Raw genomic sequence first — 44,155 nt, forward strand, 5'->3', positions numbered from 1 at the left:
ATCGTCGGCCTGCACCCGGGCCTGACGCAGCTCGTGCTGCCGAACGGCTCGCCCTTGTTCCAGGACGTGGGCCCGCCCAAGGCCCTGCTGGAGAGCGCGCGCGGCGGCGCCGGCATCGTGTCCGGCATCGGCCTCGCGACGGAAGAAGTCAACAACCGCGCCGTCGCGCTGCTGTGGCGCGCGGGCGCATCGTCACTGGTCGACGACGTGCGCATCCAGGGCGGCCACGGCACGCGGCTGTACGACGGCACGCGCGCCGATCCGTACAAGAAGACGCCGAACTGGGACACGACGGCCTGGTGGGACCGCCAGTACCCGAGCATCTGGGTGACGGACGGCGGCGGCGGCACGTTCACCGGCATCTGGTCGCCGAGCGGGTATGCGCAGGCGGGCTTCTATGTGTCGAACACGAAGACGCCGGGCCGCGTGTACGAACTCTCGGCCGAGCACCACATCCGCAACGAGATCGTGCTGGACGGCGTCGAGAACTGGTCCTTCTTCGCACCGCAGACGGAAGAAGAAGTCCGCGACGGCATGGATTCCACGTCGTTCGACATCCGCAATTCGAAGAACCTGCTCATCGCGAACTACCACGCCTACCGCGTCACGCGTTCGATCAAGCCGGCGCTGACGGCCGCGCGCATCGCCAACTCCAGCGACATCCGCTTCAGGAACGTGCACGTGAACGGCGAGAGCGGCTTCGCCACCTGCGACGAGAACGGCTGCACGACCTACCTGCGCGCATCGAAATACCCGTACGAGAACGCCATCGTCGACGTCACGCACAACATCCAGGTGCGCGAGCGCGAATTCGCGATCCTCGACTACACGGGCACGCAGGCCGGCGCGCCGGCGCCCATGGGCAAGGTGGAAAAGGTCGCCGACGGCTTCTATTCCATCGCCGGCGGCGCGGTCGACGCGAACGGCAAGCTGTACTTCATCGACCGCCACTTCAAGCGCATCCACGCGTGGAGCCGCGAGCGCGGCCTGGAGATCGTGCGCGACGCGCCGCTCGACCCGATCAACCTCGCCATCGACCGCAGCGGCGACGTGATGGTCGTGTCGCACTACGGTCCGGGCGCGAGCGTCTACGCGTTCAAGCCGGACACGCCGCCCACGCCGGAAGGCATCACGATGATCAAGCCGACGCCGGTCGCGGCGCGGGCGGACGCGCGCGTGGCGGTGCCCGTCAACTTCTGGCAGAACGGCGAATTCCGCGACCAGCTCGATCCGAAGACCTACGAATTCACGACGCTGGCCGAGATGTTCGCGCGCGACGTCGCGCAGCCGAAGGCGCAGGAATACGTGTCGCCTGACGGCAGCCTCGTGCTGCCCGCGTACCGCGTGACGCGCCAGGGCGCGACGAACCACCTGGGCTACCGCTGGTCCGACACGCTCGACACGCACGGCTTCACGAGCGCCCGCGTGGGCGAGCGCGTGGTCTTCACGAACGGTTCCGAGAACCGCACGTTCAGCGGCTTGATGGGCCAAGGCGGCGCCATCACCGACCTGAAACCGGTGGCCGACCGCGGCGGCGAAAGCGCGGCGCTCGGCCCGGACGGCAATGTCTACGTCGCCAACGGCCAGGTGTTCGTCTACGGCCCGGACGGCAAGGAACGCGGCCGCATCGACGTGCCGGAGCGCCCGCTGCAGCTGCTCTTCGGCGGCGCCGATAAACGCACGCTGTTCATCCTCACCCACCACAGCCTGTATACGAGCCGGATCGCGAGCCATGTCGACTAAACGCCTGATTGTCTCCACCCTGCTGGCACTCGGCTGCGGCTGCGCCCTCGCCCAGCAGGCCGCGCCGCCCGTCTTTCAATTGTGGCCCGACGGCGCGCCGGGTTCGGAAAAGCGCCACGGCGAGCCCGAAAAGCTGACGGACGGCGCCTACGTCAGCAATGTGCACGACCCGTCGCTGACGGTGTTGCGCGCCGATGCGCGCCATGCGAACGGCGCCGCGATCGTCGTCGTGCCGGGCGGCGGGCATCGCATGCTCGTGTTCCAGAACGAAGGCGTCGTGGCGGGCAAGCTGCTGAACCGCATCGGCGTGACGGCGTTCGTGCTGAAATACCGGCTCGCGCGCGATCCGGATTCACCCGGCTACAGCATCGAAGGCGACGGCGCGGCCGACCTGCGACGCGCCGTGCGCTGGGTGCGCGCGCATGCGGGCGAGTACGGCGTCGATCCGCAGCGCGTGGGCATCATGGGATTCTCGGCCGGGGGCGAACTCGTGTCGCTCGTCGCGGACAATCCGGCGCCGGCACAGGGCGTGAACGCAAAAGCGGCTAAAACCGATGCGCTGGACCGCCAGAGCGCGCGCCCGGATTTCCAGGTGCTCGTGTATCCTGGGCCGCTGGGCTCACCCGCGAAGGCCGTCGACGGCGCGCCGCCCGCGTTCCTCGTCGCCGGCTCGCGCGACACCTGCTGCATGCCGCCGACGCTCACGCTGTACCAGCAGCTCGTGAAAGCCGGCGTGTCGGCGGAGCTGCACCTGTATGCCGACACGGACCACGCGTTCAACGTGGGACAGCGCGGCGAGCGCGTCTCGCTGCAGCATTGGCCGGACCGTCTCGCCGACTGGCTGTCCGACGGCGGCTGGCTCGTGCCGCGCAACGGCAGAAAACCGGAAGGCGTGCCCGCACCCTGAAAGGAGTGACATGAAACGTATCGTACCGACGCTGGCGGCGGCCTCCATGCTGGCCGCGCCGGCGGCATCGGCGGCCGACAGCCAGTACAAGCTGCTCGTGCTGGCCATCCCCAACAAATACCATTACGAATACATCCCCGTCGCGCGCGACAGCCTGGAAAAGCTGGCCAAGCTGCACGCGTTCGAATTCACGTACACGAACAAGACCGAGGCCTTCGACGGCGACCTGAAACAGTATGCGGCCGTCGTGTTCCTCAACACGCCGGGCGAGGAACTGAATCCGGCGCAGCGCGCGAACTTCGAGGCGTACATGCGCGCCGGCGGCAATGCCGTCGTCGTGCACCGCGCCGCCATCACGCCGCCGAACGGGTGGGTGTGGTACGAAAAGCTCGTCGGCCGCTCGTTTAAAATCCACCCGTTGCTGCAGACGGCGGCCGTCGACGTCGTCGACAAGGGTTTTCCCGCGACGTTCGGCCTGCCGCCGCGCTGGATCTGGAGCGACGAGTGGTACGAGACGACGAACCCGTACAAGGTCGCCATCCACCCCGTGCTGAACGTGGACGAATCGAGTTATGACCCGACCAGGATCTGGCCGGGCCAGGTAGCGACGGGCATGGGCAAGGATCACCCGGTGTCGTGGTATCACCGGTACGAACAGGGCCGCGTGTTCGTCACGCTGCTGGGGCACAACGTCGAGATGTACCGCGACCCGCAATACCTTGCCCACCTGATGGGCGGGATCTGGTGGGCGGCGACGGGCAAGGGCCAGCAGCGCTGACCCTCGCCCACCCGGTCAGTAGTTCAGGCCCGCGCGGATGCCGAACATGCGCGGCTCGACGTACGATGCCTGCATGAAGCCGCCCCACAGGGAATCGCCACTCGTCTTGGCGCGCTTGTCGAACGCGTTGCGCACATACGCTTCGGCAAACCATTTGCCCTCCGGCGCTTCGAGCCGTGCCGAAGCATCGACCAGGGCATAGGCTGCCTGGTAACGGCCGATGTGGGCCCAGTCTGAATTGCGCAGGTCGAAGTAGGCCTTGTCGCGCCAGTTCACCTTCACGTACGGCGTCAGCTTGTAGCCGCCGGCCAGGTCGAAGTCCTGCGCGAAGTTCATGTTGACCTGGTACTTCGGCGTGTTGGGCAGGTGGTTGCCGGTGATGTCGTACAGCCGGCGGCCCAGCAGTGCCTTGTTCGTACCATTGTAGACGGCCGGGCAAGGCTGGACGCCGAATTCGGCGCGCACGTCGCCGCACTGGTAGTCGTCGCTGTAGTTGTCGAAGCCATGCACGCTGGTGTCGATGAGGGCGAAGCCGCCGCCGAAACGGGCGCCGTGCCACGGCTTGTAGTCCCACTCGATCTCCAGGCCGGGGATGCGGGTGTCGCCGACGTTGATGGTGCGCCAGCTCTCGTACACGTCGCACTTCGGCTGGTCGGCCGGGCATGGCAGGTGATTGTCCGGGATGATCTGGTTGACGAAATAATTACCGGTCAGCTGCATGTCCTTGTAGCGCATGTAGAACGCGGTGACGGACAGGCTCAGCTTGTTGTCCAGGAAGCGGCCCTTGTAACCCAGCTCGTAGTTCGTGACGGTCTCCGGACCGTAAGGCAGGAACGTCGCCTCGCCCGGCTTGCCCGTGGCCGCGCACAGGTGGTAGTTGCAGCTGTCGACCTTGTCCGCGAAGCCGCCGGCCTTGTAGCCGGTCGAGATCGAGGCATAGGCCATCTGGCGCGGGGTGATCTGGTATTGCGTGCCGAGGCGCCAGGTCACCTTGCTCCAACTTTCCTTGTGGTCGTTGTTGGTGGCGTTCGCATAGCCGGCATAGGCGATCGGGCCGCCGCCGGCCCAGCCCATCAACTGGGTCAGGTCGGTGCCGTCGTGGATCACGAAGTCCGGCGTGCCGGGGGTGCCGCGGTCGTACATGCCGCGGTAGTAGGCCGGGTTGCCGATCCAGTTGGCGCCATAGACCTTGCCGCCCTGGTCCTGCTTCCAGTCGTCGTTGTAGCGCAGGCCCAGCGTACCGGTCCATTTCGGCGCGAAGTTCCAGTCGGCCTGGCTGTAGATGGCCTTGGAATCGACCTGGCGGTTCGGCTGCGCATAGACCACGCTGCCCGGGTCGCCGAACGGATGCTGGATCGCTTCCGTCATCTCGTAGTCGATGCGGTTACGCTCGTGCATCCAGAACAGGCCGGACACGTACTTCAGGGACCCGAGCTTCTGCTTGAGCTGCAGTTCATGCACGGTCGACAGGTAGCGCGAATCGGCCGTGCGGTGCCAGGTGTCGCGCAGCGGCCAGGTGCCCCAGTTGCCGTCGGGCGTATTCGGGAACGGGGCGATGTCGGCCCACGACGGCGCGTTCTGCAGGCCCAGGTCGTCGTCCGTGATCTGCGAGCGGCGCTGGTCCGAGACCGCGAAGTTGTAGTTGACCGACGTGTGGTCGTTGAGGTTCCAGTCCAGGCCCGTGCGCAGCGTGCGGATATTCAGGTCGGTGGCGCCCGGCACGTTGACCTTGATGTCCCATTCGCTGCCGGGGCAGGCGTAGCGGGTGCCGGCGCCGGACGCGCAGTCGCGGAAGAAGGCATAGCCCGCGCCCGAATCCTGGAAGTTCTCGAACGCGGCGCGCAGCGTCAGGTCCTTGTTGATGCGCAGCGCGGCCTGCAGGCGGGCCGCCCACTCGTCCTGGTTGGTGTAGTAGTCGCGCGGCGAGACCGGGTGGTTGTAGCGCATGTCCACGTCCGGGATGCCGTTCGGGACCCAGCCCTTGGACGGCACGTTGGCCTCCGACAGATCCTGCGTCTGGTGCGCATAGCCGTCGCGCACCACGCGCATGAACGAGCCGCGCAGCGCCAGGCTGTCGTTGACGACGACGTTCTGCACGAGGCTGATCTGCTTCTTCTGGTAGTTGCCGAAGTCGACCTCGGCGCGGCCGTAATTGCCGTTGAAATCGGGCTTGGCGGTGATCACGTTGACGCTGCCGCCGGTCGAGTTGCGGCCGAACAGCGTGCCCTGCGGGCCGCGCAGCACCTCCAGCTGGTCGATGTCGAACATCAGCGCCTGCGCGCCCTGCGGCCGCGGCGAATACAGCCCGTCCACATGGAAGCCGACGGCCGGGTCGCCGGTCTCGGTGAAGTTGGTCGAGGTGATGCCGCGGATCGTGATCTGCACGCCGCTGTCCAGGCCCTGGTTGATGGTGACGTTGGGGATCTCGTTGCCCAGGTCCGCCATGCTCGTCACGCCCTTGCGGGTCAGCTGGTCCTGCGAGAACGCGGTCACGGCGACCGGCGTCTTGAGCAGGGAGGTGCTGAAGCGGGTGGCGGTCACCGTCACCTCGGGAATCGTGTCGCTGGTTTGCGCCTGCCTGGCGGCGGGCGTGGTGGCCGTGGCCTGGGTATCGCTCTGGGTCTGGGCCTGGACGGGCAGCGCGGCGAAGGCGCAGGCACTCGCGACAGCCACGCTCATTGCCGTTCGTTTCATCGGATGCAGCATCTTATCTCCTTGGTCTTCTGAATTATGCGTGCCGGCGATGCGGGGTCCGGCACGTGGTCGGGACAAGGGACCGTCGAACCGGCCCCGTACGAACGAGTATTTCAATCCGTATTCGTAAAATCAAAGAATTTCGCCGGACACCTTTCAGTTTCTTCGTCTTTACTAAACAACGGGTTTGTCGCGCGACGGCTCCTTTACGGCCGCGGCGCGTCCACCGCGACTGTCCGTTCCGCGGCGTTCCACGCGCGCACGGCGACTTCAAGCCCGCCCTGGCCGGCGGCGGCCGGATCGAATTCGGCAGTGACGACGCGGCGCTCGCCCGGCATCAGCGACACGTAGTTGTCCGACCAGTACACGGGCAGCACGCGCGCGCCGCCGGCCGTCTTCAAGGTCAGCTTCGCGGTCAGCAGCGGCACCGCGGATGGATTGGCCAGCGTGACGTCCACCTTGCGCGTCGCGCCTTCCGTGCGGCCGGCGGCGCGCACGGTCACGGCTACGGCGGGCAGCGTGTCCAGGCCGCGCAAGCGGTCCGGGCTCGTGGCCTCCCAGTACACGTTGTCGGAGAGCGGGCGGCCCGCGCCATCGGCGAGCGTCAGTTTCACGACCAGCAGACCCTCGCGCGCCAGCAGCTTGCCGATGCCGAGGTCGATGGGGCCGGACGTGCCGCCGCCGGCCACGCTGACGGTGGTCGCGCCGCGGCCGGCCAGCCTGCCGTCGACCGTGTACGCCGCGAACGCCACGTGCGCGTTCTCCAGCGGCGTGACCGGATTGTTGATGACGTCGACGGCGTGATCGGGCAGGTTCAGTTGCACGTGCACGGGTTCGGACGCGTGTTTCGTGCCGTAGTAGGCGGCGTGCGTGTCATAGTCGTGGCTGAGGATCTGCCACATCGTGCTCGGCCAGGCGGGCTGCGTCATCCACAGCATGCGGCCGCTGTTCTCGCGCCACAGCCCCGCGTTCATGCCCTCGAAGATGGCGCGGTGCGAGTCGTAGTTCATGAGCTGCGCCTTGCGCTCGAAGTCGGCGAGCGAGCCGGGAGCGCCGTACTGGCGGTCGAGCGCCTTCATGAACGGCTCGACGCGGCCGTTGCCGCTGGCGTGCCAGTCGTGGTAAGCGGCCGTGTCGCCCAGCGGCCAGCGCTCGGACGGCGGAACGACGGCCTCGAACGCCTCCCGCGTCGGGAACGACGGCGTGCCCACCTCGACGGCGAAACCCTTGGCGTGCGTCGTGAAATAGGTTTCCGGCGGCTGGTAGTCGTACGGGCCGCTGTTCTGCAGGTTCACGCGGTTCGAGCTGCCCGTGTACCAGCGCGTGCCGTCCTCCGCGTAGATCAGCGCTTCCAGTCTTTCGTTCAGCGCCGGCTGCGGCACGCCCTCGTTGCGGCCGAACCAGGCGACGATGGACGGGTGATTGCGGAAGCGGCGCACGACGTCCGCGGCATTCGCCATGAACAGGTCGACGTCCTGCGGTTCGATGTTGTAGTCCTGCGTCGAGGCCCAGAAGTCGTTCAGCACCATGAGGCCGTACTCGTCGGCCAGCTCGAAGAACGTCTCCTCGGTGTCCTGGCCGACCCAGTTGCGGATGATGTTCACGTTCGCGTCGCGGTGCAGGCGGAAGTACGGTTCCAGGCGCGCGCGGTCGACGCGCTTCATGAAATCGTCCATGCCCCAGCTGCCGCCGCGCGCCGCGATGCGCACGCCGTTGACCTTGATGACGAGGTAAGGCGTCAGGCGCGTGTCGTCCAGTTCGCGGATCGCCTTCGTTCCCTCGGCCTCCGCCCGCAGACCCGTCGCCCACTGGTTGTCCGCGATCTTGCGCAGCGCCTCGTGGCGGGCGTCCGTGATGCGGATGCCGAGTTCGTGGGCCTTCGTGAAATCGGCTTCCACGCGGCGCAAATGGCCCGTATGGTCGACCAGCGACAACTCGTACGTCACGCTGCGGATGCCGAAGGCGGTGTGCGCGTGGTCGGACAACGCCGCCCCTTGCAGCACGTCGACGTCGAGGTCGTGCAGTTCCGGCTTGCCGTAGCCGTTCGGCCACCACAGGCGCGGATGCTTGACCTTGAGCGCGGCGAATTCCGCCGCCGCGAACCGCACCGTGCGCGTACCGGGCGCCACGTCCAGCGTGCGGCTCACGACGATCGGCGCCAGCGCTCCGGCGCGGTCGCGGATGGTGGCGCGCACGGTCGCGCGCACGGGCTTGTCCGACACGTTCGTCACCGGCACCTCGATGCCGATGTCGGCCTCGCCGTTGTCGGCCGCCAGCGCGGTGATCACGTGCGCGTCGCCCACGCGCACGTCGCCCGTGCTGCGCAGGACGACGTCCTGCCACAGGCCGGTGTTACGGTCGCGCACCGACGGAATCCAGTCCCAGCCTTCGGTGGCGATGAAGGTCGGTCCGTCCTGCGCCTGCACCCCGCCGTTCTCGCCGACGCCGGCCGCGATGGATTCCTCGTGCGCGATGCCGGGATGCGGCGGCGGCGACACCTTGACCGCGATGACGTTTTCGCCCTTCCGGTTCACGTACGGCCCGAGGTCGACGCTGCCGCGCACGAAGGCGCCGCGCGTCGTGCCGGCCTTGCGGCCGTTGACCCAGATGTCGGCTGCGTAGTTGATGCCCTTGAACGTGACGAACAGGTGCCGGCCCGGCCGCCGGTCCGGCGGCAAGACGAAGCTGGTGCGGTACCACCAGTCCTGCCGGCTCAGGCTTTCCGGAATCGCCAGGTTGTCGAGGCCATACGCCGGGTCGGGATACACGCCGCGGTCGACCAGCGTCGTGAGCACGGTGCCGGGCACGGTGGCCTTGTACCAGTGCGACGCGTCATAGCCGCCGCTTGCGATCTGGCTGGCGGTTCCCAGTGCCTTGTCCGCCGATTGCAGCGTCCAGGCGCGGATCGTCCAGGTGTCGGCGCCGCGCTGCTCCAGCGCCGGACCGGCGTAGGCCGGCACGGCGGCGGGGTGCGCCGGCGGCGTCGCGCTCTTCGGCAGCGTCCACGCATCCTGCGGCGCGAGCTGGCCGGCCATCTGGTGCGTCTGCAGCGGCCAATGCGGGCTGCCGGACTCGAACACGGTCAACGTCTCGTCCGGCCGTGCGGCCGCCAGGCGGGCGACGGCCTGCGCATCCAGCGCTTCGTCCGCGACCATCAATCCCGCGACGCGGCCGGCGAAACCGCCGGTGGCGCCGGTGCGCGGCGCGATCGCGAGCTGCGCGGCGTCGGTGTCCGCGCCGTCCGCATCCTGCCGCGCCACCTCCCTGCCGTTCGCGTACAGGACGACGCGGCGGCCGTCGCGGCTGGCCGCGACATGCGTCCAGGCGCCCGCGCCGAGCGTCACGTCGGTGCGCAGCGGCGCGCCCGCGCCGCAAAACGCCAGCTTGCCGTCGACGCTGCACAGGTAGCCGATGCCCGCCATGCCGGCCAACAGCGCCGTGCCGCGCGCGGGTTCGGACGGCTTGAACCAGCCGCCGATGGCGAAGCCGCGCCGGGCGGCCAGCGTCATGCCCTTGGGCGGCTTCTTGACCAGGCCATCGCTGGCGGCCGGGAATTCGGCGTTGAACGGCCCCCACGTGGCCGCGCCGGCGACCGGCGCCAGCGCGGCGGATGTGGCCAGCAGCACGGCAAGGACGGCGTTCAAGGGACGGGGTGGGCTGGCGACGGGCGTGGGCAGGCCCGAACTGGCGTGGCGCATGGAGGTCTCCGGGAATGGACGTGATGTCCCGGCACGGGGCGGCCGGGATCGTTGTGCGGCGGATTCTGCATCCGGCCGATGGGAGGGTCAAACGGGGGACGGCCCTGGCGGCGCAGTTTAGCCGTGATCACTAAACAGCCCGCGACTCGACGGCGGCGCGCCCTGCCCGCCCCGTGGCCGCGATCTCCCGGCTCTTTAGTAAAGCCGTCTGACCGCTCTCAACATCCCGGCAGACCTTGGCGCAGGGTCACCCCGCCGCATGGGCATGTCCGTAGGATGTTTTTATTACATGCAAAAACATCATGTTCCGCCATCGCGGCGGAGCGTTGCCCAAGTCATCGTCGTCTTTCGGAGATCCCGCATGAACATCCACGCATTGCCTTGCCCGTCCCGGCGCCTCCTTGCGGCCTTGTTGCTGTCGTCCGCCGCCGGCGCGGCCTGGGCCGATTGTTGCAACACCCCCAGCAAGGCCGGCCGCATGACGGGCGGCGGCTCCCTCATCTGCCCCGGCGCGGCCTACCGCTACACGTTCGGCTACGAGTTGCATTGCCAGCAGAACGGCACGATTTCCGGTCCCAACAACCTGGAAGTCAACCTGTCCACCGGCGACCACTTTCATTTGACGGATCTCACCCGGGGCCTGTGCACCGGCCCCGACGCCACCACGCCGAACGCGCCGTTCAACACGTATTACGGCACCGGCAGCGGGCGCCTGAACGGCGAGCCGGCCAACATCTGGTTCAATTTCGTCGACCGGGGCGAGCCGGGCGCCGGGGTCGACATCGCCGCGTTCACGATCCAGACCTCGTCGGGCAACCTGCTCCAGTGCAGCAATACGCTCGAAGGCGGCAACAACCAGGCGCACCAGGCCACCGGCGCGAAGCCGTAACGCGCCCGCGTGCCACGCCCCGGCCAGGAACGATGCGGCCGGGCGTTGGCGTGAGCCGGCGGGCTACGGGTGAAAGCGGGCGCATGCTATAGTTGCCGGCCTGGGCGCCGCGCCAGGCCCGCTATCCACACCATGAACCCTTCTCCGCCCGATCGCCTGCGTACCCGGCTGCGGCAGCTGCTGCGCGCCAATGCCATCCTGCTGTGGGCGGCGCTGGTCGGCTGCGCCGGCGCGCTGGCGACGCTCCTCTTCCGCGACGGCCTCACCCTGCTGCAGGCGCTGCTGTTCGGCCGCAGCGGCTCCTTCGTCGACATCGCGACGGCCCTGCCCTGGCCCGCGCGCCTGCTGACGCCATGCGCCGGTGGCCTGCTCGCGGGCTGCCTGCTGGTGCTGGCGCGCCGCCACGCCGGCGGCGTCCGGGCCGACTACATGGAAGTCGTGGCGGTGGGCGACGGCAAGGTGCCGGTGCAGCTCACGCTCGTCAACAGCGTATCGTCGCTGCTGTCGATCGCATCTGGCGGCTCGATCGGCCGCGAAGGCTCGATGATCCAGCTGGCCGCGATGACCGCGTCCGTCGTCGGCCGCATCGGCCGCTTCAACACCGTGCGCCTGCGCCTGCTGGTGGCCTGCGGCGCGGCGGCCGGCATCGCCGCGGCCTACAACGCGCCCATCGCCAGCGCCTTCTTCGTCACCGAGATCATCCTCGGCGCCATCACGATGAACAGCCTCGGACCGATCATGGTCGCCGCCGTCGTCTCCAACATCACCATGCGCCGCCTGCCCGGCTATCACCCGACCTACGAGATGCCGGCCTTCGCGCCGATCGCCAACCTGGAAGTCGTGTGGTTCGTCGCACTGGGCGTGCTCGCGGGCCTGATCGCGCCGGCCTTCCTGTACGCGCTGCAGCGCACGCGCCGCCTGTTCGCCGGCAGCGGCCTGCCGCTGCCGCTGCCGCTGCGCCTCGCGCTCGGCGGCCTGGGCGTGGGCGCCATCTCCCTGTGGGTGCCGCAGGTCTGGGGCAACGGCTACAGCGTCGTGAACGCGCTGCTGCACCAATCCTGGCTGTGGCAGGCCGTGCTCGTGGTCCTCGTCTGCAAGATCGCGGCGACCCTGCTCACCAGCGGCTCCGGCGCCATCGGCGGCATCTTCACGCCCACGCTGTTCGTCGGCGCGGCCATGGGCCACTTGTTCGCGCTGGTGCCGCAGGCGCTGTGGCCGGAGACGGCGGCGGCGCCGGCGGCCTTCGTCGCGGTCGGCATGGGCGCCACGCTCGCCGCCGCGACGAGCGCGCCGCTGATGGCGATCCTGATGATCTTCGAGATGACGCTCAGTTATTCGTTGATGCTGCCGCTGATGCTCGCATGCGTGGTCGCATACGGTGTCGCACGCGCCGTGAACGGCCCGTCGATGTACGAGATCACGGCCCGCCGCGCGGCCGACGAGCACGAACGCGAGCGCCTGCGCGCCATCCGCATGCAGGAATTGATCCGCCCCGTCGCCACCGTCCTGCCGCTCGACGCCCCCATCGCGCAGGCCGCCGCGCTGTTCCGCCAGCATCCCGTGAAATACGTCTACCTCGTCGACGACGCGCGGCGCTACCGCGGCGTGGTGGCCCTGCACGACGTCGCCGCGCTGTACCAGCAGGACGGCGCGGCCGCCCGCACCTGCGCCGACATCGCGCGGCCCGACGCGCTGCCGGTCGTGAGCGCCGACATGAGCCTGGAGGAAGCGCTGCGCCAGTTCATGCGCCACTTCGGCGAGCGGCTGCCGGCCGTGCGCAGTGCGGTCGATCCCGAGTTGCTCGGGGCGGTGCACAAGACGGATGTGCTGGATGCGTATGTCAGGTTGAACCGGGAGCCGCTGGGGGTGCAGGTGGAGGGGTGATGCTTGTTCACTGTTTTTCGTTGTTCACGTAACGTGAACAAGCCTGGAAGATGAAAATCCTGTTATGCTTGTTCACATATTTGCGCTGTTCACGTAACGTGAAAACAGAAAAATCATGAACAATCCATTCATACCGGACCTTGAGGTCGAGTTGGTGGCGGGCGCCCTCGATGCGCTGCATGAGTCAACGCGTATTCAAGGGAAGATTGTCGACGATGCGGCGTCCGATGCCGGTGCCGTGGTTTTACTTGAAATCAATGGACGGAAGCTGCGGTACCACTGCGCGGTCAAGAAGAAGGTCGATCGGTATGCGCTGCCGCACGACCTGCTGAACAGACTCGACAATGCGCAACATACTCTGCTTGTCAGCTCCCCGTTGAGCCCGGACATGGCAAACCGTTGTCGCGACATCGGCCTGCAGTTCATCGATACGGCGGGCAATGCCTACATCAATGACGGGGCCGGCATCTATGTGCACGTGACTGGCCGACGCGGCGACATTGACCGCCAATTTCCGGTCAATGACACGATGACGCCGGCAGCACTCAGAATGATGTTCGCGTCCCTCGCCGAACCCGCGCTGCTCGATGCGCCTTATCGGGACATCTCATCCCGGGCACGCATATCGACCGGCGCCATCAGCAAGGCGTTCGAGACCTTGGAATCCCGCGGATTGATTGGTTTGGCGTCCAGCGGCAAACGCATGATTCGTACGCCGGAGCTGTTTCTGAACGAATGGGCCAGCGGCTATGCGGGAAGACTCAAGCCCAAACTCAGAAAATACCGTTTTGCTATCGATAATCTCGACAGGTTCCTCACCTGGAATCCTGAATTCCAGCTTTCGGCATGGGGCGGCGAACCAGCAGCCATGATGCTGACCGGCCACCTCAAACCCGAAGCGTGCACGGTTTATGTTGATATGGATGATCCACATACGCTCAAGGACATCGTCAAGGATTTCCGCTTGCGCGCGGATCCCCAAGGCCGCATCGAAATCATCGAGATGTTCTGGAACCCGGATCACTTCACCGACTCGTTTCCAACGGTACCATTGCACCTCGTCTATGCGGACCTGATGGCCACCCACGATTCGCGCAACATTGCCGCGGCACGCCAGCTCATACCCGGAATCACCCAGCATGTACACGATTCGACCCGATAAACCCGTCAATCCGGTCCTTCTCGAGATACTGGCAACGGTCCAGGCGATAACGAAGAAACTCGGCTGCGATTATCTTCTGGTCGGCGCGACCGCACGCGACATGCTGATGACCCATGTGTTCGGTCTCGACGCGCGCCGCGCGACGCACGACGTGGACTTTGCCATCGCGCTCGAAAGCTGGGACCAGTTCCAGGCCCTGAAGACAGCGCTCGTCAATCGATAAGGATGGACAACGCTAGCTCTTCCGTGCACCGGCTCAGCTCGAAGCCCAGGCAGTGGCTCGACTTGCTCGACGCATACCGTCAATCGCAAAACGGCCTGCCACGACGAATCCTAGGTCAGCGCCCCTGCCAGGACGGTCTGCACCAGATCGTCGATCTCGCCCGTGACGTTGGTCATCGTGCTCGCCACCACGGCGAACTCCTTGCCCACCGGGCCGGCACGCGCCGCGACGACTTGTGCGTTGAAGGCGACCATGCGTGCCTGCCGCGCGATGGTCTTGATGTCACCCATCAAGTCCTGCATCTGGCGGCGCTGCAGCGCGGCATGCCGCTTGGACTGTTCCTCGTACACCAGGGTCAGGGCGTTGAGCACGCTGAGCAGCGGTGTCGCGCAGCGCACCAGCTCGTCGAGCAGCGCGGGCGCGCGGCGCGACCCGCTACCGATGGCATCCAGCGTACTCTCGTCCAGGGCAATGAAGTCGCGCACGACCTTGTCCCCCTGCAGCGTGCCGAAGTAGGCATCGTGCAGCTGCTGGCAGAAGACGCCCGGCAACCCTTGCTTGCCCTGCACCAGCGTGATATGCGCGTCCTTGAAGGCCGCCAGCGCGTCGCGCGCGGTCCGGTCCGCGTCTTCATGGCCCAGCGACGCCAATACCGAATACAGCACCACCCGCTGGGACGTGAAGCGCCGGCGGCCGGACAGGTTGATCAGGGCGCCGAACACGTCGCCGGACAGCTTGACCTCGGACTTGGCGACGAACAAGGGGGGAAGAGTTTCTGCGTGCATCTAGGGCTCCGATCGGTTTGACCGCCGGCGGCGGCCGATACAGAACTCGATGCAGGTTTTATGCCAGCTTGATCCATGGCTGCCGTACTGATATGCACTAACTTGAATCAAGCCATTGCAAGTCTTGCACCCGCAGCGTGAGACAGCCCAAATAGCGGGCAGGCGCCGCCTATACCGGAGAGGAATGAAGCACAGCCGTCCGCTCGTAATGCCGCATCTCCTCGAGATTGCCCACGAACGGCTTGACGCTCGCAAAGAACGCCCGGAATTCGGGGCTCTTGCGAAAGCCCTCCATGTGGCCTTCGACCGAATCCCATTCGATCCGCAGGATGAATGACGTCGGCTCTTCCGTGCACCGGCTCAGCTCGAAGCCGAGGCAGTGGCTGGATGCGCGCAGCGCTTCGCCGGCCGTCGCGTAGGCGGCGATGAACTGGTCGGCCTGATCGGCCGGGATCTTGTAGCGGACGTATTCGATCACCATCGTGTGCTCCTTTCCTGTTCAGGCAAACAACATGTGCACATAAACAAAAAGCCCGCTTTCTTGCGAAGAGCGGGCTTTCGTTCACAGAAACGTGGGTTCCTGCTTAAAACGGGATATCGTCATCCATATCCGAAAAGTTCGCTGCCGGTTTCGGCTGCGGACGTGCGGCCGGGGCCGGCGGTGCCTGGCGCGGGGCCGGACGGCTCGGCGCGGCGTCGTAGCCGCCCATGTCGTCGCCGCCGCCGTAGCTGTCGCCGCCGCCCATGCCCTGGCGGCCGCCCAGCATCTGCATGTTTTCAGCGATGATGTCGGTAGCGTAGCGCTCGATGCCGTCCTTGTCCGTGTACTTGCGGGTCTGCAGGCGGCCTTCCACATAGACCGACGAGCCCTTTTTCAGGTACTGGCCGACGATTTCGGCGAGGCGGCCGAAGAACGAGATGCGGTGCCACTCGGTCAGCTCTTTCTGCTCGCCGGTGTTGCGGTCCTTCGATTTGTAGGACGTCGCCACGGCGATGTTGGCGATGGCGTCGCCGCTCGGCATGTAGCGGATTTCCGGATCGCGGCCGAGGTTGCCGACGATGATGACCTTGTTAACTGATGCCATTTTGTAAAGCTCCTTTGGATGGTCCCCGACTCTGCGTGCTGACTAGGCGCCAGGGAAACAATGGGAATTGCGTCCGCTATTATGCCTGTTTCGTTGCCTCAGGTTGCAACTTTTTGTGCACATTGGCGGCTGGCGGACAACCGTTTGGCAGCACCCGCTCAGACCACGTAAATGGGGGCAAAGTGCCCGGATTGGAAGAGATGCGCATCAATACGACCCGGCGAAAAATATTTCGGTTGTCTGGCGAGTCTGCCATTGAATTGCCCCGCCCCCGGACCACATACGGAACGCACCCGTCGTCTCACACGGCATGTAAGAACGACGCATCTTGGCAAGTCGTCATATCATGCTGCCAAGCCTCGCAGACTTTTTCGAGCGCCGGCATACCACTGTAAATAAAAACAGTTAAACTAGTGCGCTTTCCCGTTCGGCCCGCTCACCCGTCACCTGCGTGCGCCGGCCCCGCAACCATTCGAAAGCCTTCAAACAACAATGGAAGAAATCCGTATCCGCGGCGCCCGCACGCACAACCTCAAGAACATCAATCTTGACCTGCCGCGCAATAAGCTGATCGTCATCACCGGCCTGTCGGGTTCCGGCAAATCCTCGCTCGCTTTCGACACCCTGTATGCCGAAGGCCAGCGCCGCTACGTCGAGTCGCTGTCGGCCTATGCGCGCCAGTTCCTGCAGCTGATGGAAAAGCCGGACGTCGACATGATCGAGGGCCTGTCGCCGGCGATTTCCATCGAGCAGAAGGCGACGTCGCACAATCCGCGCTCGACCGTCGGCACCGTCACCGAGATCCACGACTACCTGCGCCTGCTGTACGCGCGCGTCGGCACGCCGTATTGCCCCGATCACCCGGAAGAGCCGCTGGCCGCGCAGACCGTCTCGCAGATGGTCGATGCCGTGCTGGGCATGCCGGAAGGGACCAAGCTGATGATCCTGGCGCCCGTCGTCGCCAACCGCAAGGGCGAGCACAGCGACCTGTTCGAGTCGATGCAGGCGCAGGGTTTTGTCCGCTTCCGCATCCAGAGCGGCACGCACGCGGCCAAGATCTACGACGTCGACGACCTGCCGAAGCTCAAGAAGACGGAAAAGCACACGATCGACGTCGTCATCGACCGCGTCAAGGTGACCGCCGAGATCAAGCAGCGCCTGGCCGAAAGTTTTGAAACCGCGCTGCGCATCGCCGACGGCCGCGCCGTCGCGTACGAGATGGACACCGACAAGGAACACATCTACTCGAACAAGTTCGCGTGCAACGTCTGCGGCTACTCGCTGCAGGAACTGGAACCGCGCCTGTTCTCCTTCAATAACCCGATGGGCGCCTGCCAGGAGTGCGATGGCCTGGGCCACATCGAGTTCTTCGACCCGAAGCGCATCGTCGCGTTCCCGAACCTGTCGCTGGCGTCCGGCGCCGTGAAGGGGTGGGACCGCCGCAACCAGTTCTATTTCCAGATGCTGACGAGCCTCGCGTCGCACTACGGTTTCGACCTCGACAAGCCGTTCGAGCAGTTGCCGAAGCCGGCGCAGGAAGCCGTGCTGTTCGGCTCCGGCAAGACCGCCGTGCCGTTCGCGTACGTGAATGAGCGCGGCCGCACGGTGATCCGCGAGCACACGTTCGAAGGCGTCGTGAACAACCTGCAGCGCCGCTACCGCGAGACGGATTCGATGGCGGTGAAGGAAGAGCTGGCGAAGTTCATCAACGAGAAGGAATGCCCGTCGTGTGGCGGCGCGCGCCTGCGCACGGAAGCGCGCTACGTCAAGATCGGCAATGGCAAGCAGCAGCGCGCCATCTACGAAGTCGCGAAGACGCCGCTGCGCGATTGCCTGACCTATTTCGACGGCCTCGAACTAACGGGCGCCAAGCGCGACATCGCTGAACGCGTGATCAAGGAAATCGTCGCGCGCCTGAAATTCCTGAACGACGTCGGCCTGGATTATCTGTCGCTGGACCGCAGCGCCGACACTCTGTCCGGCGGCGAAGCGCAACGCATCCGCCTCGCGTCGCAGATCGGCTCGGGCCTGACGGGCGTGATGTACGTGCTGGACGAGCCGTCGATCGGCCTGCACCAGCGCGACAACGACCGCCTGATCGGGACCCTGAAACACCTGCGCGACATCGGCAACAGCGTACTCGTGGTGGAACACGACGAGGATGCGATCCGCACCGCGGACTACATCGTCGACATGGGCCCGGGCGCGGGCGTGCACGGCGGCGCCGTGATCGCCGAGGGGTCGCTCAAGGACATCATGAAGAGCAAGACGTCGCTGACGGCGGCTTACCTGTCGGGCAAGAAGAAAATCCACGTGCCGAAGAAGCGCACGCAGGCCGACCCGGACCGCCAGCTCGTCATCACGGGTGCGACCGGCAACAACCTCAAGAACGTGTCGCTGGAGCTGCCGGTGGGCCTGCTCACGTGCGTGACGGGCGTGTCGGGTTCCGGTAAATCGACGCTCGTGAACGACACGCTGTACCCGGCGCTGTCGCGCCACCTGTACGGTTCGCAGACGGAGCCGGCGCCGCACGACGCCATCCACGGCCTGGAACACTTCGACAAGGTGATCTCCGTCGACCAGGCCCCGATCGGCCGCACGCCGCGCTCGAACCCGGCCACGTACACGGGCGTGTTCACGCCGATCCGCGACCTGTTCGCGACGGTGCCGACGGCGAAGGAACGCGGCTATTCGGCCGGCCGGTTCTCGTTCAACGTCAAGGGTGGCCGCTGCGAGGCGTGCCAGGGCGACGGCGTGATCAAGGTCGAGATGCACTTCCTGCCGGACGTGTACGTGCCCTGCGACGTCTGCCACGGCAAGCGCTACAACCGCGAGACGCTGGAAGTCCAGTACAAGGGCAAGAACATCACCGAAGTGCTGGACATGACGGTCGAGGATGCGCACGAGTTCTTCAAGCCCGTGCCGGTCATCGCCCGCAAGCTGCACACGCTGCTGGACGTGGGCCTCGGCTACATCAAATTGGGGCAGAGCGCGACGACCCTGTCGGGCGGCGAGGCGCAGCGTGTGAAGCTGTCGCTGGAACTGTCCAAGCGCGACACCGGCCGCACGCTGTACATCCTCGACGAGCCGACGACGGGCCTGCACTTCGCCGACATCGACCTGCTGCTGAAGGTGATCCACCGCCTGCGCGACCAGGGCAACACGCTCGTCATCATCGAGCACAACCTGGACGTCATCAAGACGGCGGACTGGATCGTCGACCTGGGTCCGGAAGGCGGCGCGGGCGGCGGCACGATCGTCGCGCACGGCACGCCGGAGGATGTGGCCGCGAATCCGGACAGCGTGACCGGCAAGTATCTCAAGCCGCTGCTTAAAGCGTAAACGTAGCAACGTCGTCCCCGCGCAGGCGGGGACCCAAGTTCAGCACCCAAGTGCAGCGCCGGGCCGATGATACGCATACTTACTTGGGTTCCCGCCTTCGCGGGAACGACGGTCTTTGGTGCGCCTTCCCTCGCACGCGCTACTCCACCGTATAAAACGGCTGCTTCACCCTTACCGGCCGCACATCCATCCTGATCCGGTAGACCGAATACGCATCCTCGCGGTTCGTGACGTATTCCGCGCTGTCCGGCACGCGTGTGAACGTGAACTCGAACCCGCGTTCCGGAGACTGGCTGTCCGGCCCTTCGAACGCCACGCCGACGGCGCGCTGCAGATCGCTGTCCACCAGTTTTTCGAGCAGGTCCGCGACCGCCGTGTTGCCGAGGATGTCCGTGTAGAAGATCGGTGCGCGGTGCTCGACGTACTTCCGGTCCACGGGCTCCTTGTCCGGTCCCGGCACATAGGTGCGCGTGGCCAGGTTGAACCGGTCGCCGCTGTCCAGATAACTGATGCGCGCGTTGGATAGATTGAACCCCGGCTTGGCCTTGTCGGTGCTCGCACCCGCCAGATCGAGCACGAGCGCGCCGCGATAGCCGATCACGGTCACGTCGCGCGCCGGCCCGACGATGGCTGCCGTGTTCTCGTCGATGCCCAGTCCCAGCTTGTATCCCTTGGCCAGCATCGCGGGCAGCATGCGGCCGAAGCGCCCGCGCGCGAGCAGGTGCTGGTCGACGAAGACGTCGGTGCCGATGAAGCCGAGGCCCGGCGCCACGTCCTTGCCGTCGACCACGCCGTTCTTCAGCACCGGCATCACGTCCAGCGGCGGATCGTAGAACATCGTGCTGCTCATGATGGCGGCGCCGGCGCTCGTGCCGGCGATGACGCCGCCGCGCCGGTACAGCGCCCACAGCGCGTCCAGCACGGCCGTGTTGGTGCCATCCAGATGCCGCAGCGCGCCCGTGATGCGGGCCTGATCTCCGCCCGTGAAGAATGCGCCGCCGGCGTTGCGCACGGCGTCGGCGAGGGCCGGATCGTCGGCAGCTTTGAGCGCATCGGCCCCGGCCAGGCGCGGCGCGACCGGCACGACAAACGCCCGCGCGCCGTAGCAGTTCAGGGCGTCCACGGTGAGCCGGCCTTCCTTCGTCGGATTCTCGGCGGCCGTCGGGAGCACGGCGATGCGCGCGCCCTTCCCGCCCGCCAGCGCGACGACTTTTTCCCACACCTCGGCATTATTGACGCGCAGGCCGCCGCCGATGATGACCAGCGATCCTCTCGCCGCACCGGCATCTGCCGCCGCCGCGCCGGCGCTGGCGACGACGAGCGCCAGCGCGCAACATACGCTCTTGACCATGTCAGCGGAACGAGTAGTTCGCGCTCACGAACGCGCTGCGGCCGCGCGGGTCCGTGTAGCTCGGGTCATACCCGGCCAGGAAGAACCAGGCCTGGTTCGAGAACGGCGGGTCCGCGTTGAACAGGTTCAGCACACCGGCGCGCACCTTCAACTGCTTGTTGACCGTCCAGCTGCCCGTCAGGTCCCACAGCGAATAGTATTTCACGTGGTTGGGTGCGAGGAGCTTGTCCGTGTACGGGTCGTAGGTCGTGTTCTGGTCCGTGTAGCCGGTCGAGTACTGGTTCGCCAGGGTCAGCGCGAGGGGACCGTTGTCCCATTCGAAGTTCACGCGGTGGCGCCACTTCTGGATCACCTGGTCGTTCAGGAACACGCCCAGGTTGCTGCGGTAAGGCTCGTCCGGGCCGAACTGGCGGTCGTAGTGCAGGATCAGCGTGCCGGACAGGTTGATGCCGAAGCGGCCCCACGGTCCGCGCTCGGTGCGCCAATCGCCGCCGATGTCGAAACCCGACGTCTTCAGCTTGCCCTGGTTTTCCTTCATCAGGAGGATGTTGGAGATGAAGCCGTCCTCGTCGCGCTGGATGTACTTGCCGTTGTAGGCTTCCGGGTTTTCGATGATGACCTGCTCGCCCAGCGTGCTGATGACATCCTTCTTCTCGATGTTCCAGTAATCGATCGACAGGCTCGTGCGCTTGACCGGCTCGAACACGACGCCGAGCGTGAACTGGCGCGATTTCTCCGGCTTGAGGTTCGGGTTCGAGCGGCGTTCGACATTCCACTGGTCGGTACACGTATCGATGCTGCCTTCCTGCTTGACGCACTGCGGGTCGGTGAGGATGCCGGCCGTCGTCCCGAAGATCGTCGGGCGCTTCAGGTCCGACAGCGACGGCGCGCGGAAGCCCGTGCCGGCCGACGCGCGCAGCAGCAGCGATTGCGCCGGCTGCCAGCGCAGGCCGATCTTCGGATTGGTCGTGTTGCCCACTTCGCTGTAGTGGTCCCAGCGCAGCGCGAACTGCATTTCGAGTTCCTTGGTGAACGGCGCGACCACCTCGGTGAACACGGAGGCCACCTTTCTCGTATTGTCCGCCGTCTCGACGTCGGCCAGTTCGCCGGCCGGGATCGTGCTGTCGCGGTCACCGGCGATGTTGTTCGACTTGAGCAGTTCCGACGGCGTGAACGTCTGGTGCTCGTGCCGCAATTCGCCGCCGACGGCGAGCGCGAGATCGCCGCCCGCCAGCGCCGTCAACGCGCGCGACATCTTGCCGTCGAGCGAAGTGGACACGCCCTTCGCCTTTCTCGCCTCGTCGTTGATCTTGATGCTGTTGATCAGGTCCAGTCCCGCCTGCGACGAGGGCGCGAACGGATTGATCGTCCCCGCGCGCACGCCGGCCTCGAACTTGTCGTACAGGACGTAGCCGTTCACGTACTTGTCGACGGCCTTGTTCTCGGCGCGTCCCAGCGCGACGTCGTAGTCCCAGCCCGCGAGCGTGCCGGTGGCGCCCAGCAGCAGGCGCTGTCCGGTACTCGTCACTTCGTTGCTGCGGTTGCCCGCTTCGGCCATGCGGTAGCGGATGCCGCTGAAAGTGTCCGGCAGGCCCGGTGCCGACAACGCCGTCCGATAGGCGTCCGGCAGGATGCTCACCGGCAGATTGCGGATGCGGACGGGATTCGGCGACAGCACGTATTTCGACGTCGCCTCCGTCTGCACGAGTTCCGCGAACAGCTGGTTGTCCGCGTCGAGCTGGAACGTCGCGCGGCCGATGAAGCCGATCTTGCGCGAATCCGGATAGATCTCCGTGTCTTCCATGTAGTCGTAGCTGCAGCCGGCCGCGCCGCCCGGTCCCTTTGCGGCGTAGACGGTGGCGGGCGCATTGCAGTTCGGCGAACTCGGATTGACGCGGCTCGACGTGCTGCCGGCCGGCAGCAGGCCCGCCGCGATCAGGGCGGCGCGCTGCGCGCCCGAGATGTCGACGTTGGCGGGAAAGGTATTGCTCGACATCTGCGCCGGCAAGGTCGTCGCGAGCGGGCGCTCCGCGATGAAGCGGCGCTGGCCCGAGCGCAGGCGGTCGAGCTGCTGCACGTCGAGCACACCGAACACGTTGAAGCGGTCGGTGGACAGATCGCCCGTGCCGCCGCTGAGGCTCAAGGTGCGCTTGCCGGCGCCGCCCTGCTGGGTGCCGGCGGCCGACGCGGCCAGGTCGATGCCCGTGTAATCCTTGCGGGTGATGAAGTTGATCACGCCGCCGATGGCATCCGTGCCGTAGATCGCCGATGCGCCGTCCTTGAGCACCTCGACGCGCTGGATCGCGCCGGCCGGGATGTTGTTCAAGTCGACGCCCGAGTTGTCGCCCGGGGATGCGAAGTTGGCCAGGCGCCGGCCGTTCAGCAGGATCAGCGTGGACGAGACGCCGAGGCCGCGCAGGTTGGCGCCATTCATGCCGCGCTGGCCGGAGGTGCCGTCCGAGATGCTGGGACCGTCCGTCAGCGGCGCCGTGTTCGCACTGATGTTCTTCACCAGTTCCGCCGCGGTCGTGGCGCCCATCTTCTCGATGTCCTCGCGCGAGATCAGTTGCACCGGCAGCGCGGTCTCGGTGTCGATGCGCTTGATCGACGAGCCGGTGATTTCCACGCGGTGCATTTTCGGTTCGTCCGCCTGCGCCTGCGCGTATGCCTGTTGCGCCATCAGGCCCATGGCCGCCGCGAGGACGGTCGGTTGCAAGGCTCTCGTAATGTGCTTGGTCATGCGGTGCATCCTCTCTCGGTGTCTTGGGTGGTGACTCAGGACTTCTTGACGGCGGGACGCTTGCGCACGCCCTCTTTTTTCTGCGTGCCGCCGGTACGGATCTGGTGCTCGCCGTGGAGGTAGGCGGCGATCGCCTCGGTGTGGCGGGCCGCCTTGGCGACGTTGGCCTTGTTGGAGGTCATCAGCGCCACGGCCAGCGCTTCGATGACGGCCAGCGCGGCGCTGGAACTGCTGGGCAGAACCGGATGCGCGCTGTGCGCATACAGCACGTGGTGTCCCAGCTCGGCGAGCGGCGACGCGGGCGAGTCGGTGATGGAGACGACGGTCGCGCCGGCAGCGCGCGCGAACCGGGTCAGCGACGCGGCGTCCAGCGTGTAGCGCGGCAGCGAAATCACGACCAGCACGTCACGGCCGGTGACGGTGGCGAGGTGGCTGGCCGCCACCTCCGTGCCGCCGCTCGCGGCCACTTCCACCACGTGACGGCAGAACGGCTGCAGGTGCATCGCGAGCGCGCCCGCGAGGAACGACGACAGCCCGAACCCCAGCACGTACACGGTACGCGCCTTCGTGAGCACCGTGCCGATGCGGTCGATCTCGCTGCCGGCCAGGCCGCGCCGGGTCGCCGTCAGCGCGGCCTCCGCATAGCCCAGGCTTTCCAGCGCGGGCGACACCTTCGCGGCGCGGCGCGCGATCGTGCTGCGCAGCTTTTCGACCGGCTGCAGCACGGACTGCAACGTCTCCGCCACCGCGCCGCGCATCGCCGCGTAATTTTTAAAACCGCGATCGCGCGCGAAGCGGCTGATGGTCGCCGTCGACACGTCGCACGCGTCGGCCAGTTCCTCGATGCCGAGCGCCGTCACGCGCACCTGGTTGCGCAGCACGTAGTCCGCGATCGCGCGGTTCGACGCCGATCCCTCGGCCAGCACGCGCAACAGCGACTGGCCGAGCGAAGACTCGGCGAAACCGATGTCGGGCGAAGCGCTGCGCGGGGCGGGATGAGCCATCGTAACCGGATGTCAATGAGTTAATGTTTTTAAATGTAAAACAGGTGCCTCGAAAAGTTCAACAAGATTTTGAAAATCGGCTTTCATCGATTTACGTTGTGTAAAAATTCATACATAATCGGCCGCAGCAGCAGCCGCCAGGAGATCTTGCGCATGCATACGAAGACACACCCGATCGCCGCCGAGCCCGGCCTCGCCGCCTACCAGCTCGCGTCCTGCCACTACGGCAGCGCGGGCAGCGGCAAGAAGGTCTACATCCAGGCGTCGCTGCATGCGGACGAAGTCCCCGCGATGCTGGTGGCGCACGTGCTGCGACGCGAACTGGAACGGCTCGATCTTGAAGCCCGCATCCACGGCGAAGTGATCCTCGTGCCGGCCGCGAATCCCATCGGGCTGTCGCAGGTCGTGCACGGCACGCCGCTCGGACGCTTCGACCTTGCCTCCGGCGTGAATTTCAACCGCGCCTTCCGCCACGTCGCCGACGAACTCAAGACGACGCTGGCCGGCAGGCTCGGGCCCGACGCGGCCGCCAACGTCGCGGCTATCCGTGCGGAAGCGCGCGCCGCCGTCGATCGCTGGGCGCCGCCGGATGCGACCCAGGTCTTGAAGAAAACGCTGCTGGCGCTGGCGATCGACGCCGACATCGTGCTCGATCTGCACTGCGACAACGAAGCCCTGCTGCACGTGTACACCGGTCCCGCGCTGGCGGACCGCGTAAAACCGCTGGCGGCGCTGCTCGGCGCGCGCGCATACCTGCTGTCCGCCGGCTCGGGCGGCGAGCCGTTCGACGAAGCGTGCGGCCGGTTGTGGTGGGAGCTCGCCGCGCACTTCGGACCGGCGATCCCGATCCCGCCGGCCTGCGCCGCCGTCACGGTCGAACTGCGCGGCGAGATGGACGTGCGCTACGACACCGCCGAACAGGATGCGCAGGCGCTGTTGCAGTGGCTGGCACGCGAGGGCATCGTCGACATCGCGCCGGGCGCACTGCCCGCGCCGCTGTGCGAACCGTCTCCGCTCGAAGCCGTCGAGCCGCTGCACGCGCCGCAGTCGGGCGTGCTCGTCTTCGTGAAAGCGCTGGGCGACGAGGTCGAGGCCGGGGACGCCGTCGCCGACATCGTCAATCCCGTCACCGGCGCGACGGCTACCGTGCGCGCCAGCCGCGACGGGCTGCTGTTCGCCAGCACCGCGCATCGCCACCTGCTGCGCGGCATGCACGTCTGTAAGATCGCGGGCACGACGCCCTTCCGTTCCGGTTCCCTGCTGAGTCAATGAGGCCAATGCGTATGCGCCTGCGAATGCCCAATACCTTCGTGCTGCTGTTCGCGATCCTGTCCCTGATCGCGCTGGCGACGTGGCTCGTCCCCGGCGGGAAGTACGAGACCCACCTCGTGAACGGCAAACAGCTCGTCGACCCTGCCTCGTTCCACTACGTCGCCAACGCGCCGCAGGGCCTCGTGGCGCTGATGAAGGCGCCCATCAAGGGGTTTGTCGAGGCGGCGCAGATCATCGGCTTCGTGCTGGTCGTCGGCGGCGCGTTCGCCGTCGTGCAGCGGACCGACGCGATCGACACCGGCATCCGCTCGATCGCCCGCATGCACGAGCACTCGGCGCTCGTGCGCGCCGCGCTGATTCCGGTCTTCGTCACCCTGTTCTCGCTCGGCGGCGCCACGTTCGGCATGAACGAGGAGGCGATTCCGTTCGTCCTGATCTTCGTGCCGCTGGCGCTGGCGCTCGGCTACGACACCATCGTCGGCGTGTCGATTCCCTTCCTCGGTTCGCAGGCCGGTTTCGGCGCCGCCTTCCTCAATCCGTTCAACGTCGGCATCGCGCAAGGCATCGCGGGCGTGCCCGTGTTTTCGGGGATCGGGTATCGTTTGATCGTGTGGGTGGCGGCGACGTTCGTCACGATCGTCTTCCTGATGTGGTACGCGGCCCGCGTCAAGCAGAACCCCATGCTCAGCCCGACCTATGTACTGGACCAGTCGCGGCGCCAGGAACATCCGGCGGCCGCGCCGTCCGGACAACCGGGCGACCGCATGATGGGACGGCACAAGGCGGTGCTGGCGATCTTCGCGCTGGCGCTGGGTTCGATGGTGATCGGGGTCGTGAAATTCGGCTGGTACATCGACGAGATCGCGGCGCTGTTCTTATCCATGGCGATCGTCGTGGGCATCGTCGGCCGCCTGGGGCCCGACAACTGGGTGGCGGCATTCATGCAGGGGGCAAAAGACCTGGCGCCGACGGCGCTCGTGATCGCGGTCGCGCGCGGCACGATGATCCTCGCACGCGACGCCCACATCATCGACACGATGCTGCACGGCCTGATGCCGCTCGTGCAGTCGAGCCACCCCGTGTTCGCGGCACAGAAGATGTACCTGATCCAGTCGGTGATCAACTTCTTCATCCACTCGGGCACGGGCCAGGCCGCGCTGACGATGCCGATCATGGCGCCGCTCGCGGACCTGGTGGGCGTCACGCGCCAGACCGCGATCCTCGCGTTTCAACTGGGCGAGCTGTCGACGCCGATGATCCCGACGTCCGGCATCACCGTCGGCGTGCTCGCGCTCGCGCGCGTGCCGTGGCTGACGTGGGCCAGGTGGATGATCCCGCTGCAGCTGATCTACCTCGTGCTGGCCCTCGCCCTGCTGGTACCGCCGTGCCTGATGCAGTGGGGCTGACCCCACCGCTTCACATCACTTCGCGATCTTGACGAGCACCACGTCGTTGACGCGCATCGGCACCTGCACGCTGGCCGTGCCGTTCGCCGCGATTGTTACCTTGCGCGTCTCAGGCTTGTCCTGCGTCTGCGCCTGCAGCTGCGCGACCTGCTCGCCCGTCAGCGTCTTCGGCTTGCCCATCTCGATGTAGGCCGTGTGCGCATCGTTGGCCTTGAAGCCCGTCCGATAAACCTGCATCGTGTACGTGCCCGGCTTCATGCCCTTCAGCGCGAGTTTCAAAGGCGTGCCGGTCTTCGTCGGCTGGACCACGCCGAAGAACGGACGGTTGCTCTTGTTGCCCATGTCCGGCGTCTGGAAGTCCCACGCGAGCACCTGCACGCCGTTCGCGTCCTTCGTCACCCAGCTTTGCTTGTCGGTGGTCCGCACCTGCTGGTCGCCCAGTTCATGCATGTACTTGTACGCGAACCAGGCCGGCTTGCGGATGCCCTGCGGGTTCATCAGGCCGAAACCGCCTTCGAACGGCGCGGTCGGCGGGCCCGGTTCCTCGAACAGGTCCGTGTAGGTCCAGTAGCTCATGCCCTGCGCGATGCCCTCGGTCGCCTTCAGCTTGCTGAGGATGTAGGCGGCGCTCATGTACGAATCGTGCACGAGGTCGCGCGGCGAGTAGCTGGTGCTCCATTCCGTGAAGTACAGGGGCAGCTTGGGCAGGTAGGACGCTTCGATTTCCTTCCTCACCTTGCGCACGTCGCCGACGATGCCGTCCGGCGATGGGGACAGCTTGTTGTCGCCCTTGCCCTCTTCGTCCAGGAAGCCGCCGTTCACACCATACGTGTGCGTCGTGATGAAGTCGACGGCCGCGCCGCTCTGCTTCGTGTGCGCGAGGAATTCCGGCACCCAGGCCGCGCCCGCCGTCGACGGACCGCCCACGCGCAACGCCGGGTCGATCGCCTTGAGCGTCTTCGACGTCAGGTCGAACAGGTCGAAATAGGCCTTCTGGTCGGCCTTTTCCCAGAAGCCGTCCAGGTTCGGCTCATTCCACACTTCGAAGAACCAGGTGCGCACTTCGTCCTTGCCGTAGCGCTGCTGCACGTGGCGCACGAAGGCGTCGACGAGGCCCGCCCACTGGTCCGGTTTCGGATGCGACGTGTTGCCCTTCCAGTAGAAGATCGTCTGGTCCGACGTCTTCATCGCGTCCGGCGTGAAGCCCAGCTCGACGAACGGCTTGATGCCCATGCCCAGCAGCTTGTCGTACAGGTAGTCGAGCTTGGTCCAGTCGTACACCGGCTTGCCGTCGACAACTTTATAAGTGCCCAGCACGTCGTGGAAGATGGCGTGGAAGCGGATGTAGCGGAAGCCCAGTTCATCCTTCGCAATCTTGAGCTGGGCCAGGCTGTCGTCGCGGATCAGCGTGCCCGGATAGTCGGAGCCCACCGACAGGTCGGCGAAGTGATCGCGGGCGACGGTCGGCGCCCTGGCGTCGATGACGATCTGGCGCCCGGCGTCCGCCGCCAGGGCGGTCGCGGGCAGTGCGAATGGAGTGGTAAAAGCCAGCGCCAGAGCGGCGCGCAGCACGGTGCGGCGGTGTCTCATGCTTATTGTCCTTATAACGTCGGAGCTCGCTTTTAGAGGAAATGTTTGCGCTAACAGTGCGAGTTGAGGACAGGATAGTAGATTACCGCCGTTTAGTAAAATCAAAAAACCAAATGACTTCCCGCAGCACGATGCGGGAAGCCGTGGTCCCGCGTTCTCAGCCGTCGATCCGCACGGACACGCCCGTGTTGCTATAGATGACGGTCGACTTGTAGCCGTCCGCGACGACGTTCGTGAACACGCCCTTGCGGCTGGCGGCCGACAGCACCGGATACGTCGTGCCGACGGACGGCCTGAAGCCGCCGGCGAATGTCACGTGCAGGGTGCCGCCGACGATCGTCGCCGTGCCTTGCACCGCCACCGTGCCCGCCTGATTGGCGCCGAGGGAAATGTCGAGCGTGCCCTTGTCCAGCTGCGCATAGTTACCGCCGATGGCGAGCTGGCCCGGCGCCGCGCTCGCGAGCGTGCCCGCGCCGCCGACATACACGTCGCCCATGCCGAGCGCGCCGTTAGCATCCGCTTCCAGCGTACCGCCGGCGATCTCCGTGCCGCCCGTCCAGCTGTTCTTGCCATACAGCGCCAGCCGGCCCGTGCCCTTGAGGGTCAGCTTGCCGCTGCCTGCGATGTCGTTGCGCCAGGCGTCCATCGCCCAGAAGCCGCCGCGCGACGCATCCATCGTCACGACGACGCTGCCAGTGAACACGCCATAGCCGTCCGCCGCGGCGAACAGATTCAGGCGGCCCCAGCCTTCGGCGTCGTCCAGCAACGGATAGCCCGACGGCAGCGCCGTGCTGCGCAGGACGGCCCGGCGCTGCATCGCATCGAGATAGGGCAGGCGCGTCTCGAGGATGGCTTCGGCGCCCTTGGGCACGACGGCCGGCACATTCGTCGCCTTGATGGGCGTGAAGCCGAACGTCAGGCGGCGCAGATAATTCGCCTTGTTCGTGTCGTGGTCGGCGAAGCGGTCCGTCGCCGCCGTGCCGCCGTGTGCGTAGGCATACAAGGTGTCGGCATTCGTGCCCGTCTGCGCCTGCAGCCAGGCGTGGGCGTCGGCATAGGCCTTCTGCTTCAGTGTCGCGTTGGCGGCGGCGTTGATGTTGCCCGCGAAGATGGCATGCGCCAGCATGCGGCCGCCCATCACGTCCAGCGGCGAATGCATGCCGGCCAGGATGCGGTTCTCGCCCAGTTCCATGCCGCGCGAGATCATTTCCTGGAAGCGCTCAGGCAGCGCGTACGCCATCGCCAGCGAGTTCAGCATCGCGGCATTCGTATGGCCGCTGGGGAAGCCGCCGTCCGTCGCCGGCGTCGGGCTCTTCGCCGGTTCCAGCGCCGGCACGACCTTGACCGCGCTGCTCCAGCGCCACGGCCGCGGGTATTTGTAGAAACGCTTGGACGGTTCGGTCGAACCGTTACCGCGCATCGCATTGATGAACGACACGACAGCGCCGAATTCGGCCGTGGTCGCATCGCCGGCGCCGTTGCCGCCGTCGTCATATTTGACCGTCGTGGCGTCGGCCGCGACGGCCGTGATCGTTGTCGTCGCCCGGGACCCGGTACGCCAGGCGGCCGTCAGCGGGCCCATGCCGTCGACGATGCTGTAGGCCTGGTTCTGGCGGTCGTCCAGGTAGGCGTTCGTCGACTGCGCGGCCGTGCGCTGCGCGGTCGCGTCGACGACGTACTGGATGTTCTTGTCGTGCACGGCCTGGTTCAGCACGGCACCCTGGCCCGGCAAGCCGTTCCACGTGCTGACGTCGACCGTCTGGGCGGCGGGCTGCCACAGTTCCAGGAACGGCGCCAGCGCGCGCACGCCCGCGTTGACGTCGATCGTCTGCTGGCTCTGTTGGTTAGTTGCGGCATTGTCGACGAAGGCGGCGACGGATGGCGCCGGCACATTCTCGACGAAGCCCGGATCGGCCGGCGCGACGGGTGTGGTCGAGACCGGTGCGACATCGATGTAGTCGCTGCTGCCGCAAGCGGACAACAGCACGAGGACGGCGATGGCGATCGCGTGGCGGGACAGAACGGCGTGGGAACGAGGCATGGTTGCTCCGGAGACAGTGGAGCCGCGCATTATTCCTTTGCAATATGACGAGAACGTGAAGTTCGCATGCGTGCGCCGGTGTCATGAAACTGGGCATGAAACGTCGATCGACGTGAGGTGTGCGTACTGAAACTTCCATGAAAAAAAGGGACAGGCGCATGCCTGTCCCTTCTTCCGTTTTTGCGGCAGCCTCATTGGGCCGCCGTCGTCTCCCCACTGATCTTTCCCCGGCCGGTATTACTCGGCCAGGCGCTTCTCCAGCTGCTGCTTGGTGGCCACCAGTTCCTGCGGCAGGCGGTGGGCCAGCTTGTCGAACAGCTCGCTGTGCAGCTTGAGTTCTTCGCGCCACGCGTCCTTGTCGATCGACGTGATCATGGTGAACTGCTCGGCCGTGAAGTTGATGCCGGTCCAGTTCAGGTCGCCATACGTCGGCGTGGTGCCGAACATGTGCTCGACGCCGCCGGCCTGGCCCTGGCTGCGGTCCAGGATCCACTTCAGCACGCGCATATTGTCGCCATAGCCCGGCCACACGAACTTGCCCTGCTCGTCGGTGCGGAACCAGTTGACGCAGAAGATCTTCGGCAGCGCTTGCGGGTTCTTGTCGGCCACTTTCTTGCCGAGATCGAGCCAGTGCTGGAAGTAGTCGCTCATGTTGTAGCCGATGAACGGCAGCATGGCGTACGGGTCGCGGCGCACGATGCCCATCTGGCCGGCGGCGGCGGCCGTCGTTTCCGAGCCCATCGTGGCGGCCATGTACACGCCTTCCGTCCAGTTGCGGGCTTCCGTCACGAGCGGCACCGTCGTCGAACGGCGGCCGCCGAAGATGAAGGCCGAGATCGGCACGCCGGCCGGATCGTCCCAGGCCGGGTCGATCACGGGGTTGCGCGTGGCGGCCACGGTGAAGCGCGCGTTCGGGTGCGCGGCCTTCGTGCCGGACGCCGGCGTCCAGTCGTTGCCCTGCCAGTCGATCAGGTGCGCCGGCGGCTCCTTCGTCATGCCTTCCCACCACACGTCGCCGTCGTCGGTCAGCGCCACGTTGGTGAAGATGACGTTTTCGCGCAGCGACGCCATGCAGTTCGGATTGGTCTTTTCGTTCGTGCCCGGGGCGACGCCGAAGTAACCCGCTTCCGGGTTGATGGCGTACAGCCTGCCGTCCGCGCCCGGCTTGATCCAGGCGATGTCGTCGCCGATGGTCGTGACCTTCCAGCCTTCGAAGCCGGCGGGCGGGATCAGCATCGCGAAGTTCGTCTTGCCGCAAGCCGAAGGGAATGCGGCCGCGATGTATTTCTTGTCGCCCTGCGGCGATTCCACGCCCAGGATCAGCATGTGTTCGGCCAACCAGCCGGGACCGCCCTGCTGGGCGTCCTGGTAACCCATGTTCGAGGCGATGCGCAGCGCGAAGCACTTTTTACCGAGCAACGCATTGCCGCCGTAGCCCGAGCCGAACGACCAGATCTCGCGCGTTTGCGGGTAATGCACGATGTACTTGGTCGAGTTGCACGGCCAGCGCACGTCCTGCTGGCCCGCCTGCAGCGGCATGCCGACGGTGTGCACGCACGGCACGAAGTCGCCGTCGCTGCCCAGCACGTCGTACACGGCCTTGCCCATGCGGGTCATGATCCGCATATTGACTGCGACATACGGCGAATCCGACAGTTCCACGCCGATATGCGCGATCGGCGAGCCCAGCGGGCCCATCGAGAACGGCACGACATACATCGTGCGGCCGGCCATGCAGCCGTCGAACAGGCCGTTCAGGGTCTGGCGCATCTCGTTCGGGTCGACCCAGTTGTTGGTCGGGCCCGCCTGCTCCTTCGTCGCCGCGCAGATGAAGGTGCGGTCTTCCACGCGCGCCACGTCGCTCGGGTCGGAGCAGGCCAGGTAGGAATTCGGACGCTTCGCCGGGTTCAGGCGCTTCATCGTCCCGGCCTCGACCATCTGTGCACACAGGCGGTCATACTCTTCTTCCGAGCCGTCGCACCAGTAGATGGCGTCCGGCTTCGTGAGGGCCGCGATGTCGGCCACCCAATTGATGAGTTTGTTGTGCTTGATGTAAGCTGGGACGTTCAGTGCGGCGACGCCGCCCATCACGGGCTGGTTCATACATACCTCCAATGCCAATTAAGAATTCCTGGCGATTCCGATGCCTTTTCATGCGGCAGAGGCGGCGGCCTGCAATGCGCGCGGTCATCGAAATCCCGTTAATCTTGTCCCGGCAGGATCGTCGTCACGGATGGCCTCGTGGGCCCGCACCAGGGAATCCGTGCGGTTCACGGCTCGGCGCTACGGCGGTCATGTCGCCAGCCCGGGGACGCGTGTGCGCGGTGCCGCCGGACTGGTTGGAACGTGTGCTGCTGGCCTCAAGTAATATCAATCTGACATCACTGGCTCTTATGTCTGGTCGATTCTACACCTGCATAAACCCGTTTCAAATGCTTCAATAACAAAAATGTAGGAATTTTGGTTGAGTAATGTAGTAGGCTATTTCCTGTCGTTCAAATTCTGTCATTTCATTACTTTCTTGCCGATAACATCTGCCAACACCCATGAAAATTGCGATCCTTGACGATTACCAAGACGCCGTACGCGGCCTCGAATGCTTCCGTTTGTTGGACGGCCACGACGTCAAAGTGTTCAACAGTTCGACGCGCGGACTGGGCCAGCTCGCGATCCGCCTGGCGCCGTTCGACGCCCTCGTGCTGATCCGCGAGCGCACCCCGTTCCCGCGCGCGCTGCTGGCGAAGCTGCCGAACCTCAAGCTGCTGTCGCAGACGGGCAAGGTCGCCGGCCACATCGACGTGGCGGCCGCTACCGAGCACGGCGTCGCCATCGCGGAGGGCGTCGGCTCGCCCGTCGCGCCCGCCGAACTGACGTGGGCACTGATCATGGCGGCCAGCCGCAAGATCGTGCCCTATGCCAATAACCTCAAGGACGGGCTGTGGCAGACGGCGTCGATCAACCCCGAGCTCAACGGCCTGGGCCGCGTGCTGAAAGGACGCACGCTGGGTATCTGGGGCTACGGCAAGATCGGACACCTGATCGCGGGCTATGCGAAGGCGTTCGGCATGCAGGTGATGGTGTGGGGCAGCGAAAAAAGTCGTGCCGCCGCGGCCGCGGACGGTTTATCGGCCGCGCCGACGCGCGCCGCGTTCTTCGAGCAGGCCGACGTGGTGACGCTGCACCTGCGGCTGAACGATGCGACGCGGGGCATCGTCACGGCCACCGATCTGGCGCGCATGAAGCGCGACGCCTTGTTCGTGAACACGAGCCGGGCGGAACTGGTCGAGGAAGGCGCGCTGGAGGAGGCGCTGCGCAAGGGCCGGCCGGGCCAGGCGGCGCTGGACGTGTTCACGAGCGAGCCGCTGGCGGCGGATGCGCCGCTGCTGAAGATTCCGACCGTGCTGGCGACGCCGCACCTGGGCTATGTCGAGCGGGACAGTTATGAACTGTATTTCCGGGCGGCGCTCGAAAATGTCGTGCAGTTTGCGAACGGAAACCCGACCAATATCCTGAATGCCGAGGTGCTTTCGTAGGGGTGGGAGGCCCTCCGACCACGCGTTACGCCAACAAACCGCACACGTCACGCGTGGGCACGTGATTGATGTCCCCGGCATCAATCACCCACGCTACGAATCAACGTAGCTCGGGCTCTCCGGTGAAATTCGGTTTCTGCATCGGCATCTCGTGCCGCCGCGTCCACAACCCGGCCCAGCCGGGCGGCCATTCGATCACGGGCCCGGCATACGCCGGCAACCCGCCGCGCACGGCCACGACGGGCACCGGCGGCATCTCGATCAACCCGCCGTCCGCGTTCTTTTGCATCGGCGCCATGTCGAAGGAATACATGTAGCTCGGCAGCAGCGCGTCGCACACATTCGCGAACCAGGCCGTGTGGTCGTCGTCGCGCCCGAGCGCGCGCGCGAGGCCTTCGGGGTCGAACATCGCCAGCGCGTGAATGAGCTCGTCCGTGCTGGCGCCGGGCGCGTCGCCCCAGCCCATCACGGGATTGTTGTTGTAGTCGGCACCGGAGCCGTACCAGCCTTCGCGCCAGGGTCGCTGCATCCAGTCGCGCTGGCCCGTGAACAGATGCCAGCGCCAGTGCAGCCCGGACGGTTTCGGCCAGGAATACAAATACAATTTTTCGTAGCCGGCCTTGTGCAGCTCGCGCACCATCGCCATCAGGCGCGCATGCGGCATGCGGTCCGGCGGCGAGCGGCGGAACAGGATCGCTTCGCCGTCGGCGTGCTGCACTTCGTCGGTCGACAGGTTCAGGTCGAGCGTACGCGTTTCGTTGCCGAAGCGTGCGGAAATCCAGCCTGTCAGCAGGTTGACGTGGGTGATGACGCCATAACCGCGATGGCGGTGGAAGATGACGGTTCCGGGTGCGACGGGTTTCATTGGGAAGGCGGGCTCGGCCCAAAAAGGAGAAAGGATACTCATCCGATCCGAACGATTCTAGCGCAGACACATACGGATACACTACGGTTTGCGGCTATCATTACCCACCTTTTTTTACCGAGTTTTCAAATCATCATGACTTTGCGGATCATCGCCACCGGCGGCACTTTCGACAAACACTACAACGAACTCAACGGCGTTCTGGGCTTTGCCGAAAGCCACCTGCCGGAGGTCATCGCGCGTTCCCGCATGACCATTCCCGTCGAGCTGCAGGTCGTCTCCCTGCTCGATTCGCTGGACATGCAGGACAGCGACCGCCGGAACGTGCTGGCCGCCTGCCAGGGCGCCAGCGAAAAGCAGATCGTGATCGTGCATGGCACGGATACGATGCGCGAAACGGCCGAGGTGCTGGGCGCGGCCGTTTCAGACAAGACCATCGTCTTCACGGGCGCCATGATCCCCTACGAGATCGCCAACTCGGACGCCCTGTTCAACCTGGGCTTCGCCTGCGCCGCCGCGCAGACCCTGCCGCCGGGCGTCTACGTGGCGATGAACGGCACCGTGTTCACCTGGGATAACGTCACGAAGAACCGCGCGGCGGGCGTGTTCCAGGCGCTGTAACCCACCACCGGGGTCAGAGCCCCGATTTTGGAAATTTCCCAAAATCGGGCTCTGACCCCGGTGTGCCGGGCGCTGCACGCGGTCGCCAGTTCCTATAATGGTTTTTCCCACGAACCTGAGGAGCCATTGCGATGAGCGAGCAGCGCCCTACCCTGACCACGCGCCAGGGCCATCCCGTCCGCGACAACCAGTCCATGCGCTCCGTCGGCGAACGCGGCCCGGCCACCCTCGAGAACTACCAGTTCATCGAAAAGATCACCCACTTCGACCGCGAACGCATCCCCGAACGCGTGGTGCATGCGCGCGGCACGGGCGCGCATGGCTATTTCGAAGCCTACGGCAAGATCGGCGACGAACCGGCCAGCAAGTACACGCGCGCCCGCGTGCTCAACGAGACCGGCGTGCAGACGCCCGTGTTCGTGCGCTTCTCGACCGTGATCGGCGGCAAGGAATCGCCGGAGACGGCACGCGATCCGCGCGGCTTCGCGGTCAAGCTCAAGACGGTCGACGGCAACTGGGACCTCGTGGGCAATAACCTGAAGGTCTTCTTCATCCGCGACGCGATCAAGTTCCCGGACATGATCCACGCCTTCAAACCGGACCCCGTCACGAACCAGCAAGAGCCCTGGCGCTTCTACGACTTCATCTGCAGCCATCCGGAAGCGCTGCACATGGTTACCTGGGTCAAGAGCCCGTGGGGCATCCCGGCCAATTACCGCGAGATGGAAGGCTCGGGCGTCAATACGTATAAACTCGTGAACGACCAGGGCATCGCCCACCTCGTCAAATTCCACTGGCAACCGAAACAGGGCGTGCGCAACCTGACGAGCCGGCAAGCCGCCGAGATCCAGGCGCACGACACCGGCCACGCCACGCGCGACCTGTACGATGCGATCGAGCGCGGCGAGTTTCCGGAATGGGAATTCTGCGTGCAGGTCATGAGCGACGGCGAACATCCCCAACTCGACTTCGACCCGCTCGACGACACCAAGCGCTGGCCGGAAGACCAGTTCCCGCTGCTGCCCGTGGGCCGCATGGTGCTGAACAAGAACCCGGATAATGTGTTTGCCGAAACGGAACAATCGGCCTTCGGCACGGGCGTCCTCGTCGACGGCATCGATTTTTCGGACGACAAGATGCTGCAGGGCCGGACGCTGTCGTACTCGGACACCCAGCGCTACCGCGTCGGCCCGAACTACCTGCAATTACCGATCAATGCCCCGCAAGACAAGGCCGTGGCGCGCACGAACCAGCGCGACGGCCAGATGACGTTTTATGTCGACGACGGCGGCGAAGAAAAACACATCAATTACGAACCGAGCCTGCTGGGCGGCCTGGGTGAAGCGCCGCAGCCGGACAAGGATTATCACCAGCACGTCGAGGGCCACCTGGGGCGCTACCAGACGAGCCGCACGGCCGACGACTACCTGCAAGCCGGCGAGCGCTACCGCACGTTCGCGGATTGGGAGCGCGACGAACTCGTCAACAACGTCGGCGGCGACCTCAAGAAATGTCCCGAAGTGATCCAGCTGCGCATGGTGTGGCATCTGTGGCATTGCGACGAGGATTACGGCCGCCGCGTGGCCGAGGTCGCTGGCATCGATCTGGAACAGGCCAGGGCCCTGCAGCCGCTGCCGGGCAAGCCGGCGCCGGGACAGCGCCGCGAGACGCCGACGTACACGGGCGGCCAGCCCGAAACCGGCGGCGGCAAGAAGGAGCCGGCGACCACGGAGGAAGTGGCGGCGGCGAAATAAAAGCAAAACGGCCCGGACATGCATCCAGGCCGTTTTGTTGGCGCGGCACGATCGGTGGGCACGGGGTGCCCACCATGCACACCGCGACATTACGACTTGGCTTCGCCGCCCAGCGCCTCGACCAGATCCGCCAGCATCTTGGCCAGCTCGCCGGTCATCAGCATGACGTCGTTGTCGAAGCGTTCGTCATCGCTGTACGTGATGGTCTCGTTTTCCTTGATCACGTCCAACGGCTTGATGCCCTTGACGGCCAGCTGCTCGGTCAACACGAGCGAGATACGGCTGTTCCACGTCATGGCCAGGCGCGTGCACTGCTTGCCGGCGGCGATGTGGCGGCGGATGTCTTCCGGGTCCAGCGAGTGTTTCACGTAGCGCACGGCGGCCTTGCTCTCGCCCGTGGCGCGCAGTTCCGTGTCCTGGTCGATCGTGAAGTTGTACGGCGCCTCGTCCGATTCCAGCCAGCCCGTCATCACGGCGACCGGCGAGCGCTGCACGCGCAGCGATTCCAGCGGCATCTTGTCGACGGCCTTCAGCAGCAGCTTGATGACGTCGTCGGCCTTGCTCGGGCTGGCCGCGTCGACGATGAGCCAGCCGTTGACCGGGTCGATCCACGTCCACACGTTGCCGCGGATCGAGAAGGCGCGCGGCAGCAGCTCGTCGGCCACGCGTTCCTTGAGTTCCTTCATCGCCTTCTTGCCCGGCGGGAAGCCCTGCTGCTCTTCCAGCTCGGCGGCCTTGGCCTTGGCGACCTGGTTGATGACCGAGCTCGGCAGCAATTTCTTTTCCGTGCCCAGCATCATGAGCATCTGCTTGTTGACGACGTGGACGAGCTTGCCGTTGCCGCGTGGCGAATCCCAACCCTGGCGCAACAATTCATTGCTGGTGGCGGGCGTGAACGCCTGCGACTGCAGCGCCTCTTCCATCTGTTCAGGGGAAAAATTCCACGGTGCGGGCAGGCGGTAGATCTGAAGATTCTTGAACCACATAACGTTGCTTCCAGTTATCTCGATATTTCAAAGGAACGACATTCTACACGCTGACTGGCGGCAAAATTCACGTCGTTGGCGATGGTTTTTTAATGTGTTGCACGTTCGTCAAACAAGCTCAGCTGCTCCACCGTCTCCGTATCGCTGAGCCGCACGCCGACGCCCAGCAGCCGCACGGGACGGCTCGCGCGCAGCCAGCCCGCTTCCATCAGGTGGCGGTAAGTCTCCAGGTTCGGCGCGTAACCGACGCACTCGACCGTCGTGCGCTGGAAATCGGCAAACTTAATTTTTACAAACAACTTGTTGATGAATTTTTCAGCATTATTTCTCTTGATCCGGCCCAGCAAGTGTTCGTACAGGTCGGGCAGCAGCGCAAGACAGGCGGCCAGATCCGGCACGTCCGGCGTGTACGTCTCCTCCGTGCTGATCGATTTGCGCTCGCGCACGGGATTCACGTCGCGGTAGTCGATGCCGCGGCACAGGTCGTACAGACGAGCGCCGAACGAACCGAAATGCTGCTGCAACTTGTCCATGCTCCAGTCGCGCAGGTCGCCGCAGGTTTGCGCGCCGAGGCTGTGCAGCTTGGCAGCCGTCACCTTGCCCACGCCGAACAATTTTTTCACGGGCAGCGCGGCAACGAAGGCGTCGACTTCGCCGGGCTTCACGAGAAACAGCCCGTCCGGCTTGTTCCAGTCGCTGGCGATCTTGGCCACGAACTTGTTTGGCGCCACGCCGGCGGACGCCGTGATGCCGACCGTCTCGGCAATGCGCCGGCGGATCTCCTGGGCGATCAACGTGGCGCTGCCCTTGCAGTGCGGCGAGTTCGTCACGTCGAGGTAGGCTTCGTCCAGCGACAGCGGTTCCACGAGGTCCGTGTAGTCGCGGTAGATGTCCATGATCTGGCGCGACGCGACCCGGTACTTTTCCATGTTCGGTGGGATGAGGATCAGGTCCGGGCACAGCTTGACGGCTTGTGCCGTCGCCATCGCCGAATGGATGCCGTAGCGGCGCGCCTCGTAGTTGCAGGTGGCGACCACGCCGCGCTGCTCGGCCCGCCCGCCCACGGCCAGCGGCCGGCCGCGCAGGGACGGATCGTCGCGCATCTCGACGGATGCGTAGAAACAATCACAATCGCAGTGGATGATCTTGCGGACGTGGGCGTTCACGGTGACGGTCGCCCGCGCCGAGCGACTACTGTAATTGCATACAGTATCGTCGGATTGTGGGTTTAATGCAAGTAGGAATGCCGCCGCGGGACGCGGCGGCGGATGCGGCAGGTATTACTTCGCCGCGCTGGAGTAGCTGCACGACTTGACGATGCCGTGCGCCGGATCACCGAACACGGTGTTCGAGCACTTGACGGAACCGGTAAAAGTCTTCGTCACGAAGCTCGTGGCGGTGCCGTAGCGCACGTCGCGCGTACCGCTGAACGAGCACGTGCCGCCTTCGGTGGCGCACGTGGTCCAGGTCACGGCCGTCGTCGCCGGAGGCGTCGTGGTGACGGCCGCCAGCGCCGCGTTCACGGCAGCCGCCGCGTTGACGATGCCGGCGCCGCAGCCCGAGCACGGGGCCGGGAATGCGCGCGCCGTCGACTTCAGCTTGGCGGCCACGTCGTCCGGCGTCAGGTTCGGATTCGCCGACAGCATCAGCGCAACGACGCCGGCCACGTGCGGGGTCGCCATCGACGTCCCCATGTACGCCGCGTAGCTGTCCGAGGCCGGCGTCGTCGTGCCCGAGTTCAGCGTGGACAGGATGCCGGCGCCGTTGTCGCCGCCCGGTGCCGCGATCGTCACGTTGGTGCCGTAGTTCGAATACGACGCCTTGCCGCCCGAGCGGTTGGTCGCGGCGACGGTGATCACGCCGGCACAGTTGGCCGGGTTGGTGTTCGACGCGTTGGTGTTCGCATTGCCGGCCGCGACGACCACCACGGCGCCGCGCGAACGGGCGCTGTTGATCGCGCTCTGCGTCGTCGTATCGCACGCGCCGGTGCCGCCCAGCGACAGGTTCAGCACGCGCGCCTTGTTGGCATTGGCCGGCACGCCGGTGACGGTGCCGCCCGACGCCCAGACGATGGCGTCGGCGATGTCCGACGTGTAGCCGCCGCAACGGCCCAGCGCGCGCGCCGGCACGACCTTGGCGTTGTAGGCGATGCCGGCGACGCCGAGGCCATTATTCGTCTTCGCGGCGATCGTGCCGGACACGTGGGTGCCGTGCCAGCTCGAATTCTGGTCCGCGGCCGGGACGCCCGTGCCGCAGCTGCCGGCCGGCGCCCAGTCGCCCGGATCGCTGGCGTCCGTGTCGCGGCCGCCGCCGTCGTTGGCGACGGTGCTCGTGGAGATGAAGTCATAGCCCTGCAGGATCTGGCCGGACAGGTCGGCATGCGGACGGTAGCCCGTGTCGATCACGGCGACGTTGATGCCGGCGCCGGTCGACTTGTCCCAGGCGGCCGGCGCGTTGATGCCGCCGGTGGCCTCGTACAGGTCCCACTGCTGGGTGTAGCTGGGGTCGGTCGGGGTGGCCAGCGGGACCATGATGCGGTCCGGCTCGGCGTACTCGACGCTGGCGTCGCGCGACTTGAGCTCGGCGGCCAGCTCGCGCGCCTCGTCGAGCGACATCGTGCGGTTGAGTTGCAGCACGTTCGCGCCGTTCGCCGTCGCGCGCAGCGCGCGCAGGGTGGCGCCGTAGGTCTGGCCGGCGCGGTCGAGCAGCGCCTGGCGCGCGCGGTCGATGCCGCGTGCCGCCACGCCCGTCTTCGACGTGTCGCTGTCATCCTTGTACTTGACGATCAGGCGATCCGTCTGGACCACGTAATGGGTGGCCTGGGCCGCGTCCTGACCGGCGGCGCCGGCAACCAGCGGGGCGGCGGCGATCAGAGCCGCTGCACAAAGCTTCAACATCGGGGACATCGTGTGGCGCTGCGTCATGCTGCATCCTTTCCGGGAAACCCGAACTAAGCGAACTGGGCAGCGTAACGAAAAACGGCCCGCGAGGGGCCGTTTTCGGTTTTTTTACAACAGGAAAATTTTAGTTAAGTAATTGAATTTTAACGGTAATTACTCTGGCTACAACATACGGCTTACCAGACCAGCTTGAGCGTGTACTTGCCGCTGGTCGACCCGGTGCCGCCGGCGTAGTACACGACGCGCACGTAACGGGCCAACGTGCTCGAGCCCGTATTCGTTGACGTCGCGCTGTCCACCGAGCCCGTGCCGTTCTCGCTGTACGACAGCAAGGTACCCGCGCTGTTGTAGATGTACAGGTCGTAGTCCGCGCTCGCGTTCGGCGTCATCGTCGCGGTCAGCGTTTTACCGGCCGGCAGCTGGACGACGAAATAGTCCGAGTCGGTCGAGCTGCCCATCGTGCCGTTGACCGTCGTGCCGGACGTGGTCACGCTGTCGGCGGTGCTGACCGTGTTGTTCGACTCCGATTCCGAGATCGTCGTGCCGCCGCCGCCGGTGCCGGCAGCCGCATCGATCGCGGCCGAGGCATCGACGATGCCGGCGCCGCAACCCGAGCAGCTGGCCGGGAACGGCCGTGCGCTCGACTTCAGGCGGGATTCGACGTCGTCCGGCGTCAGGGCCGGGTTCTTGGACAACATCAGCGCGGCGACGGCCGCCACGTGCGGCGTCGCCATCGACGTCCCCATGTACGAAGCGTAGCTGTCGGCGCCCGGCGAGGTGGTGCCGGCGTTCAGCGTCGAGAGGATGCCGGCGCCGGTATCGCCGCCCGGTGCCGCGACGTCGACGATGGTGCCGTAGTTCGAGTACGAAGCGCGGCCGCCGGAGCGGTTCGTCGCCGCCACCGCGATCACGCCGGCGCAGTTGGCCGGGTTGCTGTTGCTGGCGTTCTGGGACTCGTTGCCGGCGGCGACCACGACGACGGTGCCGCGCGAACGGGCGCTGTTGATCGCGTTCTGCGTCGTCGTGTCGCAGGCGCCGCCGCCGCCCAGCGACATATTGATCACCTGGGCGCGCGCCGCGATGTTCGGCACGCCGGACACGGTGCCGCCCGAGGCCCAGATGATGCCGTCGGCGATGTCCGACGTGTAGCCGCCGCACTTGCCGAGCACGCGCACCGGCACGACCTTGGCGCCGTACGCGATGCCGGCGACGCCGGTGCCGTTGTTCGTCAGCGCGGCGATGGTGCCGGCCACGTGGGTGCCGTGCCAGCTCGAGTTCTCGGCCGGCTGGCCGCTGCCGCACTCGCCTGCCGTGACCCAGTCGCCCGGGTCGCTGGCGTCGCTGTCGCGGCCGTTGCCGTCGTTCGACACGGCGGTATCGGAAATGAAGTCATAGCCGGCCAGGATCTGGCCCGACAGGTCGGCGTGCGGACGGTAGCCCGTGTCGATCACGGCCACGCGGACGCCGGTACCGGTCGACTTGTCCCAGGCGGCGGGCAGGTTCATGCCGCCGGTCGCTTCGAAGTAATCCCACTGCTGGCTGTACATCGAGTCGTTCGGCGTGAACAGCGGGTGCATCATGCGGTCCGGCTCGGCGTACTCGACGGACGCATCGCGCGACTTCAGGTCGGCCGCCAGCTTCGCGGCGTCGGCCAGCGACACCTTGCGGTCCAGCTTGAACACGCGGGCGCCGGTGGCGATCGCATGCGATTCCTTCACCAGCATGCCGAACTGCTGGCCGGCGCGGTCGACCAGGGCCTTGCGCGACGCCGTCAGCGGCGCGGCGCTGCGGCTGATGGTGGCCATGCCTTTCGCGCTCTTGACGGCGACTGGTGCGCTCTCGTCCTTGTACTTGACGATGATCCGGTCGGTCAGGTCCGCGACGACCATCTGCTTTCCGGCGGGTGCGGCCTGCACGTTCGTAGGCGTCCCCGCGCCCGCGACGCCGGCGCCGAGACCGAGGACGGCCACGGCGCACAATTTCAACATTGCCGGATACTTCGATTGCTGAGACTTCATGTTTATTCCTTTTAGAAAAACACAAAAGTTGATTTTCCGCAGGCGTGATTGCCTGAGATCTCGTTGTATCAGTGTCTTTTTGGACACCAATTGTCCATCTGAAAAGCGGACATGGCAGATTAGCGCGAAAGAAATGAACGTGTAGAAATTTCACAATTGAATTCGATGCATATACAACACATTCGAAATCTGATAGCGCTAAAACCTAGATTCTTCGGAAAAATGTGAACTCAACAAAAGAACATATCGCTTATAAATCGCCAACGAATTAACAATGTTTCGTTACCATTAAGCGTTGCACACACATCCAATTCATGCGCGTCAATTCGGGGTCAGAGCCTAATGCCGTTAAGTTAAGGTTCTTCGAAGGCGGCGCTCGGGATAACGCTGGGGCTTGGCTTTAGTGACCCGGTCGAACTTTCGGCCGGGTCGGTAGACATTCAGTTCGAGTAGCATCCTTTCACGCATACGTTTCAAGACGCCAGGTATGTTTCCTTGGGCCTGCAAGGCCGCGACATGCTGCATCTCGAATTGAAATGCTGACAAGGCGAACACAAAGCTGATATCACTAGGGGCGCACTTGGCTTGTTCAGCGGTGCGCGCCATTTCCAGGCGTACCAGGTTATACGCGAGAAGCGTGCCCCAGATCTCTTGTCGGGTCGATTCCACACTCAGGCTGCGCAGGCTCAGCGCCATGCCCATCATGGATTGCTTGATCTCGCGGTAGCTCGTCTCGATTTGCCAGCGCCGGCCGTAGCATTGGCGCAATTGATCGGCAGGAAAGCGTCGACGGTCCAGCAGCGAAGTCAAAAGATAAACGAGCCGCCCCTGCGGCGTAGGCGTCAGAACGGCCCGTGCGCGCCAGTGTGCGGGCAGGTCCGGAT

Annotated in this window: 30 protein-coding genes (1 of these 30 cut by a window edge); 13 read left to right on the forward strand and 17 right to left on the reverse strand. The window is 65.7% G+C overall.

Annotated elements, in window-relative coordinates:
• The 3 genes in view from U9J41_RS22100 to U9J41_RS22110 are tightly spaced (at most 10 nt apart) and all read left to right on the forward strand, a layout consistent with a single transcriptional unit that may run on beyond the window.
• Positions 1–1,743 carry the 3' portion of a glycosyl hydrolase family 28-related protein gene (locus U9J41_RS22100; protein ID WP_322404307.1) on the forward strand. 1,281 nt of this gene lie to the left of the window's left edge, so 1,743 of the gene's 3,024 nt are visible here — the last part of the coding sequence; the start codon falls outside the window, past its left edge; it ends in the stop codon at positions 1,741–1,743.
• A complete protein-coding gene (locus U9J41_RS22105; protein WP_322404308.1) occupies positions 1,733–2,650 on the forward strand; it encodes an alpha/beta hydrolase in 918 nt (305 codons plus the stop codon). The genes U9J41_RS22100 and U9J41_RS22105 overlap by 11 nt, the downstream gene beginning before the upstream one ends.
• A gap of 10 nt (positions 2,651–2,660) precedes the next feature.
• Positions 2,661–3,428, forward strand: a complete 768-nt coding sequence (locus U9J41_RS22110) for a ThuA domain-containing protein (RefSeq protein ID WP_322404309.1) — start codon at positions 2,661–2,663, stop codon at positions 3,426–3,428.
• 15 nt (positions 3,429–3,443) lie between these two features.
• Here U9J41_RS22110 and U9J41_RS22115 read toward each other — a convergent pair whose 3' ends face one another.
• Entirely contained in the window at positions 3,444–6,107 is a 2,664-nt protein-coding gene (locus U9J41_RS22115; protein ID WP_322404310.1) for a TonB-dependent receptor, read from the reverse strand.
• 221 nt (positions 6,108–6,328) lie between these two features.
• The gene (locus U9J41_RS22120) at positions 6,329–9,820 is read right to left on the reverse strand and encodes a glycosyl hydrolase 2 galactose-binding domain-containing protein (RefSeq protein WP_322404311.1); all 3,492 of its coding nucleotides are present in this window, start codon (positions 9,818–9,820) and stop codon (positions 6,329–6,331) included.
• A 361-nt stretch (positions 9,821–10,181) separates the two neighbouring features.
• Between U9J41_RS22120 and U9J41_RS22125 the strand changes: the two genes are divergently transcribed.
• From U9J41_RS22125 to U9J41_RS22140, 4 genes are all read left to right on the forward strand, one after another.
• The gene (locus U9J41_RS22125) at positions 10,182–10,709 is read left to right on the forward strand and encodes a hypothetical protein (RefSeq protein ID WP_322404312.1); all 528 of its coding nucleotides are present in this window, start codon (positions 10,182–10,184) and stop codon (positions 10,707–10,709) included.
• Between the two features lie 132 nt (positions 10,710–10,841).
• A complete protein-coding gene (locus U9J41_RS22130) occupies positions 10,842–12,593 on the forward strand; it encodes a ClcB-like voltage-gated chloride channel protein (protein WP_322404313.1) in 1,752 nt (583 codons plus the stop codon).
• A 115-nt stretch (positions 12,594–12,708) separates the two neighbouring features.
• The gene (locus tag U9J41_RS22135) at positions 12,709–13,755 is read left to right on the forward strand and encodes a type IV toxin-antitoxin system AbiEi family antitoxin (RefSeq protein WP_322404314.1); all 1,047 of its coding nucleotides are present in this window, start codon (positions 12,709–12,711) and stop codon (positions 13,753–13,755) included.
• Complete coding sequence (locus tag U9J41_RS22140) at positions 13,733–13,978, forward strand: hypothetical protein (protein WP_322404315.1); 246 nt, start codon at positions 13,733–13,735, stop codon at positions 13,976–13,978. Before U9J41_RS22135 ends, U9J41_RS22140 begins: the two co-directional genes overlap by 23 nt.
• A gap of 110 nt (positions 13,979–14,088) precedes the next feature.
• On the opposite strand, the gene U9J41_RS22145 is transcribed toward U9J41_RS22140, so the two are convergent.
• The 3 genes from U9J41_RS22145 to ssb all read right to left on the reverse strand — a co-directional run bounded on the left by U9J41_RS22145 (position 14,089) and on the right by ssb (position 15,848).
• Entirely contained in the window at positions 14,089–14,763 is a 675-nt protein-coding gene (locus tag U9J41_RS22145) for a methyl-accepting chemotaxis protein (RefSeq protein ID WP_322404316.1), read from the reverse strand.
• 169 nt (positions 14,764–14,932) lie between these two features.
• On the reverse strand, positions 14,933–15,244 hold the full coding sequence (locus U9J41_RS22150; protein ID WP_322404317.1) for a putative quinol monooxygenase: 312 nt from the start codon (positions 15,242–15,244) through the stop codon (positions 14,933–14,935).
• Positions 15,245–15,347: 103 nt separating this feature from the next.
• A complete protein-coding gene (ssb, locus tag U9J41_RS22155) occupies positions 15,348–15,848 on the reverse strand; it encodes a single-stranded DNA-binding protein (protein WP_322404318.1) in 501 nt (166 codons plus the stop codon).
• Between the two features lie 492 nt (positions 15,849–16,340).
• On the opposite strand from ssb, the gene uvrA reads away from it, so the two are divergent.
• The gene (gene uvrA / locus U9J41_RS22160; protein WP_322404319.1) at positions 16,341–19,190 is read left to right on the forward strand and encodes an excinuclease ABC subunit UvrA; all 2,850 of its coding nucleotides are present in this window, start codon (positions 16,341–16,343) and stop codon (positions 19,188–19,190) included.
• A 139-nt stretch (positions 19,191–19,329) separates the two neighbouring features.
• Here uvrA and U9J41_RS22165 read toward each other — a convergent pair whose 3' ends face one another.
• The 3 genes from U9J41_RS22165 to U9J41_RS22175 are packed head-to-tail and all read right to left on the reverse strand — an operon-like array spanning position 19,330 to position 24,285.
• The gene (locus tag U9J41_RS22165; RefSeq protein WP_322404320.1) at positions 19,330–20,541 is read right to left on the reverse strand and encodes a cyanophycinase; all 1,212 of its coding nucleotides are present in this window, start codon (positions 20,539–20,541) and stop codon (positions 19,330–19,332) included.
• Position 20,542: 1 nt separating this feature from the next.
• Positions 20,543–23,281 carry a TonB-dependent receptor gene (locus tag U9J41_RS22170; protein ID WP_322404321.1) on the reverse strand — a complete coding sequence of 913 codons (2,739 nt, stop codon included), beginning with the start codon at positions 23,279–23,281 and terminating at the stop codon, positions 20,543–20,545.
• A gap of 35 nt (positions 23,282–23,316) precedes the next feature.
• Entirely contained in the window at positions 23,317–24,285 is a 969-nt protein-coding gene (locus tag U9J41_RS22175) for a MurR/RpiR family transcriptional regulator (protein WP_322404322.1), read from the reverse strand.
• A gap of 153 nt (positions 24,286–24,438) precedes the next feature.
• On the opposite strand from U9J41_RS22175, the gene U9J41_RS22180 reads away from it, so the two are divergent.
• Together U9J41_RS22180 and U9J41_RS22185 are read left to right on the forward strand one after the other, a co-directional pair.
• On the forward strand, positions 24,439–25,557 hold the full coding sequence (locus U9J41_RS22180) for a succinylglutamate desuccinylase/aspartoacylase family protein (protein ID WP_322404323.1): 1,119 nt from the start codon (positions 24,439–24,441) through the stop codon (positions 25,555–25,557).
• 23 nt (positions 25,558–25,580) lie between these two features.
• Positions 25,581–26,963, forward strand: coding sequence for a YfcC family protein (locus U9J41_RS22185; protein ID WP_322404324.1), 1,383 nt, complete (start codon positions 25,581–25,583; stop codon positions 26,961–26,963).
• Positions 26,964–26,978: 15 nt separating this feature from the next.
• Here U9J41_RS22185 and U9J41_RS22190 read toward each other — a convergent pair whose 3' ends face one another.
• The 3 genes from U9J41_RS22190 to U9J41_RS22200 all read right to left on the reverse strand — a co-directional run bounded on the left by U9J41_RS22190 (position 26,979) and on the right by U9J41_RS22200 (position 32,697).
• The gene (locus U9J41_RS22190; protein WP_322404325.1) at positions 26,979–28,553 is read right to left on the reverse strand and encodes a GH39 family glycosyl hydrolase; all 1,575 of its coding nucleotides are present in this window, start codon (positions 28,551–28,553) and stop codon (positions 26,979–26,981) included.
• A 157-nt stretch (positions 28,554–28,710) separates the two neighbouring features.
• On the reverse strand, positions 28,711–30,594 hold the full coding sequence (locus tag U9J41_RS22195; RefSeq protein WP_322404326.1) for an acid phosphatase: 1,884 nt from the start codon (positions 30,592–30,594) through the stop codon (positions 28,711–28,713).
• 237 nt (positions 30,595–30,831) lie between these two features.
• Positions 30,832–32,697 (reverse strand): phosphoenolpyruvate carboxykinase (GTP), encoded by a 1,866-nt coding sequence (locus tag U9J41_RS22200; protein ID WP_322404327.1) that lies wholly within the window; start codon positions 32,695–32,697, stop codon positions 30,832–30,834.
• Between the two features lie 443 nt (positions 32,698–33,140).
• Here U9J41_RS22200 and U9J41_RS22205 point away from each other — a divergent pair, with 443 nt between their 5' ends.
• On the forward strand, positions 33,141–34,127 hold the full coding sequence (locus U9J41_RS22205) for a D-2-hydroxyacid dehydrogenase family protein (protein ID WP_322404328.1): 987 nt from the start codon (positions 33,141–33,143) through the stop codon (positions 34,125–34,127).
• 100 nt (positions 34,128–34,227) lie between these two features.
• Here U9J41_RS22205 and U9J41_RS22210 read toward each other — a convergent pair whose 3' ends face one another.
• A complete protein-coding gene (locus U9J41_RS22210) occupies positions 34,228–34,992 on the reverse strand; it encodes an L-asparaginase (protein WP_322404329.1) in 765 nt (254 codons plus the stop codon).
• A gap of 135 nt (positions 34,993–35,127) precedes the next feature.
• On the opposite strand from U9J41_RS22210, the gene U9J41_RS22215 reads away from it, so the two are divergent.
• Entirely contained in the window at positions 35,128–35,613 is a 486-nt protein-coding gene (locus U9J41_RS22215) for an asparaginase domain-containing protein (RefSeq protein WP_322404330.1), read from the forward strand.
• A gap of 131 nt (positions 35,614–35,744) precedes the next feature.
• On the forward strand, positions 35,745–37,367 hold the full coding sequence (locus U9J41_RS22220; protein ID WP_322404331.1) for a catalase: 1,623 nt from the start codon (positions 35,745–35,747) through the stop codon (positions 37,365–37,367).
• An 89-nt stretch (positions 37,368–37,456) separates the two neighbouring features.
• Here the strand turns inward: U9J41_RS22220 and U9J41_RS22225 are convergent, their stop codons facing one another.
• The 5 genes from U9J41_RS22225 to U9J41_RS22245 form a co-directional block, all read right to left on the reverse strand.
• On the reverse strand, positions 37,457–38,353 hold the full coding sequence (locus U9J41_RS22225; RefSeq protein ID WP_322404332.1) for a recombination-associated protein RdgC: 897 nt from the start codon (positions 38,351–38,353) through the stop codon (positions 37,457–37,459).
• Positions 38,354–38,442: 89 nt separating this feature from the next.
• On the reverse strand, positions 38,443–39,519 hold the full coding sequence (dinB, locus tag U9J41_RS22230) for a DNA polymerase IV (protein ID WP_322404333.1): 1,077 nt from the start codon (positions 39,517–39,519) through the stop codon (positions 38,443–38,445).
• Between the two features lie 114 nt (positions 39,520–39,633).
• A complete protein-coding gene (locus U9J41_RS22235) occupies positions 39,634–41,277 on the reverse strand; it encodes a S8 family peptidase (protein ID WP_322404334.1) in 1,644 nt (547 codons plus the stop codon).
• Between the two features lie 152 nt (positions 41,278–41,429).
• Positions 41,430–43,271 carry a S8 family peptidase gene (locus U9J41_RS22240; protein ID WP_322404335.1) on the reverse strand — a complete coding sequence of 614 codons (1,842 nt, stop codon included), beginning with the start codon at positions 43,269–43,271 and terminating at the stop codon, positions 41,430–41,432.
• Between the two features lie 348 nt (positions 43,272–43,619).
• Positions 43,620–44,155, reverse strand: a 536-nt coding sequence (locus U9J41_RS22245; RefSeq protein ID WP_322404336.1) for a transposase, incomplete at its 5' end; no start/stop codon positions are given.

The organism is Massilia luteola, from assembly GCF_034420155.1.
In the GTDB taxonomy this organism is placed as follows: domain Bacteria; phylum Pseudomonadota; class Gammaproteobacteria; order Burkholderiales; family Burkholderiaceae_D; genus Telluria; species Telluria luteola.

Coding starts and splice junctions, on each gene's coding strand:
- U9J41_RS22225 (WP_322404332.1), bottom strand. CDS start 38,353: ATGTGGTTCAAGAATCTTCAGATCTACCGCCTGCCCGCACCGTGGAAT.
- U9J41_RS22195 (WP_322404326.1), bottom strand. CDS start 30,594: ATGCCTCGTTCCCACGCCGTTCTGTCCCGCCACGCGATCGCCATCGCC.
- U9J41_RS22165 (WP_322404320.1), bottom strand. CDS start 20,541: ATGGTCAAGAGCGTATGTTGCGCGCTGGCGCTCGTCGTCGCCAGCGCC.
- U9J41_RS22210 (WP_322404329.1), bottom strand. CDS start 34,992: ATGAAACCCGTCGCACCCGGAACCGTCATCTTCCACCGCCATCGCGGT.
- U9J41_RS22130 (WP_322404313.1), top strand. CDS start 10,842: ATGAACCCTTCTCCGCCCGATCGCCTGCGTACCCGGCTGCGGCAGCTG.
- U9J41_RS22235 (WP_322404334.1), bottom strand. CDS start 41,277: ATGACGCAGCGCCACACGATGTCCCCGATGTTGAAGCTTTGTGCAGCG.
- U9J41_RS22190 (WP_322404325.1), bottom strand. CDS start 28,553: ATGAGACACCGCCGCACCGTGCTGCGCGCCGCTCTGGCGCTGGCTTTT.
- U9J41_RS22150 (WP_322404317.1), bottom strand. CDS start 15,244: ATGGTGATCGAATACGTCCGCTACAAGATCCCGGCCGATCAGGCCGAC.
- U9J41_RS22105 (WP_322404308.1), top strand. CDS start 1,733: ATGTCGACTAAACGCCTGATTGTCTCCACCCTGCTGGCACTCGGCTGC.
- U9J41_RS22205 (WP_322404328.1), top strand. CDS start 33,141: ATGAAAATTGCGATCCTTGACGATTACCAAGACGCCGTACGCGGCCTC.
- U9J41_RS22145 (WP_322404316.1), bottom strand. CDS start 14,763: ATGCACGCAGAAACTCTTCCCCCCTTGTTCGTCGCCAAGTCCGAGGTC.
- U9J41_RS22110 (WP_322404309.1), top strand. CDS start 2,661: ATGAAACGTATCGTACCGACGCTGGCGGCGGCCTCCATGCTGGCCGCG.
- U9J41_RS22200 (WP_322404327.1), bottom strand. CDS start 32,697: ATGAACCAGCCCGTGATGGGCGGCGTCGCCGCACTGAACGTCCCAGCT.
- U9J41_RS22120 (WP_322404311.1), bottom strand. CDS start 9,820: ATGCGCCACGCCAGTTCGGGCCTGCCCACGCCCGTCGCCAGCCCACCC.
- U9J41_RS22135 (WP_322404314.1), top strand. CDS start 12,709: ATGAACAATCCATTCATACCGGACCTTGAGGTCGAGTTGGTGGCGGGC.
- ssb (WP_322404318.1), bottom strand. CDS start 15,848: ATGGCATCAGTTAACAAGGTCATCATCGTCGGCAACCTCGGCCGCGAT.
- U9J41_RS22125 (WP_322404312.1), top strand. CDS start 10,182: ATGAACATCCACGCATTGCCTTGCCCGTCCCGGCGCCTCCTTGCGGCC.
- U9J41_RS22240 (WP_322404335.1), bottom strand. CDS start 43,271: ATGAAGTCTCAGCAATCGAAGTATCCGGCAATGTTGAAATTGTGCGCC.
- U9J41_RS22170 (WP_322404321.1), bottom strand. CDS start 23,281: ATGACCAAGCACATTACGAGAGCCTTGCAACCGACCGTCCTCGCGGCG.
- U9J41_RS22180 (WP_322404323.1), top strand. CDS start 24,439: ATGCATACGAAGACACACCCGATCGCCGCCGAGCCCGGCCTCGCCGCC.
- U9J41_RS22220 (WP_322404331.1), top strand. CDS start 35,745: ATGAGCGAGCAGCGCCCTACCCTGACCACGCGCCAGGGCCATCCCGTC.
- uvrA (WP_322404319.1), top strand. CDS start 16,341: ATGGAAGAAATCCGTATCCGCGGCGCCCGCACGCACAACCTCAAGAAC.
- U9J41_RS22215 (WP_322404330.1), top strand. CDS start 35,128: ATGACTTTGCGGATCATCGCCACCGGCGGCACTTTCGACAAACACTAC.
- U9J41_RS22140 (WP_322404315.1), top strand. CDS start 13,733: ATGTACACGATTCGACCCGATAAACCCGTCAATCCGGTCCTTCTCGAG.
- U9J41_RS22115 (WP_322404310.1), bottom strand. CDS start 6,107: ATGAGCGTGGCTGTCGCGAGTGCCTGCGCCTTCGCCGCGCTGCCCGTC.
- U9J41_RS22185 (WP_322404324.1), top strand. CDS start 25,581: ATGCCCAATACCTTCGTGCTGCTGTTCGCGATCCTGTCCCTGATCGCG.
- U9J41_RS22175 (WP_322404322.1), bottom strand. CDS start 24,285: ATGGCTCATCCCGCCCCGCGCAGCGCTTCGCCCGACATCGGTTTCGCC.